55 protein-coding genes and 4 tRNA genes (2 of these 59 running past the window's edge) are annotated in these 55,559 nt (G+C 70.6%); 36 read left to right on the top strand and 23 right to left on the bottom strand.

Annotated elements, in window-relative coordinates; all coding sequences use genetic code 11:
* The 4 genes from ACFC1I_RS03835 to ACFC1I_RS03820 all read left to right on the top strand — a co-directional run.
* Positions 1–310, top strand: partial view of a cysteine desulfurase family protein gene (locus ACFC1I_RS03835; RefSeq protein WP_376006526.1) — the end only. 884 nt of this gene lie to the left of the window's left edge; only the last 310 of its 1,194 coding nucleotides appear in the window; its start codon lies off the left edge, out of view; the stop codon is at positions 308–310.
* Positions 311–319: 9 nt separating this feature from the next.
* Positions 320–1,417, top strand: a complete 1,098-nt coding sequence (gene mnmA, locus ACFC1I_RS03830) for a tRNA 2-thiouridine(34) synthase MnmA (RefSeq protein WP_376006525.1) — start codon at positions 320–322, stop codon at positions 1,415–1,417.
* A gap of 269 nt (positions 1,418–1,686) precedes the next feature.
* Positions 1,687–3,921, top strand: a complete 2,235-nt coding sequence (ligA, locus tag ACFC1I_RS03825) for an NAD-dependent DNA ligase LigA (protein WP_376006771.1) — start codon at positions 1,687–1,689, stop codon at positions 3,919–3,921.
* 55 nt (positions 3,922–3,976) lie between these two features.
* Positions 3,977–4,285 carry a YciI family protein gene (locus tag ACFC1I_RS03820; protein ID WP_376006524.1) on the top strand — a complete coding sequence of 103 codons (309 nt, stop codon included), beginning with the start codon at positions 3,977–3,979 and terminating at the stop codon, positions 4,283–4,285.
* Positions 4,286–4,289: 4 nt separating this feature from the next.
* On the opposite strand, the gene ACFC1I_RS03815 is transcribed toward ACFC1I_RS03820, so the two are convergent.
* The gene (locus ACFC1I_RS03815) at positions 4,290–5,990 is read right to left on the bottom strand and encodes a long-chain-fatty-acid--CoA ligase (protein ID WP_376006523.1); all 1,701 of its coding nucleotides are present in this window, start codon (positions 5,988–5,990) and stop codon (positions 4,290–4,292) included.
* A 60-nt stretch (positions 5,991–6,050) separates the two neighbouring features.
* Here ACFC1I_RS03815 and gatC point away from each other — a divergent pair, with 60 nt between their 5' ends.
* From gatC to ACFC1I_RS03785, 6 genes are all read left to right on the top strand, one after another.
* Positions 6,051–6,350 (top strand): Asp-tRNA(Asn)/Glu-tRNA(Gln) amidotransferase subunit GatC, encoded by a 300-nt coding sequence (gatC, locus tag ACFC1I_RS03810; protein ID WP_376006522.1) that lies wholly within the window; start codon positions 6,051–6,053, stop codon positions 6,348–6,350.
* Positions 6,351–6,361: 11 nt separating this feature from the next.
* Complete coding sequence (gene gatA / locus ACFC1I_RS03805; RefSeq protein ID WP_376006521.1) at positions 6,362–7,882, top strand: Asp-tRNA(Asn)/Glu-tRNA(Gln) amidotransferase subunit GatA; 1,521 nt, start codon at positions 6,362–6,364, stop codon at positions 7,880–7,882.
* The gene (gene gatB, locus ACFC1I_RS03800) at positions 7,882–9,405 is read left to right on the top strand and encodes an Asp-tRNA(Asn)/Glu-tRNA(Gln) amidotransferase subunit GatB (RefSeq protein ID WP_376006520.1); all 1,524 of its coding nucleotides are present in this window, start codon (positions 7,882–7,884) and stop codon (positions 9,403–9,405) included. The genes gatA and gatB overlap by 1 nt, the downstream gene beginning before the upstream one ends.
* 99 nt (positions 9,406–9,504) lie before the next feature.
* The gene (locus ACFC1I_RS03795; protein WP_376006519.1) at positions 9,505–10,767 is read left to right on the top strand and encodes a DNA polymerase IV; all 1,263 of its coding nucleotides are present in this window, start codon (positions 9,505–9,507) and stop codon (positions 10,765–10,767) included.
* A 69-nt stretch (positions 10,768–10,836) separates the two neighbouring features.
* Positions 10,837–11,157 carry a hypothetical protein gene (locus tag ACFC1I_RS03790; protein WP_376006518.1) on the top strand — a complete coding sequence of 107 codons (321 nt, stop codon included), beginning with the start codon at positions 10,837–10,839 and terminating at the stop codon, positions 11,155–11,157.
* Positions 11,132–11,725, top strand: coding sequence for a hypothetical protein (locus tag ACFC1I_RS03785; RefSeq protein ID WP_376006517.1), 594 nt, complete (start codon positions 11,132–11,134; stop codon positions 11,723–11,725). The genes ACFC1I_RS03790 and ACFC1I_RS03785 overlap by 26 nt, the downstream gene beginning before the upstream one ends.
* Positions 11,726–11,732: 7 nt before the next feature.
* Here ACFC1I_RS03785 and ACFC1I_RS03780 read toward each other — a convergent pair whose 3' ends face one another.
* From ACFC1I_RS03780 to ACFC1I_RS03755, 6 genes are all read right to left on the bottom strand, one after another.
* On the bottom strand, positions 11,733–12,227 hold the full coding sequence (locus ACFC1I_RS03780) for a DUF2017 family protein (RefSeq protein WP_376006516.1): 495 nt from the start codon (positions 12,225–12,227) through the stop codon (positions 11,733–11,735).
* Positions 12,224–12,532, bottom strand: a complete 309-nt coding sequence (clpS, locus tag ACFC1I_RS03775; RefSeq protein ID WP_376006515.1) for an ATP-dependent Clp protease adapter ClpS — start codon at positions 12,530–12,532, stop codon at positions 12,224–12,226. Before clpS ends, ACFC1I_RS03780 begins: the two co-directional genes overlap by 4 nt.
* Positions 12,523–12,870, bottom strand: a complete 348-nt coding sequence (locus ACFC1I_RS03770; RefSeq protein ID WP_376006770.1) for a metallopeptidase family protein — start codon at positions 12,868–12,870, stop codon at positions 12,523–12,525. The genes clpS and ACFC1I_RS03770 overlap by 10 nt, the downstream gene beginning before the upstream one ends.
* 58 nt (positions 12,871–12,928) lie before the next feature.
* Positions 12,929–13,004: transfer RNA gene (locus tag ACFC1I_RS03765), tRNA-His, on the bottom strand.
* 37 nt (positions 13,005–13,041) lie between these two features.
* Positions 13,042–13,668 carry an oligoribonuclease gene (gene orn / locus ACFC1I_RS03760; RefSeq protein ID WP_376006514.1) on the bottom strand — a complete coding sequence of 209 codons (627 nt, stop codon included), beginning with the start codon at positions 13,666–13,668 and terminating at the stop codon, positions 13,042–13,044.
* A 77-nt stretch (positions 13,669–13,745) separates the two neighbouring features.
* Positions 13,746–13,818, bottom strand: a tRNA-Arg gene (locus ACFC1I_RS03755).
* A 106-nt stretch (positions 13,819–13,924) separates the two neighbouring features.
* Between ACFC1I_RS03755 and ACFC1I_RS03750 the strand changes: the two genes are divergently transcribed.
* Positions 13,925–14,137, top strand: coding sequence for a methyltransferase (locus ACFC1I_RS03750; protein WP_376006513.1), 213 nt, complete (start codon positions 13,925–13,927; stop codon positions 14,135–14,137).
* Positions 14,138–14,185: 48 nt separating this feature from the next.
* On the opposite strand, the gene ACFC1I_RS03745 is transcribed toward ACFC1I_RS03750, so the two are convergent.
* A complete protein-coding gene (locus tag ACFC1I_RS03745) occupies positions 14,186–14,794 on the bottom strand; it encodes a YitT family protein (protein ID WP_376006512.1) in 609 nt (202 codons plus the stop codon).
* 61 nt (positions 14,795–14,855) lie between these two features.
* Between ACFC1I_RS03745 and ACFC1I_RS03740 the strand changes: the two genes are divergently transcribed.
* Complete coding sequence (locus ACFC1I_RS03740) at positions 14,856–16,280, top strand: PLP-dependent aminotransferase family protein (protein WP_376006511.1); 1,425 nt, start codon at positions 14,856–14,858, stop codon at positions 16,278–16,280.
* Between the two features lie 36 nt (positions 16,281–16,316).
* On the opposite strand, the gene ACFC1I_RS03735 is transcribed toward ACFC1I_RS03740, so the two are convergent.
* A complete protein-coding gene (locus ACFC1I_RS03735; RefSeq protein ID WP_376006510.1) occupies positions 16,317–16,580 on the bottom strand; it encodes a hypothetical protein in 264 nt (87 codons plus the stop codon).
* Positions 16,581–16,808: 228 nt separating this feature from the next.
* Between ACFC1I_RS03735 and ACFC1I_RS03730 the strand changes: the two genes are divergently transcribed.
* From ACFC1I_RS03730 to ACFC1I_RS03715, 4 genes are all read left to right on the top strand, one after another.
* Positions 16,809–17,354 carry a single-stranded DNA-binding protein gene (locus tag ACFC1I_RS03730; protein ID WP_376006509.1) on the top strand — a complete coding sequence of 182 codons (546 nt, stop codon included), beginning with the start codon at positions 16,809–16,811 and terminating at the stop codon, positions 17,352–17,354.
* Positions 17,355–17,396: 42 nt separating this feature from the next.
* Positions 17,397–17,924, top strand: a complete 528-nt coding sequence (locus ACFC1I_RS03725) for a DUF6993 domain-containing protein (protein ID WP_376006508.1) — start codon at positions 17,397–17,399, stop codon at positions 17,922–17,924.
* A 119-nt stretch (positions 17,925–18,043) separates the two neighbouring features.
* Positions 18,044–19,723, top strand: coding sequence for an energy-dependent translational throttle protein EttA (gene ettA, locus ACFC1I_RS03720; RefSeq protein WP_376006507.1), 1,680 nt, complete (start codon positions 18,044–18,046; stop codon positions 19,721–19,723).
* On the top strand, positions 19,716–20,237 hold the full coding sequence (locus ACFC1I_RS03715) for an acyl-CoA thioesterase (protein WP_376006506.1): 522 nt from the start codon (positions 19,716–19,718) through the stop codon (positions 20,235–20,237). Before ettA ends, ACFC1I_RS03715 begins: the two co-directional genes overlap by 8 nt.
* A 1-nt stretch (position 20,238) precedes the next feature.
* On the opposite strand, the gene ACFC1I_RS03710 is transcribed toward ACFC1I_RS03715, so the two are convergent.
* Positions 20,239–21,099 carry an acyl-CoA thioesterase gene (locus ACFC1I_RS03710; RefSeq protein WP_376006769.1) on the bottom strand — a complete coding sequence of 287 codons (861 nt, stop codon included), beginning with the start codon at positions 21,097–21,099 and terminating at the stop codon, positions 20,239–20,241.
* 113 nt (positions 21,100–21,212) lie between these two features.
* Between ACFC1I_RS03710 and ACFC1I_RS03705 the strand changes: the two genes are divergently transcribed.
* Positions 21,213–21,890, top strand: a complete 678-nt coding sequence (locus ACFC1I_RS03705; protein ID WP_376006505.1) for a hypothetical protein — start codon at positions 21,213–21,215, stop codon at positions 21,888–21,890.
* A 40-nt stretch (positions 21,891–21,930) separates the two neighbouring features.
* Here ACFC1I_RS03705 and ACFC1I_RS03700 read toward each other — a convergent pair whose 3' ends face one another.
* The 8 genes from ACFC1I_RS03700 to pepN form a co-directional block, all read right to left on the bottom strand.
* Positions 21,931–23,589: an FAD-binding dehydrogenase gene (locus tag ACFC1I_RS03700; RefSeq protein ID WP_376006504.1), complete on the bottom strand. Its 1,659-nt coding sequence runs from the start codon at positions 23,587–23,589 to the stop codon at positions 21,931–21,933.
* Between the two features lie 37 nt (positions 23,590–23,626).
* Positions 23,627–24,115 (bottom strand): globin, encoded by a 489-nt coding sequence (locus ACFC1I_RS03695; RefSeq protein WP_376006503.1) that lies wholly within the window; start codon positions 24,113–24,115, stop codon positions 23,627–23,629.
* The gene (locus ACFC1I_RS03690) at positions 24,112–25,218 is read right to left on the bottom strand and encodes a mechanosensitive ion channel family protein (RefSeq protein WP_376006502.1); all 1,107 of its coding nucleotides are present in this window, start codon (positions 25,216–25,218) and stop codon (positions 24,112–24,114) included. Before ACFC1I_RS03690 ends, ACFC1I_RS03695 begins: the two co-directional genes overlap by 4 nt.
* A gap of 46 nt (positions 25,219–25,264) precedes the next feature.
* A complete protein-coding gene (locus tag ACFC1I_RS03685) occupies positions 25,265–25,978 on the bottom strand; it encodes a response regulator (protein ID WP_376006501.1) in 714 nt (237 codons plus the stop codon).
* Positions 25,975–27,276, bottom strand: a complete 1,302-nt coding sequence (locus ACFC1I_RS03680; protein WP_376006500.1) for a sensor histidine kinase — start codon at positions 27,274–27,276, stop codon at positions 25,975–25,977. Before ACFC1I_RS03680 ends, ACFC1I_RS03685 begins: the two co-directional genes overlap by 4 nt.
* Positions 27,277–27,286: 10 nt before the next feature.
* Positions 27,287–28,096, bottom strand: a complete 810-nt coding sequence (locus ACFC1I_RS03675) for an ABC transporter permease subunit (RefSeq protein WP_376006499.1) — start codon at positions 28,094–28,096, stop codon at positions 27,287–27,289.
* Positions 28,093–29,004: an ABC transporter ATP-binding protein gene (locus tag ACFC1I_RS03670; protein ID WP_376006498.1), complete on the bottom strand. Its 912-nt coding sequence runs from the start codon at positions 29,002–29,004 to the stop codon at positions 28,093–28,095. The genes ACFC1I_RS03675 and ACFC1I_RS03670 overlap by 4 nt, the downstream gene beginning before the upstream one ends.
* 144 nt (positions 29,005–29,148) lie before the next feature.
* Positions 29,149–31,695: an aminopeptidase N gene (gene pepN / locus ACFC1I_RS03665; protein ID WP_376006768.1), complete on the bottom strand. Its 2,547-nt coding sequence runs from the start codon at positions 31,693–31,695 to the stop codon at positions 29,149–29,151.
* Positions 31,696–31,879: 184 nt separating this feature from the next.
* On the opposite strand from pepN, the gene ACFC1I_RS03660 reads away from it, so the two are divergent.
* The 7 genes from ACFC1I_RS03660 (at position 31,880) to ACFC1I_RS03630 (ending at position 39,103) form a co-directional block, all read left to right on the top strand.
* Entirely contained in the window at positions 31,880–33,079 is a 1,200-nt protein-coding gene (locus ACFC1I_RS03660; protein ID WP_376006497.1) for a ferrochelatase, read from the top strand.
* An 85-nt stretch (positions 33,080–33,164) separates the two neighbouring features.
* Positions 33,165–33,710 (top strand): ribose-5-phosphate isomerase, encoded by a 546-nt coding sequence (locus ACFC1I_RS03655; RefSeq protein ID WP_376006496.1) that lies wholly within the window; start codon positions 33,165–33,167, stop codon positions 33,708–33,710.
* A 3-nt stretch (positions 33,711–33,713) separates the two neighbouring features.
* The gene (locus ACFC1I_RS03650; RefSeq protein WP_376006495.1) at positions 33,714–34,712 is read left to right on the top strand and encodes an Fpg/Nei family DNA glycosylase; all 999 of its coding nucleotides are present in this window, start codon (positions 33,714–33,716) and stop codon (positions 34,710–34,712) included.
* A 41-nt stretch (positions 34,713–34,753) separates the two neighbouring features.
* A complete protein-coding gene (locus ACFC1I_RS03645) occupies positions 34,754–35,395 on the top strand; it encodes an FMN-binding negative transcriptional regulator (RefSeq protein WP_376006494.1) in 642 nt (213 codons plus the stop codon).
* Positions 35,392–36,897, top strand: coding sequence for an amidohydrolase family protein (locus ACFC1I_RS03640; RefSeq protein WP_376006493.1), 1,506 nt, complete (start codon positions 35,392–35,394; stop codon positions 36,895–36,897). Before ACFC1I_RS03645 ends, ACFC1I_RS03640 begins: the two co-directional genes overlap by 4 nt.
* Before the next feature lie 110 nt (positions 36,898–37,007).
* A complete protein-coding gene (locus tag ACFC1I_RS03635; protein ID WP_376006492.1) occupies positions 37,008–38,414 on the top strand; it encodes a sensor histidine kinase in 1,407 nt (468 codons plus the stop codon).
* Between the two features lie 20 nt (positions 38,415–38,434).
* Positions 38,435–39,103, top strand: coding sequence for a response regulator transcription factor (locus tag ACFC1I_RS03630; protein WP_376006491.1), 669 nt, complete (start codon positions 38,435–38,437; stop codon positions 39,101–39,103).
* A gap of 49 nt (positions 39,104–39,152) precedes the next feature.
* Here the strand turns inward: ACFC1I_RS03630 and ACFC1I_RS03625 are convergent, their stop codons facing one another.
* A complete protein-coding gene (locus ACFC1I_RS03625; RefSeq protein WP_376006490.1) occupies positions 39,153–39,635 on the bottom strand; it encodes a Dps family protein in 483 nt (160 codons plus the stop codon).
* 145 nt (positions 39,636–39,780) lie between these two features.
* On the opposite strand from ACFC1I_RS03625, the gene ACFC1I_RS03620 reads away from it, so the two are divergent.
* A complete protein-coding gene (locus ACFC1I_RS03620) occupies positions 39,781–41,928 on the top strand; it encodes an acyltransferase family protein (protein WP_376006489.1) in 2,148 nt (715 codons plus the stop codon).
* Complete coding sequence (locus tag ACFC1I_RS03615) at positions 41,925–42,464, top strand: gamma carbonic anhydrase family protein (protein WP_376006488.1); 540 nt, start codon at positions 41,925–41,927, stop codon at positions 42,462–42,464. Before ACFC1I_RS03620 ends, ACFC1I_RS03615 begins: the two co-directional genes overlap by 4 nt.
* Positions 42,465–42,482: 18 nt before the next feature.
* Here the strand turns inward: ACFC1I_RS03615 and ACFC1I_RS03610 are convergent, their stop codons facing one another.
* The 3 genes from ACFC1I_RS03610 to ACFC1I_RS03600 form a co-directional block, all read right to left on the bottom strand.
* On the bottom strand, positions 42,483–43,388 hold the full coding sequence (locus ACFC1I_RS03610; RefSeq protein WP_376006487.1) for an alpha/beta fold hydrolase: 906 nt from the start codon (positions 43,386–43,388) through the stop codon (positions 42,483–42,485).
* Between the two features lie 126 nt (positions 43,389–43,514).
* Positions 43,515–44,543, bottom strand: coding sequence for a lactonase family protein (locus ACFC1I_RS03605; protein WP_376006486.1), 1,029 nt, complete (start codon positions 44,541–44,543; stop codon positions 43,515–43,517).
* A 78-nt stretch (positions 44,544–44,621) separates the two neighbouring features.
* Positions 44,622–44,692 (bottom strand) — tRNA-Gly (locus ACFC1I_RS03600).
* 138 nt (positions 44,693–44,830) lie between these two features.
* Here ACFC1I_RS03600 and ACFC1I_RS03595 point away from each other — a divergent pair.
* From ACFC1I_RS03595 to ACFC1I_RS03565, 7 genes are all read left to right on the top strand, one after another.
* Positions 44,831–44,904, top strand: a tRNA-Pro gene (locus ACFC1I_RS03595).
* Between the two features lie 79 nt (positions 44,905–44,983).
* Complete coding sequence (gene tig, locus ACFC1I_RS03590; RefSeq protein ID WP_376006485.1) at positions 44,984–46,498, top strand: trigger factor; 1,515 nt, start codon at positions 44,984–44,986, stop codon at positions 46,496–46,498.
* Positions 46,499–46,655: 157 nt separating this feature from the next.
* Positions 46,656–47,246 carry an ATP-dependent Clp protease proteolytic subunit gene (locus ACFC1I_RS03585; RefSeq protein ID WP_376006484.1) on the top strand — a complete coding sequence of 197 codons (591 nt, stop codon included), beginning with the start codon at positions 46,656–46,658 and terminating at the stop codon, positions 47,244–47,246.
* 29 nt (positions 47,247–47,275) lie between these two features.
* Positions 47,276–47,953, top strand: coding sequence for an ATP-dependent Clp protease proteolytic subunit (locus ACFC1I_RS03580; RefSeq protein WP_376006483.1), 678 nt, complete (start codon positions 47,276–47,278; stop codon positions 47,951–47,953).
* Between the two features lie 207 nt (positions 47,954–48,160).
* On the top strand, positions 48,161–49,429 hold the full coding sequence (gene clpX, locus ACFC1I_RS03575; RefSeq protein ID WP_116193219.1) for an ATP-dependent Clp protease ATP-binding subunit ClpX: 1,269 nt from the start codon (positions 48,161–48,163) through the stop codon (positions 49,427–49,429).
* A 30-nt stretch (positions 49,430–49,459) separates the two neighbouring features.
* Positions 49,460–50,446, top strand: a complete 987-nt coding sequence (locus ACFC1I_RS03570) for a serine hydrolase domain-containing protein (protein ID WP_376006482.1) — start codon at positions 49,460–49,462, stop codon at positions 50,444–50,446.
* Between the two features lie 9 nt (positions 50,447–50,455).
* Positions 50,456–51,574 (top strand): epoxide hydrolase family protein, encoded by a 1,119-nt coding sequence (locus ACFC1I_RS03565; RefSeq protein ID WP_376006481.1) that lies wholly within the window; start codon positions 50,456–50,458, stop codon positions 51,572–51,574.
* Between the two features lie 7 nt (positions 51,575–51,581).
* Here ACFC1I_RS03565 and ACFC1I_RS03560 read toward each other — a convergent pair whose 3' ends face one another.
* Positions 51,582–53,633 carry a M3 family metallopeptidase gene (locus tag ACFC1I_RS03560; protein WP_376006480.1) on the bottom strand — a complete coding sequence of 684 codons (2,052 nt, stop codon included), beginning with the start codon at positions 53,631–53,633 and terminating at the stop codon, positions 51,582–51,584.
* A 120-nt stretch (positions 53,634–53,753) separates the two neighbouring features.
* On the opposite strand from ACFC1I_RS03560, the gene ACFC1I_RS03555 reads away from it, so the two are divergent.
* The 3 genes in view from ACFC1I_RS03555 to ACFC1I_RS03545 are tightly spaced (each overlapping or abutting the next) and all read left to right on the top strand, a layout consistent with a single transcriptional unit that may run on beyond the window.
* Entirely contained in the window at positions 53,754–54,392 is a 639-nt protein-coding gene (locus ACFC1I_RS03555; protein ID WP_376006479.1) for an ArsR/SmtB family transcription factor, read from the top strand.
* On the top strand, positions 54,389–54,619 hold the full coding sequence (locus ACFC1I_RS03550) for a hypothetical protein (protein ID WP_376006478.1): 231 nt from the start codon (positions 54,389–54,391) through the stop codon (positions 54,617–54,619). The genes ACFC1I_RS03555 and ACFC1I_RS03550 overlap by 4 nt, the downstream gene beginning before the upstream one ends.
* Positions 54,616–55,559, top strand: partial view of an MFS transporter gene (locus ACFC1I_RS03545; RefSeq protein ID WP_376006477.1) — the 5' portion only. It continues 418 nt past the right edge of the window; 944 of the gene's 1,362 nt are visible here — the first part of the coding sequence; it begins with the start codon at positions 54,616–54,618; its stop codon lies beyond the right edge, outside the window. The genes ACFC1I_RS03550 and ACFC1I_RS03545 overlap by 4 nt, the downstream gene beginning before the upstream one ends.

The following is a 55,559-nucleotide window of genomic DNA, read 5'->3' as shown; positions in this document are numbered from 1 at the left end:
CCCGATCGACCGTGTTCCCGGCAACGCCCACGTGCTGCTGCCCGGCGCGTCGGGCGAGACCCTGCTGTTCCTCCTCGACATGGCCGGCATCGCGGTGTCGACCGGGTCCGCCTGCCAGGCGGGCGTGCCCGAGCCCTCCCACGTCGTGGTCGCGATGGGGCGGACGGATGCCGAGGCCCGCCAGGTGCTGCGCTTCACACTCGGGCGCACCACGTCCGGCGCCGACGTCGACGCCCTGCTGGCCGTGCTGCCCGATGTCGTCGAGCGCGCGAGGGCGGCGTCCGGGCCGCGGTCAGGTACGGGTTCGTAGACTGGACGCATGCGGATCCTTGCGGCCATGAGTGGGGGAGTGGACTCCGCCGTCGCGGCCGCACGCGCCGTCGAGGCGGGCCACGACGTCGTCGGCGTTCATCTGGCGCTCTCCCGCGCGGGCGGAACCCTGCGCACCGGCAGCCGCGGCTGCTGCACCATCGAGGACGCGATGGATGCCCGCCGGGCCGCCGATCTCATCGGCATCCCCTTCTACGTGTGGGACTTCTCGGAGCGGTTCCGCGACGACGTCATCGACGACTTCGTGGCCGAGTACCGCGCCGGGCGCACCCCGAACCCGTGCATGCGGTGCAACGAGAAGATCAAGTTCGCCGCGCTCCTGGAGCGCGCGATCGAGCTCGGCTTCGACGCCGTGTGCACCGGTCACTACGCGACGCTCGTCGAGACTCCCGCGGGCCTCGAGCTGCATCGGGCGTCGGACAACGCCAAGGACCAGTCCTATGTGCTCGGCGTGCTGAACGCCGAGCAGCTCGCGCACACGTACTTCCCGCTCGGCGCCACCCCGTCGAAGGCGCTCGTGCGCGCCGAGGCCGAAGAGCGCGGCCTGACCGTCGCGCACAAGCCCGACAGCCACGACATCTGCTTCATCCCCGACGGCGACACGCGCGGCTGGCTCGCCGAGAAGGTGGGCGCCGAGCGCGGCGACATCGTCGACCGCACCGGCGCCGTCGTGGGCGCCCACGACGGCGCGCACGCGTTCACGGTCGGGCAGCGCCGCGGGCTGCAGCTGGGCGTTCCCGCGCCCGACGGCAAGCCGCGGTTCGTGCTCGAGGTGCGGCCGGTGTCGAACACCGTCGTCGTCGGTCCGAAGGAGGCCCTCGCCACCGCCGAGATCGCGGGCGCGCGGTATTCGTGGGCGGGGCGCCCGCAGCCCGCGGGCGAGTTCGCGTGCCACGTGCAGATCCGCGCGCACGCGGAGCCCGTGCCGGCGACCGCGACGCTCGCGGACGACCTGCTGACGGTGGTCCCCGAGGAGCCGTTCGACGGCGTCGCGCCCGGCCAGACGGCGGTGCTCTACGACGGCACGCGTGTGATCGGGCAGTTCACGATCGACCGGACGGTCTCGGCCGTCCCGGTCGACGCATGATCGCGGGACGGATGCTGCGCCGCACACTTCTGCGGATGCATCGGCGCCCTGGCGGTGTCGGAGCCCGCTCCTAGACTGGTGCGGTGACGGACGACCTCGGTACGACAGCCTCCGCGCCGCTCGCTGCGGCGGACGCCCTTCCCGCCGACGCAGGTCTGGAGGCCTCGCGCGCCGAAGCGCAGGAGCTGACCGACCGCATCATCGACGCCCGCGACGCCTACTACGGGCGCAACGCCGAGCTCGTCGACGACGCGACGTACGACGGGTGGATGCATCGACTCGAAGAGCTCGAGCGTCTTCACCCCGAGCTGCAAGGCCAGGACTCGCCGACCCAGACCGTCGGCGCCGCAGAGAGCTCGATGTTCGCACCGGTCGAGCACGCCGAGCGCATGCTGAGCCTCGACAACGTCTTCAGCCTCGACGAGCTGCGCGAGTGGTGCGTGAAGGCCGAGTCGGCGGCGGGCCGAAAGGTACGGTGGCTCACCGAGCTCAAGATCGACGGGCTCGCGATCAGCCTGCGGTACGAGCGCGGCGTCCTGACATCGGCCGCCACGCGCGGCGACGGCCGCACCGGCGAAGACGTCACGGTCAACGCGATCCGCGTCGCGGGCATCCCGCAGCGCCTGGCGGGCAGCGGCCACCCCGACCTCGTCGAGGTGCGCGGCGAGGTGTTCATCCCCGTCGCCGCGTTCGAAGCCCTCAACGCGCTGCAGGCCGACATGCGCGATCGCGCCGTCGAAGAGACGCGCGCCCGCGGCCGCGCGTTCGACGAGGCCAAGGCGCGACTGAGCGCGGAGCGGCGCTTCCCGTCGTTCGCCAACCCCCGCAACGCGGCGTCGGGCGGCCTCCGGCAGCAGCTCGACAAGAAGGACGGGCTGGAGCGCGAGGCGGGGCAGGCCCGGCTCGACTCCCTGCGCCTGTTCGTCCACGGCATCGGCGCGTGGAGCAATCCGCCCGTGGACTCGCAGAGCGAGACCTACGGGCTGCTCGCCGAGTGGGGTCTTCCGGCAAGCCCGTACTTCCGCACCGCCGACGACATCGACGGCGTGCTCGACTTCGTCGCCCACTACGGCGAGCACCGCCACGACGTCGAGCACGAGATCGACGGCGTCGTGGTCAAGGTCGACGAGCTCGCCCTCCACGACGAACTCGGCGCGACCAGCCGCGCGCCGCGGTGGGCGATCGCGTACAAGTACCCGCCCGAGCAGGTGAACACGAAGCTGCTCGACATCGTCGTCTCGGTGGGTCGCACCGGTCGCGCCACGCCCTTCGCCGTGATGGCCCCGGCCCGCGTCGCCGGGTCGGTGGTGCGTCAGGCGACGCTGCACAACCAGGACGTCGTGCGCGCGAAGGGCGTGCTGATCGGCGACACGGTGGTGCTCCGCAAGGCGGGCGACGTGATCCCCGAGATCCTCGGCCCCGTGGTCGAGCTCCGCGACGGCACCGAGCGCGAGTTCGTCATGCCCGCCGACTGCCCCGAGTGCGGTTTCCCGCTCGCGCCGGCGAAAGAGGGCGACATCGATCTGCGGTGCCCGAACACACGGGCGTGCCCGGCGCAGGTGCGCGGTCGCGTCGAGCACATCGGCTCGCGCGGAGCCCTCGACATCGAGGTCCTCGGCGAGGTGACGGCCGCTGCGCTCACCCAGGCCGAACCGCCGGCGGTGGCACCGCTAGAGACAGAGGCGGGGCTGTTCTCCCTTGAACTCACGGACCTCGTCCCGATCTCGGTGATCGTGCGTGATCCCGAGACCGGAGAAGTGAAGGTTGACGAGACGAGCGGACATCCCGTTCGCCGCTCGCCCTTCCAGAAGCTCGGCCCCGCGCAGTACCCGCCGGGAACCGAGAACATGGATGCGGCGGAGCGACGGCGTGCGGGCGTGCGCAAGGACTATCGCGAGGTCCTGCCATCCGAGGCGGCCGTCAAACTCTTGTCCGAGCTGGAGAAGGCCAAGACCAAGGAATTGTGGCGGCTGCTCGTTGCGCTCAACATCCGGCACGTCGGCCCCGTCGCGGCTCGCGCTCTGGCCCAGTGGTTCGGCTCGCTCGACGCGATCCGGGCGGCAGATCGCGAGAAGCTCGCCGAAGTGGAGGGCGTTGGTGGGATCATCGCCGACTCGCTTCGCGAGTGGTTCGACGTCGAGTGGCACGTCGATATCGTCGACCGCTGGGCCGCTGCGGGTGTGCAGTGGACGACGCCCGGCCACCCGGGGCCGGGTGCTGCTGTCACGGGCGGAGGAGTGCTGGACGGCCTCACCGTCGTCGCGACCGGTTCCCTCGAGGGCTACAGCCGCGAGGGAGCGCAGGAGGCCATTCTCAAGGCCGGCGGCAAGGCGGCCTCGAGCGTCTCGAAGAAGACGGACTTCGTGGCGGCGGGGCCGGGCGCCGGTTCCAAGCTCGCGAAGGCCGAGGAGCTCGGCGTCCGCATCCTCGATGCCGCGCAGTTCCACCTCCTCGTGACGCAGGGGCCCGAGGCGCTCGACGCCCTCGTGCCCGACGCGGGCTGACTCCCAGCCGCGGCGCGCGGGTGCGCTGCGTCGCACCGGCTGGGAGGATGGCCGCATGGCGCAGTGGCTCTATCGCATCGTCCCCACGCGGCCCGACATGGTGGTCGACGCGACGCCCGACGAGCAGCGCATCGTCGGGGAGCACTTCGCCTACCTGGTGGCGCTCCGCGACCGTGGCACGCTGATCCTCGCCGGGCGCACCCAGGAGGCGTCGGGCACCTTCGGGATCACGATCTTCGAAGCCGATGACGAGGCGGCGGCCCGCGGCGTCATGAACGCCGACCCGGCGGTGGCGGCGGGTGTGTTCGCCGCGTCGCTGCACCCCTACCGGATCGCCGTCGCGCGCGACGGTCTCGACGGCTGAGTCGTCAGGCTCCGGTGTTGAGCGCGAGCAGACGATCGCGGACCTGACGGCGCAGCACCTTGCCGATGAGGGACTTCGGCAGCTCGTCGACGACATAGACGCGCTTGGGCACCTTGTAGGGAGTGAGGATACCGCGGGCGAAATCGCGGACCGCTTCGATGTCGACCTGCTGGCCGGAGGCCACGACGATCGCCGCGACGACCTCCTCGCCGGAGTGCTCGCTCGGCAGGCCCACGACGGCCGCATCCTCGACCTGCGGGTGCTGGCGGAGGGCGTTCTCGACCTCGGTCGGGGCGACGTTGAAGCCACCGGTGATGATGAGCTCCTTGATCCGGTCGACGATGCGCACGAACCCGGCGTCGTCGATCGTCACGATGTCGCCGGTGCGGAACCAGCCCTCGGTGAAGACCGCCTCGGTCTCTTCGGGCTTGCCGTAGTAGCCGCTGAACACCTGTGGCCCGCGCACGATCAGCTCGCCGCGCCCACCCGCGGGGACGTCCTGCGTCGGGTCGTCGGGATCGACGACCCGGCACTCGGTGCCGGGGAGGGGCAGACCCACCGTGCCGGGAACGCGGTTGTCGGCGACCGGGTTCGCCATCAGCACCGGCGAGCACTCGCTGAGTCCATAGCCTTCGACCAGGAACCCGCCGGACGCCGCTTCGAAGGGCACCACGAGCTCGTGCGGGAGCGCCATCGCGCCCGAGATCGCGACCTCGGTGCCCGCGAGCGACACCCCCTTCTCGCGCGCCGCCTTGAGCAGGCGGTCGGCGATCGGCGGGACGAGCGGCAGGAAGGTCGCGGGATGCTTCTTCGTCACGCCGAGCACCATGTCGGGGTCGAAGCGCGGGAAGAGCACCAGCCGCGCACCCATCGACATGGCGAAGGTCAGGCAGAGGGTGAGTCCGTAGGCGTGGAACATCGGCAGGACCGCGTAGACGACGCATCCGTCCCCGCGCACGATCGACGGCACCCACGCGCGCGCCTGCGCCGCGTTCGAGAGCAGGTTGCGGTGGGTCAGCGACGCGCCCTTCGGCGTGCCGGTGGTGCCGCTCGTGTACTGGATCAGCGCGAGATCGTCGGTGCCCGGGCGCGGGTGGGATGCCGGGAGCGGCGACGACCCGACGACCTGCTCCCACGTCACCGTTCCCGACACCCGCTCGGTCAGCGCCTGCCGCGCCTCGCGGGCCTTCGCGATGGGGAGCTTGAGGGCGAGGCGGGTGCCGAACGGCATCCCCTTGATGACATCGACCGAGATGAGGCTCGTCACCGCGAGGTCCGCGGGGAAGTCCTGCACCGTGGCGACGACCTTGGTCCACACGATCGCGTGCTTGGCGCCGTGGTCCTCGAACTGCTTGCGCAGCTCGCGGGGCGTGTACAGCGGGTTGTGCTCGACCACGACGGCGCCCAGGCGCAGGATCGCGTAGAACGCGACGATGTGCTGCGGGCAGTTCGGCAGCACGATCGCGACCGGGTCGCCCGCCTTCACCCCGAGGTCGCGGAGTCCGGCGGCCGCACGCTCGATCTGCTCGTGCAGCGAGCGGTACGACGTCTCGCGTCCGAAGAACTGCAGGGCCGCAGCATCCGGGTAATCGCGTGCCGACGCATCGACGATGTCGACCAGGGAACCGGTCACGGGCGCGAGGTCCTCGGGGACGCCTTCGGCGTAGCTGGCGATCCAGGGGCGAGGTGGGTCGTAGGTCGTCACGGCCACAGCCTACGCCGGGCGGGCAACGGGCCGACGGTGCGGCCCCGGTAGTCTTGTCGGGTGTCTGAAATCACCCCCGATCTCGTGCGCCATCTCGGTGTGCTCGCCCGGATCCAGCTGAGCGACGGAGAGGTCGAGCGCCTCACCGGCCAGCTCGACGCGATCGTCGACAACATCGCCAAGGTCTCCGAGGTCGCCACTCCCGACGTCCCCGCCACCAGCCACCCGATCGCCCTCGAGAACGTGTTCCGCTCGGACGTTCCCGGCGAGCTGCTGACACCCGCGCAGGTGCTGCAGAACGCACCGGACTCCGCGGACGGACGGTTCCGCGTGACCGCGATCCTCGGCGAAGAGCAGTAAGGGACCCCGACGTGACCGATCTCACGAAGCTGAGCGCCGCCGCGCTCGCAGACCAGCTCTCCGCCGGCGCGGTGTCGAGCGTCGAGGCCACGCAGGCCCACCTCGACCGCATCGCCGCCGTGGACGGCGACGTGCACGCCTTCCTCCACGTCAGCGAGCACGCGCTCGACGTGGCCGCCGACATCGACCGTCGTCGCGCCGCCGGGGAAGACCTCGGCCCTCTCGCAGGCGTGCCGCTCGCGATCAAGGATGTGCTGGTGACGACGGACATGCCGTCGACCAGCGGCTCCAAGATCCTCGAGGGCTACATGTCGCCCTACGACGCGACCGTCGTCGCGCGCTCGCGCGCCGCCGGCCTCGTCCCGCTCGGCAAGACGAACATGGACGAGTTCGCGATGGGCTCGTCGACCGAGCACTCGGCGTACGGACCCACCCGCAACCCGTGGGACCTCTCGCGCATCCCCGGCGGCTCGGGCGGTGGCTCGGCCGCCGCGGTGGCGGCCTTCGAGGCGCCGCTTGCACTCGGCTCCGACACCGGCGGCTCGATCCGCCAGCCCGCGCACGTCACCGGCACGGTCGGCATCAAGCCGACGTACGGCGGCGTCAGCCGCTACGGCGCGATCGCACTGGCCTCGAGCCTCGATCAGGTCGGCCCCGTGACCCGCACGGTGCTCGACGCCGGGCTCCTCCACGACGTGATCGGCGGGCACGACCCGCACGACTCCACGTCGCTGGCGCACGAGTGGCCGTCGTTCGCCGCCGCAGCCCGTGAGGGCGCGACCGGTGAGGTGCTGAAGGGCCTCAAGGTCGGCGTCATCCGCGAACTGCCCGACAGCGGCTTCCAGGCAGGGGTCTCGGAGTCGTTCCGCGCGGCGCTGGCCGCGATGGAGGCGCAGGGCGCCGAGATCGTCGAGATCAGCGCGCCGCACTTCGAGTACGGCGTCGCCGCGTATTACCTGATCCTCCCGGCCGAGGCATCCAGCAATCTCGCCAAGTTCGACTCGGTCCGCTTCGGGCTCCGCGTCGACGTCCCCGGCGGCACCGTCGAGGACGTCATGGCCGCCACCCGCGACGCCGGCTTCGGCGACGAGGTGAAGCGCCGCATCATCCTCGGCACCTATGCGCTCTCGGCGGGCTACTACGACGCCTACTACGGCTCGGCGCAGAAGGTGCGCACGCTCATCCAGCGCGACTTCGCCGACGCGTTCGCCGAGGTCGACGTCATCGCGACGCCGTCCGCCCCGACCACGGCGTTCAAGCTCGGCGAGAAGATCGACGACCCGCTGCAGATGTACCTCAACGACGTCACGACGATCCCGGCGAACCTCGCCGGCGTGCCGGGCATCTCGATCCCGTCGGGTCTGGCATCCGAGGACGGCCTGCCCGTCGGCATCCAGTTCCTCGCTCCCGCTCACGAGGACGCGCGCCTGTACCGCGTCGGCGCGGCGCTGGAGACCCTGCTCGTCGACTCGTGGGGCGGTCCGCTCCTCGACAGGGCGCCTGTTCTCGGCGCGAACGGAGGTGCCCGCTGATGGCGAAGGACAAACTGATGGACTTCGACAAGGCCCTCGAACTGTACGAGCCGGTGCTCGGGTTCGAGGTGCACGTCGAGCTCAACACCGAGACCAAGATGTTCTCGGCGGCCGCCAACCCGGCGAACGACGCGAACCACGGTGCCGAGCCGAACACGCTGGTCGCGCCGGTCGACATGGGGCTGCCGGGCGCGCTGCCGGTCGTCAACGAGACCGCGGTGAGGTACTCGATCAGCCTGGGCCTCGCCCTCGGCTGCTCGATCGCGCCGTCGAGCCGGTTCGCGCGGAAGAACTACTTCTACCCCGACCTCGGCAAGAACTACCAGATCTCGCAGTACGACGAGCCCATCGCCTTCGAGGGCTCGGTCGACATCGAGCTGGCCGACGGCGAGATCGTGACGGTGCCGATCGAGCGCGCCCACATGGAAGAGGATGCCGGCAAGCTCACGCACGTCGGCGGCTCCACCGGTCGCATCCAGGGCGCCGAGTACTCGCTCGTCGATTACAACCGCGCCGGCGTGCCGCTCGTCGAGATCGTCACCAAGCCGATCTTCGGCGCGGAGCACCGCGCGCCCGAGATCGCCAAGGCGTACGTCGCGACGATCCGCGACATCGTCATCGCGCTCGGCATCTCCGAGGCGCGCATGGAGCGCGGCAACCTGCGCTGCGACGCGAACGTGTCACTGCGCCCGCGCGGCCAGGAGAAGCTCGGCACGCGCACCGAGACGAAGAACGTCAACTCGATGCGCTCCGTCGAGCGCGCCGTGCGCTACGAGATCCAGCGTCAGGCGGCGATCCTCGCCGCCGGAGGCACGATCACGCAGGAGACGCGGCACTGGCACGAAGACACCGGGACCACCTCGCCCGGGCGTCCGAAGTCCGACGCCGACGACTACCGGTACTTCCCGGAGCCCGACCTGCTGCCGGTGGCGCCGTCGCTCGAGCTGATCGAGCAGCTGCGTGCCGCGCTGCCCGAGCCGCCCGCCGCTCGGCGTCGCCGCCTCAAGGCCGACTGGGGCTTCGCCGACATCGACTTCCAGGGCGTCGTGAACGCGGGCCTGCTGGCCGAGGTCGAGGCGACGATCGCCGCAGGAACCTCGCCCGCCGCGGCGCGCAAGTGGTGGACGGGCGAGCTGCTGCGCATCGCCAACGCCGAGGGCCGCGAGCCCGCCGAGCTCGCGACGCCGGCCGATGTGGCCGCCTTGCAGGCGCTCGTCGACGCCGGAACCCTCACCGACAAGCTCGCGCGCCAGGTGCTCGAGGGCATGATCGCGGGAGAGGGCACGCCGCAGGAGATCGTCGACGCCCGCGGGCTCGCGGTCGTCTCGGACGACGGCGCGCTCATCGCGGCGATCGACGACGCGCTGGCCGCTCAGCCCGACGTGCTCGCGAAGATCCGCGACGGCAAGGTGCAGGCCGCCGGTGCCGTCATCGGCGCGGTCATGAAGGCGATGAAGGGCCAGGCCGACGCCGCGCGCGTGCGCGAGCTCGTGCTCGAGCGCGCCGGCTCCACAGGCGCATGACAGCAGGGCGCATGGCGCCCGTTTCGTTTCAAGAGGGCGGATCCCGGCGGGGATCCGCCCTCTCGCCTCGATGTCAGAGGTTGCTGGGAGGATGGACACATGGGGCGTGGCGACGGAACCGGCCGGGTCGTCTCACCCGACGGCGCCGACGACACCGGTGCCGGCATCCTGCACGTCGACATGGACGCGTTCTACGCGTCGGTCGAGCAGCTCGACGATCCTTCGCTGCGCGGCAAGGCGATCATCATCGGTGCCCCCGAGAGCCGCTCGGTCGTCTCGAGCGCGTCCTACGAGGCGCGGCGCTTCGGCGTGCGCTCCGCGATGCCGGTCGGGCAGGCGCTGCGGCTGTGTCCGCACGCGATCGTCGTGCCGCCGCACTTCGACAGGTACCTCGAGACGTCGGCGCAGGTCATGCGCATCTTCCGCGACGTGACGCCGCTGGTCGAACCCCTCTCGATCGACGAGGCGTTCCTCGACGTGCGCGGCGCCCGGCGGCTCTGGGGGAATCCGGGACAGATCGCCCGGATGCTGCGGTCCCGCGTTCTCGACGAGACCGGCCTCACCTGCAGTGTGGGGGTCGCCGCGACGAAGCACGTCGCGAAGATCGCCTCCACCATCAGCAAGCCCGACGGTCTGCTGATCGTCGCCGAGGCGGACACGGCGGCGTTCCTCGCACCGCGGTCGGTGCGTGCGCTGTGGGGTGTGGGTCCGAAGGCGTCCGAGGCGCTCGAGGCACGCGGCATCCGTACCATCGCCGATGTCATCGACACGCCCCGTGAGCTGCTCGACCGCGCCCTCGGCGCCGCGATGGGGGACCGCATCTGGCACTTGGCGCGAGGGATCGACGCCCGCGAGGTCGGCACGAGCCGCGTCGAGAAGAGCGTCGGGCACGAAGAGACCTTCCATGAGGACATCGGCGACACGGCGATCCTGCGCTCCGAGCTGCGACGCCTCGCCGACCGCGTCGGCGCGCGGCTGCGCAGCAGCGGCTGGGAGGCGTCCACCGTCGCGATCAAGGTGCGCTACGCGGACTTCACCACGATCTCGCGCTCGCAGACGCTCCCCGAGCCCACTGCGGTCGGGCAGCGCATCGGCGACGCGGCGCACGAGCTGTTCGCGTCGGTCGAGCGCACGCTGCCGGTGAGGCTCATCGGCGTGCGGGCGGAGAAGCTGCGCCCCGCGGGCGCCGCGATGCCCACGCTGTGGGACGACGACGAGGGGTGGCGCCGCATCGAGGACGCGCTCGACGGCGCGACCGCCAAGTTCGGGCGCGGCGCGGTCACGCGCGCGACGCTGCTCGGCACCCGAGGCGGAGGCACCCTGCCGTCGAGCCCTCCCGCGCCCCGGCTCGACCAGGGCTGACACCGCAGCCACCGGCGGGAGTTCGCCTTCTCGCTGTGCGAGCGGCGCGGTGGCCGGTACGTTGGACGCATGCCCAACATCGCACTCGAACTCGGCAAGCAGTCCGCGTCCTTCGGCGTGAAGAGCGCATACGGCGAGCAGCAGGACGTCGACGGGGTCCGCATCATCCCGGTGGCGCTGACCTGGTCCGGCTTCGGCGGCGGATCCGACGAGGCCGGCAACGGGGGTGGCGGCGGAGGCGGCTGGGCCATCCCGGTCGGCGCCTACATCCGCAAGGGTGACGAGCTGCGGTTCGAGCCGAACATCATCGCCCTGCTGACGGTGGCGATCCCGTTCGTGTTCTTCGCCGGTCGCGCGCTCAGCCGTGTCATCCGCACCCTCAAGAAGTAGCCAGGACGCCGTCGGCAACTCGCTCGCAATCGCGGTCGGACAGATCGTCGCGGCGATCGCTCAGGTCGCGGCATCCAATCCGGTCGTCATCATCGACGGGAGAAGCGGCGCCGGCAAGACGACGTTGGCCCGCGCGCTCGTCGCACGGTGGCCCCTGCGCGGCCGTGTGCAGCTCGTGGCGCTCGATTCGATCTACCCGGGCTGGGACGGCCTGGACGACGGCGTCGAACTCGCGAGGGAGCTGATCCTGACTCCGCACGCCAAGGGTGCTGTCGGAGTCTGGCAACGGTGGGACTGGACAGCAGGAGAGCCCGCCGAGGCGCACGCCGTCGACCCGTCTCTGCCGCTCATCGTCGAGGGTGCCGGAATCCTCACGCCCGCGACGGCCCGCCTCGCCGATGTGCGCGTGTGGCTCGAGTCGCCCGCCGCGTCTCGCAAGCAGCGGGCGCTGGACCGCGACGGCGAGACCTACCGTCCGCATTGGGACCGCTGGGCCGGCCAGGAGCAGCGGCACGTCACCCGCGACGACCCGATGAGTCTCGCGTCTCTCGTGATCCCCGTGCCGTGAGCGCGGATCAATCCTCGCGATCGATGGCAGCCACGAGACCGTCGAGCCGGTAGCCGATCCAGTCGTAGATGCCGAAGCGCGGATCGTCGTGCTCGTGGTCGTCCTCTTCGGCAACGCCCAGGCGCGTGGCCAGCACCAGGCGGACGGCCGCGAGGGTGCGCAGCCACGCCTGTGCGGCATCGGGATCGAGCCTGATCTCGACCTGCTCCAGCAGCGCCGGGTCGTCCGGGTCGTCCGGGATCTGGGCCGCGTCCTGAAGGGACGCCAGCACGATGCCCGCGTCGGACGCCCGCCGGCCGAGCAGATCGGCCTGCGTCAGCGCCCGGAATTCTCGTGCGGCTTCCTCGTCGTCCGCGTATGCGGACGGCACCAGCCGCGCGATGGCCGGGTCCCTGTCGTCCGGCGCGGACTCGCGCAGCAGTTCGGCGAACTGACCGACGAGACCCGCGAGATGGGCGGCCTCGAGACGGGCGACCTCGAGCACGACGATGCGGTCGCTCATCGCGGCTCCTGCCTCACGGTCGCCCACAGGCCGTAGTCGTGCATCGCTTGGGCATGCATCTCCATCTGTTCGCGAGGACCCTGTGAGACGACCGCGTGCCCCTCGTTGTGCACCGCGAGCATGAGGCGTTCCGCCTCGGCACGCGGGAGGCCGAAGTATTCGCGGAAGACGTGCGTGACGTAGCTCATGAGGTTGACGGGATCGTCCCAGACGACGGTCTGCCAGGGGCGCGCGGGATCGACGCGTGCGGAGAGGTCGACGTCCTCGTCGACCGAAGGCGTCGCGAGCGCGACCATCACGCCCACCCCAGCTCGTGGAGACGGTCGTCATCGATGCCGTAGAAGTGCGCGATCTCGTGCACGAGGGTCGTGTGCACCTCGTCGCGCAGCTCGTCCTCGTCGTCGCACGCCGCCAGATGCGGCTCGCGATAGACGATGATCCGATCGGGAAGCTCGCCGACGCCATAGCGTTCACGCTCGGTCAGCGCCCAACCGTCGTAGAGCCCCAGCAGGTCCAGGCTGCCGTCCTCGGGCCGGTCCTCGACGACGAATACGACGTTGTCGAGACCTTCGACCATGTCGTCGGGGAGGGCGTCCAGCTCGTCGATCACGAGCGTCTCGAAGGTCGCAGCATCCATCTCCATCATGATGCCCCGCTTCTACGCGAATGGGGCGCGTGAGACGCGCCCCATTCGATGGACTTGGGGTGAGTAACGGGACTTGAACCCGCGGCCCCCTGGACCACAACCAGGTGCTCTACCAACTGAGCTATACCCACCATGTCTCCCGCTCGCGCGGGCAACCAGACGATTCTCTCACACCTCCGGGGCAAACGACGACACGACGGCAGCAGCCGCTGCACGCGCGCCGTCGCTCGTCGGTCCGGGCTCCGGGACGAAGACCGCCTGGCGGTAGTAGGCGAGTTCGCGAATCGACTCGAGGATGTCGGCGAGGGCGCGGTGCCCGCCGTCTTTCGCGGGCGCGTGGATGTACGCGCGGGGGTACCAGCGACGGGAGAGCTCCTTGATGCTCGACACGTCGACGTTCCGGTAGTGCAGCCAGCGGTCGACGCGCGGCATGTACTTCGCGAGGAACATGCGGTCCGTGCCGATGGTGTTGCCCGCGAGGGGCGCCTTGCCCTCGAGCGGCACGAACCGCTGGATGTACTCGAGCACCTGGAACTCGGCATCCGCCAGGCTCACGCCCTGCGGGATCTCATCGAGGAGCCCGGAGGATCGGTGCATGTTCGTGACGAACTCGTTCATGTTCGCCATCGCCGAATCGTCCGGCTTGATCACCACGGAGAAACCCGGGTCGAGCGTGCGCAACTCGAAGTCGGTGACGACCACGGCGATCTCGACCAGCTCGTCGACGCCGAGGTCGAGACCCGTCATCTCGCAGTCGATCCACACCAGACGGTCGTTCTCGGATGCACCCACCATGTGCTCCATCCTTGTCAAGGGTCCAGACATCCCACGGGCCTGGACTCGGGTGCCGACTCCCATGCCAGACCCGTTCGCCCCCCCGGGAGGATTCGAACCCCCGACCTTGCGGGTAGAAACCGCTCGCTCTGTCCCCTGAGCTACGGAGGGAAAGGTCCTTCCACACTACCGGGTCGCGCCACGCCGTCGCGGACGGTGGCGGATGACGGGCTCGCGGCGTAGCGTCAGCAGCGGAGGCATCGAAAGGAGTTCACCGATGAGCACCACGGAGACGCACCACCCTCTCTGGGTCGCCTACGGAGCGTCCGGCGTCGCCGGAAGCATCCGCAAGGACGACGACGGCTACACGGTCACCATGGCCGGGGCGAGCGAAGCGACGGGCACGTACCCGTCGATGGAGATCGCGAAGAGCGCACTCCACGCGCACATGGCGCCGGGCAGCGACTGGCCCATGTTCCGCGAGCACTGACCTCCCAGCGGCGCGCCCGATCCCGGGCGGGTCACGTGTGCGCGTGTGTCACGCCGATCGCTCGGCGGCGACAGGCGCCGGGGTTCTGCGCGTGTCGAGGAGCGGCAGCGCGAGGTGCACGAGCGGGCCGATGAGGACTGCGAAGAGCACCGTGCCGATGCCGACCGTGCCGCCGAGCAGCCAGCCCACGAGCAGCACCGTGACTTCGACGAGCGCGCGGCAGAGCCAGATGGGCCAGCCGAGACGCGCGTTCATGCCCGTCATGAGCCCGTCGCGCGGGCCGGGGCCGAAGTGGGCGCCGATGTAGAGCCCCGATGCGACCGCCACGAGGACGATGCCGCCGAGAAGGGTGGCGAGTTGGGCGGCGAACCCGGTCACGGGCGGCAGGACGCCGAGCACGAGCTGCATGCTCGTGCCGACCAGGAGGATGTTGGCGATCGTGCCGATGCCCGGCTTCTGGCGGAGCGGGATCCACAGGAGCAGGACGAAGAAGCCCACGATGTTGGTGATCCAGCCGATGCCGATGCCCGTGCGCACGGACAGGCCCTGGGCGAAGACCGTCCACGGATCGACGCCGAGGCCCGCCTCGACGGTGAGCGCGCAGCCGGCTCCGTAGAGGAAGAGACCGACGAGGAGCTGGACGATTCGGCGCGGCATGGGTCCATCCAATCGCAGAATTGGCACGCTATATGCAGTCCAATATGAGTACTCTGGCCTCATGGACTCCCGCATCTCTGCGCGCGCCCTCGCCGCCGCTCTCGGCGGCTGGCGCACGCGCGAGCCCGCGTATGAGGCGCTGGCCGACGGCATCCGGCTGCTCTGTCTGGACAACCGTCTCGCGCCACGCACGGCGCTGCCGGCAGAGCGCGAGCTCGCCGCCGCGCTGCACGTGAGCCGCAGTACGGTCGCCGCGGCGTATCGCAGCCTCCGTGAGACCGCGCACATCGCGAGCCTGCGGGGTTCGGGAAGCGTCACCCTGCCGCTCGGGCGGCGGGATCCGGGGCGCGCCGACGCCGGTGAGGGGATGATCGACCTGCAGCAGGCCAGTCCGCCTGCATGGCCCGGGCTGGCGGGGATCATGGCGGAGACGGCGGCCGGCGCGTCCGCGCTGGTGTCGCGGGTCGGGTACGACGTGCTCGGCCGGATCGAGCTGCGCGAGGCGATCGCGGATCGCTATACCGCGCGGGGCGTGCCGACGCGCCCGGACGAGGTCCTCGTCACGACCGGTGCGCAGAGCGCGATCCACCTCGTGTCGACGGTCCTGATCGGGCGCGGGGACCGCGTGCTCGTAGAGACGCCCACCTATCCGCACGCGGCGGACGCGCTCCGTCGGGCGGGCGCGCGGCTCGTGGGCGTGCCGGTGACCACCGACGACGGCTGGGATGTGGATCGGGCCGAGCAGGCGTTCGCCCGCACCCTGCCGGTGATGGCGTATCTGATGCCGGACTTTCAGAACCCCACGGGCCGGAGCATGGACGCCGAGCAGCGTCAGGCGATGCTGGTCGCGGGGGAGCGGTCGGGGTCGGTGCTGGTGCTCGACGAGACGACGGCGGATCTCGACATCGACCGCGGGCCGTCGGCCGCCGGCTTCACGGCGTCCGAGCCCGGCACCGTGGTGCGCATCGGCTCGCTCGGCAAGACGGTGTGGGGCGGGCTGCGGCTCGGGTGGGTGCGCGCCGACGGCGATCTCATCCGCAGGCTGGTGGCGGCGCGGCCCGCGCACGACCTCGGCACGCCCGAGTTCGAGCAGGCCATCGCGACCCGGCTCCTGGCGCAGTTCGACGAGATCGTCGCGCAGCGCTCCGAGCTGCTGCGGTCGGGCCGCGACGCGCTCGTGCGCGCGCTGCGGGAGCGGCTGCCCTCGTGGGAGCTGCCCGACGTGCGCGGCGGCGTCTCCCTCTGGATCGAGCTGGGGGCGCCGCTCAGCTCGGCGCTCGTGACCGAGGCGAGAACACGCGGCGTGCTGCTGAGCGCCGGGCCGCGTTTCTCCGTGGACGGAGGCCATGAGCGGCATCTGCGCGTGCCGTTCACCGCGCCGCCTGAGGAGATGGTGCGGGCGGCCGACGTGCTCGCGGACGCCTGGGCGTCCGTGCAGGCCGGAGCGCCGTCGACGATCCTGGAGCACGTCGGCGCGGTCATCTGAACGCCGAGCCCGCGCCTCGCCGGTTCGCTCGCGATCTCAGCGCGCGAACATCAGGCACTCGACGGCGTCGTCGGCACTCCAGAAGTCGCCCAGATCGCGGAAGGCGTGAGCCGCGGCGCTGTAGCGCCGCGCACGGAAACGGGTGCCGCCCGCCTGGGCGACCTCTTGCAGATGGCCGATCACGCGGCCGCCGGGCTCCAGGACCCGCCACAGTGATGGCGCGGCCGGGACGAGACGCATGCGGGTGCGCGAAATGGGCAGCGGGGTGCTGGAGGTGCGGGCGTGGACGAGAGCTGACATGTTGCCTCCTTCGAATTCGAACATAGCTACGGGTTCCGACATGACGGATGTCGCGCTGTCCCGGCGTTTCCTCCCCAGGTGAGCGTGCGCGGCGGCTGTCCACAGATCGCTCCCCCGCAGCGCTCCGAGGGCAGTCAGAGGGTCAGGCTGAGTCCACTGCCGGCGTCCTCGGGCACGGGGCGCCGGCAGGACCGAGGAGAGTCCTCGGGATCAGAGAGAGGACGAGCGATGAGCGACACAGGCGACACCATCACCATCACGGGCAATGTGGCGACCCCTCCGGAGCTGAAGCAGACGTCGGCCGGCGTGCCGATCGTCACCTTCCGCGTCGCGAGCGGCCGACGCCGCTACGACCGCGAAGCCGGAGCGTGGACCGACGCCGGAACGAACTGGTACACCGTCTCGGCGTTCCGTTCGCTGGCCGACCACGCCTACCGATCCCTGCAGAAGGGGGATCGTGTGCTCCTCACCGGTCGGCTGCGCCTGCGCGAATGGGACAACGGCACGCGGCGCGGCACGGCTATCGAGATCGACGCCGAGGCGATCGGGCATGACCTGCTGTGGGGCACGACGACGTTCGTGAAGGACTCCAGGGCGGCGACGGTCGACACGTCGCAGGACTGGGCGACGGCGCCCGCAGGCGACGGCTGGGCGGCCCCCGGCGTCGACGGCGCACACGAGGCCGATGAGGGCGAGCCGCCCGTGAAGCCCGTGCTCGTCGCGGTCGGCGCGGGCTCGGGCCCGAGCGGCGAAGACGAGGGGGCGCCCTTCTGACGCGTTCAGCGTGCGCGGGGCCGGCGGCCCTAAACTCCTCCCGTGGCCCGAGACCTCCCGCCCCGCGCTCGCTTCCCCGTCCGTTCGCGTCGCGCCACGGTGGTGATCGCCGCCTTCGCGCTGATCGGCGCGCTCACCGCCTGCACGCCGGGCGAACCGGAGTCGACCCCGACGCCGACCACCACCGCCACCGACGGCGCACCCAGCGCGAGTCCCACGCCGACCACGCCGGCGGCACCGGCGCTCGTGCCCGACGGCACCGCCGAGGACAATCTGCCGCTGTTCTCGGCGGTCACCGCGGCGGTGTGGGCGACCGATGCGCGGGTGACGGGACGCGCGTATGTCGACGCGCTCACGGCCGCCGGGTTCGACAAGGCCGCGATGCAGGTCACCGACGACACCTCGACGGTGGGCAACCCCGCCGAGAGCATCCAGTTCTCGGTGCGGTGGGGCGATCAGTGCCTCATCGGCCAGGTCGGCCCGGCGACAGGGGAGCCCGTCGCCGTCGTGATGCCCGTCCTCGCCGAGGGGAACTGCCTGGTCGGCCAGACCCGGCCCATCGACTGGTGAGCAGAGGCCCCTCAGACGCACCGCAGCAAGCCGGCGACCGACCAGGCTCACGCCGCCCCCGGCGCCGCCCGGTAGGCTGGGACGCTGACGTCTGAAGTCCAAGGAGAGCAGAAACCCGCATGGCTGAGTACATCTACTCGATGGTCCGCGCCCGTAAGGCCGTCGGCGAGAAGCTGATCCTCGACGACGTCACGATGGCGTTCCTCCCCGGAGCGAAGATCGGCATGGTCGGCCCGAACGGTGCCGGAAAGTCGACCATCCTCAAGATCATGGCCGGGCTCGACACCCCGTCGAACGGCGAGGCGAAGCTCAGCCCCGGCTTCACGGTCGGCATCCTCATGCAGGAGCCGGAGCTCGACGAGTCCAAGACCGTCCTCGAGAACATCCAGGACGGCATCGCGATCAAGGCGAAGGTCGACCGGTTCAACGAGATCTCGGGCCTCATGGCCGATCCCGACGCCGACTTCGACGCGCTGCTCGCAGAGATGGGCGTTCTGCAGGAGGAGATCGACGCCGCCGACGCATGGGACCTCGACTCCCAGCTCGAGCAGGCGATGGACGCCCTGCGCACCCCGCCGGGCGACGCCCAGATCGGCCCGCTCTCGGGTGGTGAGAAGCGCCGCGTCGCGCTCACCAAGCTCCTGCTGCAGAAGCCCGACCTGCTGCTCCTCGACGAGCCCACGAACCACCTCGACGCCGAGAGCGTGCTCTGGCTCGAGCAGCACCTGCAGAAGTACCCCGGCGCGGTGATCGCGATCACGCACGACCGGTACTTCCTCGACAACGTGGCCGAGTGGATCGCCGAGGTCGACCGCGGGCGCCTCATCGGCTACGAGGGCAACTACTCGACGTACCTCGAGAAGAAGGCCGAGCGTCTCGCCATCCAGGGCAAGAAGGACGCCAAGCTCGCCAAGCGCCTCGCCGAGGAGCTCGACTGGGTCCGCTCGAACCAGAAGGGGCGCCAGGCCAAGTCGAAGGCGCGTCTGGCGCGCTACGAGGAGATGGCGGCCGAGGCCGACCGCACCCGCAAGCTCGACTTCGAGGAGATCACGATCCCGCCCGGGCCGCGCCTGGGCAGCGTCGTGATCGACGCGAAGAAGCTGCAGAAGGGCTTCGACGGCCGCTCGCTCATCGACGGGCTGAGCTTCACGCTGCCGCCCAACGGCATCGTCGGCGTGATCGGCCCGAACGGCGTCGGAAAGACGACGCTCTTCAAGACCATCGTCGGCCTCGAGCCGCTCGACGGCGGCGCGCTCAAGATCGGTGAGACCGTCAAGATCAGCTACGTGGATCAGTCGCGGTCGAACATCGACCCGAACAAGACGCTGTGGGAGGTCGTCTCGGACGGCCTCGACATCATCACGGTCGGCAAGACCGAGATCCCGTCGCGCGCCTACGTGTCGAAGTTCGGCTTCAAGGGCCCGGACCAGCAGAAGAAGGCCGGCGTGCTCTCCGGTGGTGAGCGCAACCGCCTGAACCTCGCGCTGACGCTCAAGGAGGGCGGCAACCTGCTCCTGCTCGACGAGCCGACAAACGACCTCGACGTCGAGACCCTCCAGTCGCTCGAGAACGCGCTTCTCGAGTTCCCCGGCTGCGCGGTGGTCATCACACACGACCGCTGGTTCCTGGACCGCATCGCGACCCACATCCTCGCCTACGAAGGCACCGACGAGAACCCCGACCAGTGGTACTGGTTCGAGGGCAACTTCGAGGCGTACGAGGCCAACAAGGTCGAGCGACTCGGCGCGGAGGCGGCCCGCCCGCACCGCACCGCGTACCGCAAGCTCACGCGTGACTGAGACGCGCGAGCCGGCGGTCGCCGCCACCGGAGGCGACCGCCGGCTGCACATCCCCATCCACCTGCGCTGGGGCGACCTCGACGCGTTCAACCACGTCAACAACACGTCGATGCTGAAGCTTCTCGAAGAGGCGCGCGTGCGGGCGTTCTGGCTGCCCGAGCCCGGCGAAGACGCGCCGACCACCGCCGTGCTCGACTCGAGCATCTTCAGCGGCATGCTGACGCTCATCGCGCGGCAGGAGATCGAGTACCTCGCACCGGTGCCGTACCAGCGGCATCCGCTCGACGTGCAGATGTGGTTCGGCAAGCTGGGCGGGTCGAGCATCGAGGTCTGCTACGAGGTGCACAGCCCGATCGAGACCGGCGCGGACGGGCAGACGCTGTATGCACGCGCGACCACGGTGATCGTGAAGGTGGATGCTGCGACTGGGCGTCCGCTGCGCCTCACGGCCGAAGAGCGCGCGGCGTGGACGCCGTACATCGGCGAGCCCATCCGCTACGCCCACCGCCGCTGAGTCAGCCGGCGTCGCCCTGCGCGCCGGGCACCCGCACCATGATCTCCTGCGTGACGCTCGCCATCAGCGTGCCGTCGGCGGCGTAGATCCGCCCCGACGCCAGCCCGCGGCCGCCCCGGGCACTCGGGGACTCCTGGACGTACAGCATCCACTCGTCGACGCGTCCGAAGCGGTGCCACCACATCGCGTGGTCGAGGCTCGCCACCTTGAGGCCCGGTGTCGCCCACGAGACGCCGTGCGCCCGCAGGATCGACTCCTGGATCGTGAGGTCGCTGAGGTACGCGAGCGCGGCGCGGTGGATCGACGGGTCGTCGGGGATCGGGCGTCGCACACGCATCCAGACCGCCTGTCGCGGCGCGCGCTCGGGATCGGCCGCGACGTAGATAGGCCCCGGGATGTGGCGGAGCTCCACCGGACGATCGGTGAAGAACCGCTTCGTCACCGGATGCAGGCCCTGCAGGTGCGACTCGATGTCCGGAACATCCTCGGGTGCCGGCAGGCCCTCCGGGATCGGCTCCTGGTGGTCGAGGCCGGGGTCCTCGTCCTGGAAGGACGCGATCATCGAGAAGATCGGCACGCCCTCCTGGAAGGCCTGCGTGCGACGCGTCGAGAACGAGCGGCCGTCATGGATGCGGTCGACGGAGAAGGTGATGCCCTTCGTCGAGTCGCCGGGGCGCAGGAAGTAGCCGTGCATCGAGTGCACGATCCGCTCCGCCGGGATCGTGCGCGACGCCGCCACGAGGGACTGCGCGAGCACCTGGCCGCCGTACACGCGGCCGAGCGGCATCGACTGGGACTCGCCGGTGAAGATGTCCTCCGTGGTTCGCGCGTCGGACGCGCTCAGATCGATGACCGACAGCATCGACGCGACCGGGTCGTTCTCGGGCGCATCACTGGCGTTCGGCTCGGCTTCCACGGGCGCTCCTCTTCCGGTCCGGCGGCCGCCCGTCGGTCCGCTTGGTAGCTTAGAGGGCGATGTCACCGCGCCTGCTGCTCGCCGATCCCGAGTCCGCCGCCGATGCCCTGACCTTCGCGGGCCGGGCAGCGCGCTTCACCGTCGAAGGCGTGCGGCTGCAGGCATCGGGTGGGGTCCTGGCGATGACCGCCGCGCCCCTGGCGCCGCGGGGCTTCGGAGATCCGACGCCGACCGTGCTGGCGCTGCGCTCCCTCGGCGCGGACCCTGAGCTCGTCTGCGACCTCGTGGTCGAGGCATCCGCCCTCTCCGCTGCGACCGACGATCCGCGCGCGCTCACGCTTCCCGACACGGCCCTCTCGCCCGCGTGGGCGGGCATCACGCCGCCGCGCAGCGGCTGGGAGGCACGAGAGGGGATCGAGGCCTCGACGCTCGCCGCCAAGGCGCAGGGCGGGATCGCCCGTGTGGCCGACACGGTGCCGACCGACTCCGGCGAGGACGTCGTGCGGACCGTCCGCGCTGCGGTGTGGGGCGCACCGGACGAGGAGCTGGGCGGCCTCCCGCTCGGCGTCGCGTTCGCAGCGCTGAGCCTCGGCTTCATCAGCGGCGGCGAGACCGCCCGGGTGTTCGCGAGTGGACCGTGGACGCGCGTGAGCCTGACCCGCGGTCACGTGCTGGTGCGGGGCCCGGTGGCCACCGGACTCACTCCCGTGCGGCGGACGGGCGCGTCGCCGAACTGACGCCCACCCGCGCGCCGTCGCCGTGGTCGCGACCGTGCTGTCAGACGGCGGCAGCCGCGGCGCGCCCCGCCACCCGCCCCGAGAAGAGGCATCCGCCGACGAACGTGCCCTCGAGCGCACGGTAGCCGTGGATGCCGCCGCCGCCGAAGCCGCTCGCCTCGCCCGCCGCGTACAGCCCGAGCACGGGCTCGCCGGCGTCGCCGAGCGCGCGACCCGACAGGTCGGTCTCGATGCCGCCGAGCGACTTGCGCGTCAGCACGTGGAGCTTCACGGCGATGAGCGGACCGGACTTCGGGTCGAGGATGCGATGCGGGTTCGCGGTGCGGATGAGCCGGTCGCCGCGGAAGGCGCGTGCCGAGCGCAGCATGGCGATCTGCGCGTCCTTCGTGAAGTCGTTGTCGATCTCGCGGTCGCGGGCCTCGACCTCGAGCCGCACGCGCTCGGCGTCGAGGACGTCGCCGCCCGGAAGCGCCTGCATGCCGGCGATGAGGTCGTCGAGGTTGTCGCGTACAACGAAGTCGGCGCCGCGGTCCATGAACGCCTGCACGGGGCCGGAGGCGCCCTTGCCCAGTCGCGACTTCGCGAGGAGCTTGACGTCCTTGCCGGTGAGGTCGGGGTTCTGCTCGCTGCCCGAGAGCGTGAACTCCTTCTCGATGATCTTCTGCGACAGCACGAACCACGAGTGGTCGTGGCCGGTGGCGCGCAGATGCGCGAGCGTGCCGAGCGTGTCGAAGCCGGGGAAGAGGGGAACGGGCAGGCGGGCGCCGGTCGCATCGAGCCACACCGACGACGGCCCGGGGAGGATGCGGATGCCGTGATCTGGCCACACCGGGTCCCAGTTCTGGATCCCCTCGACGTAGTGCCACATGCGGTCGCCGTTGATCAGGCGTGCGCCGGCCGCCGCCGAGACCGGCTGCATCGAGCCGTCCACGTAGGCGGGCACTCCCGTCACCATGGTCGCCGGGGGAGTGCCGAGTCGCTCCGGCCACCACTGGCGCACGAGGTCGTGGTTGCCGCCGATGCCGCCGGACGAGACGATCGTCGCGGCCGCCGTGACCGCGAAGTCGTCGACGACCTCGCGCGAGCTCGCGGCACCGCGGGCGGCGCCGGACGGCGCGAGCACGTCACCCGACGCGCCCGTGACGACGCCGTCCTCGACAGTGAGCGCCGTGACCCGGTGACGCGGCAGGATCGTCACGCGGCCGTCGGCCTCGCCGGCCTCGACCGCCGCCTGGAAGGGCGCGACGATCCCCGGGCCGGTGCCCCACGTGATGTGGAAGCGCGGCACCGAATTGCCGGGACCGGTCGCGGTGTAGCCGCCGCGCTCCGCCCAGCCGACGATCGGGAAGAAGCCGACGCCCTTCTCTCGCAGCCACGCGCGCTTCTCCTCGTGCGCGAACTGCAGGTACGCCTCGGCCCACCGCCGCGGCCACAGGTCCTCGTCGCGGTCGAAGCCGGCGTTGCCGAACCAGTCCTGGCGCGCGAGCTCCAGCGAGTCGCGGATGCCCAGCCGGCGCTGCTCGGGCGAGTCCACGAAGAACAGCCCGCCGAACGACCACCACGCCTGCCCGCCCAGGTTCGTGCGCGGCTCCTGGTCGACGATGGTCACGCGCTTGCCCGCCGCTACCGCCTCGGCGGTGGCGACGAGACCGGCGAGGCCCCATCCGATGACCAGGATGTCGGTGTGGTGTGCGGGCATGTCGACTCCTTTGTCGGCGAGGTGTGCGGAAGACGCGTCAGCGAGCGGCGTCGGCGTCCGCCGGTGGTACTGCTGTGACGGGGATGGATGCTGCAGCCCGGGGTCCTGCGGCGGGTCCGATGCCCGAGGGCTCGAAGGTATTCACCATCGCATATGCGGCGCGCTGCAGGTAATCCCAGAGGGTGGCCTCGTGGAGCGGCGGGAGCTGGAGTTCGTCCACAGCGACCCGCATGTGTGCCAGCCAGCGGTCGCGCGCGTCGGGATCGACGTGGAACGCCGCGTGCCGCATGCGCAGCCGTGGGTGCCCGCGCTCCTGGCTGTACGTCGTCGGGCCGCCCCAGTACTGCTCGAGGAAGAGCGTGAGCCGCTCCTGCGCCGGGCCGAGATCCTCTTCGGGATACATCGGCCGGAGCACCTCGTCCTCGGCCACGCCGCGGTAGAAGGCGTCGACCAGCCGGACGAAGGTGTCGTGGCCACCGACCTCGTCGTAGAAGCTCAGCGGCGTCGGGGTCGCAGCATCCGTCATGGCGTTCCTCCGGGAGTCGTGCCGGACCCGTCGCCCGCGGGCGGTGTCGACGGCTTCTTGGGTGTGCGCTTGGGCTTCCACACGGCGCGCTCGGTCGTCGCGGGAAGCTGGGTGGGCTTGGTCTTGGGCGGGTTGGCGCCGCGCACGCGCTGGGCGCCCTCGAGGCCGCTCGGCATGACGGCGGTGAGGGCCGGCAGCGTGATGCCCATCTCGTCGATGGTGTGCTTGAGGCGCATGCGCAGCTCGCGCGCGACGTCGTCCTTCGCGTTGGCGCGGGTCTTCATGACGAGGCGGATGACGAGTGCGTCGCCCGAGATCGACTCGAGGCCCCACACCTCGGGCTGCTCGAGGATGCGAGTGCGCCACTTCGGGTCCTTGGCGAGCTCCTTGGCGGTGTCGAGCATCGCCTTCTCGACCTCTCCGATGTCGGAGTCGGTGGCCACCGAGAGATCCAGGATGACGCGCGACCAGCCCTGCGACAGGTTGCCGATGCGCAGGATCTCGCCGTTGCGCACGTACCAGAGCGTGCCGTTGACGTCGCGCACGTGGGTCACCCGCACGCTCACGTACTCGACGATGCCGGTGGCGAGGCCCAGGTCGACGACGTCGCCGATCCCCACCTGGTCCTCGGCGACGATGAAGATGCCGTTGAGCACGTCTTTCACGATGTTCTGCGCGCCGAAGCCGAGGCCGGCGCCGATCGCCGCGGTGAGGAGGGTGAGGGAGCCGAGCGCCGTGGGCGCCAGCACGTTGATGATCAGCAGCATCGCGATGATCACGACGGTGACATTGACGATGTTGCTGAGGATCGAGCCGAGGGTCCGGGTGCGCTGGACGAGCCTCACCGACGCGAGCGGCGAACGCTCGAGCGCCTGGGTGTCGTCGACGTTCGCCTTGTTCTTCGCGCCGTTGACGATGCGGCCGACGACGCGGTGGATGACGAAGCGGAGGATCCAGACCACCAGCACCGCGCCGACGATGATGCCCGCGACGGCGAGCAGGTTCCAGCCGGCCTGGACGAAGAACGCGCCCACCCCCTGCCAGAACTCTGCGTCGGTGATGTCGACGCCTTCGCCGGTTGAGGTGGTCTGGAGGGGAATCATCGTCACGATCCTAACGATCTCGGCATGTGCCGAGCCTGGATGCGCGTCAGGTTGTGGACCGCCCGTGACCCTCGCCCGCCGGCGGGGCCGACGTGTCGACGAGGCGGTGCCGGTGCGCCAGGATCACGGCGTGCACACGGTCGCGCGCCCCGATCTTCGCGAGCACCCGGCCCACATGGGTCTTGACCGTGGATTCGCTCAGGAACAGGTGGTGGGCGATCTCGGCGTTGTTCATCCCGTGGGCGATCGCGACGAACACGTCGCGCTCCCGGTCGGTGAGCTCCGCCGTCGGGTCCGTCGCCGAGGCCGCCGGTTCCTCGGCGGCCGGCGGAGCGGCGCGGAGCCGGTCGACGAGTCGTCGGGTCACCGACGGCGCGAGCACCGCGTCGCCGCGATGCACCGCGCGGATCGCCGCCGTGAGCTCCGACCGCTGCGCGTCCTTGAGGAGGAAGCCGCTCGCGCCCGCGTCGAGGGCGCCCAGCGCGTACTCGTCGAGGTCGAAGGTCGTGAGGACGAGGACGCGCGTCGCGGGGTGCGCGGCGACGATCGACCGGGTGGCGGCGATGCCGTCGGTGCGCGGCATCCTGATGTCCATCAGGACCACGTCCGGGGCGTGCGCCGCGACGGCGCGGATCGCCTCGTCGCCGTCGGCGGCCTCGCCGACCACGTCGACGTCGTCCTCGGCTTCGAGCACGAGGCGGAAGCCGAGCCGGATCAGCTCCTGGTCGTCGACGAGCAGTACGCGGATGGGTGTCGTCATGATGCGGGCTCTTCCTCCTCGGCGCCTTCCGGCGCGCGTGCCGGCAGCGGCAGCGAGGCACGCACCGCCCAGCGCCTGCCGTCCACGGCGCCGGCCGTCAGCGTTCCTCCCACGTGGGCGACCCGCTCCCTGAGCCCTGGGAGGCCGAACCCGGCTCCGGCCGCCGGGTCCGCAGCATCCGTCCCCGCGCGCACCCCGTCGTTTACGATGTCGAGCGCGACCGCGTCCGCCCGGACGGCGAGCCGCACGTCGATCGTGGTGGCGAGCGGGGCGTGACGCATCGCATTGGTGAGCGATTCCTGCACGATGCGCGCCACCGCGAACCGCACCTCGGCCGGGACGTCGTCGAGGCGGCCCTCCACGTGCAGCACGGCCGGGAAGCCTGCTCGCTGCGCGGACTCGACGGCATCGGCGACCGACGCCGCATCGACGGGCGAGAGCGGCGCATCGGGAGAGAGGTCGGGATCGCGCAGCACACCGAGCATCGCGCGCATCTCGGTGAGCGCGCCGCGTGCGGTGCCGGCGATCTGCTCGGTGACGGCGCGGGCGCGCGCAGGGTCGGCGGTCGCGGTCGCCCCCTCCGCGAGGGCGACGATGACGGTGAGGTTGTGCGAGACGATGTCGTGCATCTCGCGCGCGATGCGGGTGCGCTCGGCCGCGGCGCCCAGGCGCGCCTGCTGGTCGCGCTCGACGAGCAGCTGGCGGGAGCGGTCGATGAGCGCTTCCAGATAGCGGCGGCGGTTGCCGACGTTGATACCGATCAGTGCGCCGATGAGCAGCGCGATCGCGCCCGAGATCAGCGAGGTGACGAGATAGCCCCAGGTCGCGGGCTCCGCGAGGCCTGCGACAGCGGTGTAGAGCACCATCGCGCCCGTGGCCGCGGCGAAGGCGATCCAGCAGGCGCGCACCGACGCGTACACCGCGACCGCGTAGATGGCCAGGGCGGGCACGACGTGGGTCGCCGGCATGAGGCTCGGCGGCAGGATCACGAGGGGCAGTGCGGTGACGGTGAAGACGAGAACGGGCCGAGACCGCCGGAACAGCAGGGCGAGACACGCCAGGACGACCACGACGATCGCGAAGATCGTCTGCGCCGGCGTCGGCGGCACCGGATAGTTCGAGCGGATGGCCGCGGTGGGTGCCGACAGCAGGAACGCGACGACGGCGACGATCACGTCCGCGAATCGCGGATGCCGCGCCCAGAAGCGGCGGAAGACGCCAGGGGGTCTCGGCAGCAGCAGGCCGTCGTCGGCGCCCGAGGGGGCACCGACGACGGCCTGGCTGGCGGATCGCCGCATTCGGTCGACTCTACGCGTCGCGGCCGCGCAGCACCGCCCAGCCGCCGACCAGCGGCAGGACGCCCCAGGCGGCCAGCGTGAGGAGCGGAACGCCGAGGTCCTCCGCGCCCGGGCTGGTGACCTGGGAGGCGGCGTTCATCGGGAGGTACTTCGCGAGGTCCGCGATCCAGCTCCAGCTCTCACCGAACATCGAGAAGAGGCTGAACACGATTGGCAGCACGAACAGGACGCCGACCGTCACCGCGATCGCTCCGGCGCCGTTGCGCAGGATGAAACCGAACCCGAGGCCGATGAGGGTGAACACCACCATCGACAGCACGCCGAGCGCGAGCGGGACGAGGGATTGTGCCGGCTCCGACCAGTCGAGGCCTTCGGCGAGGAACGGCGCGGTGGCCGCGATGGCGAGGGCGTAGATCACCACGGTGGTCAGTGCGATGAGCACCCCGATGACCACCGCCTTCGACACCACGACGGCGCCGCGGCGGGGCTCGGCGGTGAGGGTGGAGCGGATCATGCCGGTGGAGTACTCGCCGGTGATGACGATCGCGCCGAGGATGCCCGCGACGAGCATCGTGAACTGCGTCGGCGAGAGGATCGCGCTGACGGCCGGGAAGCCGCCGCCGAAGTCCGCGGACGCGGAGGCGATCATCATCGAGATGCCGATCGACAGCAGCGCGGTGATGCCGAGCGACCACCAGGTCGAGCGGAGCGTCGTGATCTTGATCCACTCGCTGTGCAGGAGGTGGGCGAAGCTCAGACGGTAGGGCGAGGCGGCGCGCGCGCCTGCTTCGGCACGCGTCGCGGGGGCGATGGCGGTCATGCGATCTCCTTGGAGGTGTACTCGACGGCGTCGCCGGTGAGGGCGAGATACGCGTCCTCCAGCGACCCGGTGCGGGAGGTGAGCTCGTGGACGGGGATGCCGAGCGAGGCGGCGAGGTCGCCGATCGAGGCGGCGGAGACGCCCGAGACCTCGGCGACGCCGGGGGCCGACGCGGTGACGGTCACGTCGGGGCCGGCGAGGGCGGCGACGAGCTCCGACAGACGGGGCGAGCGCACGACGACGTTGTTGACCGTCCAAGCCTGGACGAGCTCCGACAACTCGGCGTCGGCGAGCACCTGCCCGCGACCGAGCACGATCACGTGGTCGGCGGTCTGCGCCATCTCGCTCATGAGGTGGCTGGAGAGGAGCACGGTCCGCCCCTCCGCCGCGAGGTGCCGCACGAACTGGCGTACCCAGCGCACGCCCTCGGGATCGAGGCCGTTCACGGGCTCGTCGAGGATGAGGGTGCGCGGGTCGCCGAGCAGTGCCGCGGCGATGCCGAGCCGCTGGCCCATGCCGAGCGAGAACTTGCCCGCGCGCTTGCCGGCGACCGACTGGATGCCGGTGAGCTCGATCACCTCGTCGACGCGCGAGCGGCCGATGCCGTGCGTCGCGGCCATCGCGCGCAGGTGGTTGCGCGCCGAGCGGCCGGTGTGCACGGCCTTCGCGTCGAGCAGCACGCCGACCTCGGTCAGCGGCGAGCGCAGGTGCGCGTAGTTCTGGCCGGCGACGGTCACCGTGCCGGACGTGGGCCGGTCGAGGCCGACGATCATCCGCATCGTGGTCGATTTGCCGGCGCCGTTCGGGCCGAGGAATCCGGTGACCTTCCCCGGCTGCACGGTGAACGACACGTTCGACACCGCGGTCTTGTCTCCGAAGCGCTTCGTGAGCTGTTCTGCAACGATCATGTCCACCACGCTATGGGTCGGCTATGCCCGCGCGCGTCAGCCTTCGGGATGAACAATGGGCGACCGGGTGGTACCAGGGTGCCGAAGACGCCGGATGCCTCGGTCCCACGCGGGGCCGAGGCATCCGGTCGATCCGTGATCGGGCTACTGCGCGTCGCGGTCCTGCACCGACAGCGCGCGCTCGACGCCCGCGAGGTTCTCGGCGACCAGGCGGCGGAGGGCCGGAGCGGCGTCGCCGTTCGCCTCGAGCCACGCGCGCGTGGCGTCGCGGAGCGCGACGTCGGCGAGCGGAGCGGGGTAGAGGCCGACGATCAGGTACTGCGCGATCTGGTACGTGCGCGAGTTCCAGATCGGCAGGAGCGCGTCGAAGTAGCGCGCGACGAAGCCGCCGAGCAGCTCGCGGCCGGCCGGGTGCGTGAAGCCGAGGGCGGCCGACCGCACGATGGTGTTCGGCTGGTCGTCGCTGTCGACGAGCGACGACCACGCGGCCGCCTTCGCCTCGGCCGACGGCAGCGCCGCCTGTGCCTGCGCGGCGAACTCGCCGCCCTTGGCGGTGTTGTCGGCCTCGAGTGCGGCGTCGATGTCGGCCGACGTCACGACGCCGCCCGCGGCGAGCGACACCAGCAGCTGCCACGAGAGGTCGGTGTCGATCGTCAGATCGGCGAAGGTCACCTCGCCGTCGCGCACCTGGCGGACCTTGTCCCACTGGCCGGGAGTCGCCGCGGCGGATGCGAACGCCGTGACGAACTGCAGCTGGCTGTCGCTGCCCGCCTCAGCGGAGCCGGCGAGCTCCCACAGCGCGTCGGCGACCTTCGCGCGGGTGACGTCGCGCTTCTCGGGCGCGACGTACGAGTTCGCGGCGAGCAGCAGCTGGGCGAGGGTCGTGCGCACCGTGGTCGACTCGGTCTCGGCGCCGATGTTGCGCAGCACGAGGTCGACGTAGTCGGAGGCGGATGCCTCGGCGTCGCGCGTCTGGTCCCACGCGGCACCCCACACCAGCGAGCGCGCGAGCGGGTCGCTGATCTTGCCGAGGTGGTCGATCGCGGTCTGAAGCGAGTGGTCGTCGAGGCGGATCTTCGCGTACGCGAGGTCCTCGTCGTTCAGGAGCACGAGCGCGGGGCGCTTCTGCCCCTTGAGCTCGGGCACCTCGGTGAGGTCGCCGTCGACGTCGAGCTCGACGTGGTGCACGCGCACGAGCGCGTCACCCCGCAGCTCGTAGAAGCCGACGCCGAGGCGGTGCGGGCGGATCGTCGGGTAGTCGGCGGGGGCGGTCTGCACGATCGCGAAGCGCGTGATGATGCCGTCGACGTCCGTGACGATCTCGGGCGACAGCGTGTTGACGCCGGCGGTCTCGAGCCACTTCTTCGACCACGTCGACAGCTCACGGCCGCTCGTGGCCTCGAGCTCGGCGAGCAGGTCGCCCACCTCGGTGTTCGACCACTCGTGCTTCTTGAAGTACGCGGCGACGCCGGCGAAGAACGCCTCGATGCCCACCCAGGCGGCGAGCTGCTTGAGCACCGACCCGCCCTTGGCGTACGTGATGCCGTCGAAGTTGACCTGCACGTCCTCCAGGTCGTTGATCTGCGCCACGACCGGGTGGGTCGAGGGGAGCTGGTCCTGGCGGTACGCCCAGGTCTTCTCCATCGCGTTGAACGTGGTCCACGCCTCGGTCCACTCGGTGGCCTCGGCGGTGGCGATCGTCGACGCCCACTCGGCGAACGACTCGTTGAGCCACAGGTCGTTCCACCACTTCATGGTGACGAGGTCGCCGAACCACATGTGGGCGAGCTCGTGGAGGATCGTGACGACGCGACGCTCCTTGACGGCGTCCGTCACCTTCGAGCGGAAGACGTACGTCTCGGTGAAGGTGACGGCGCCTGCGTTCTCCATCGCACCCGCGTTGAACTCGGGCACGAACAGCTGGTCGTACTTGGCGAACGGGTAGGCGTAGTCGAACTTCTCCTCGAAGTACGCGAATCCCTGGCGCGTCTTGTCGAAGATGTAGTCGGCGTCGAGGAACTGCCAGAGGCTCTTGCGGCCGTAGACGCCGAGCGGGATGACCCGGCCCGACGCGCTGGTCAGCTCCGAGAACGTCGCCTCGTACGGGCCGGCGATGAGCGCCGTGATGTACGACGAGATGCGCGGCGTGGGCGCGAAGCGCCAGGTCGCGGTGCCGTCGCCGTGCTTCTTCGGCTCGGGGGTGGGAGAGTTCGACACGACCTTCCACGGCTCGGGAGCCGTGACGGTGAACGCGAACGTGGCCTTGAGGTCGGGCTGCTCGAACACCGCGAACACGCGGCGGGAGTCCGGCACCTCGAACTGCGAGTAGAGGTACACCTCGCCGTCGACCGGGTCGACGAAGCGGTGCAGGCCTTCGCCCGTGTTGGTATAGAGGCAGTCCGCGTCGATGACGAGCTCGTTGTCGGCGGCGAGGTCGTCGAGTGCGATCCGCGAGTCGGCGAACGCCGTGGCGGGGTCGATCGTGCGGCCGTTGAGGGTGATCTCGCGCACCTCGCGCGCGATCAGGTCGATGAACGTCGCGGCACCCGGCGTCGCGGTGAAACGGACGACGGAGCGGGATCCGAAGACCTCGGCGCCCTTCGTCAGGTCGAGCGCGACCTCGTACGACTGGGTGTCGACGATCGCGCGGCGCTCCTGCGCCTCGATGCGGGTGAGGTTCTCTCCAGGCACTGCTGTGGCTCCCATGGGTGAGGATGACGGAGGTGGTCGATCGGCTCGTTGCGTGAGCGCTCGATCCGGCGGCCGCCACCAGCGCTGCTGGCACCGATGACAACCGTCCCAGCCTATGCCAGCGGGCCTGCGAACACCCGATCCCGTGGCTGAAAGCATCCGCTCACGGTGTCAGGATGGAGGGGTGACCTCTCCCGAGCAGCACGTCGTCCCGTTCGCTTCTCCCACCGCCGGCTCCGGCGCCCCGTACGTCGAGGAGCCCGTCGCATACGACGGCCTCCTGCTCGCGGGCTTCGGCGGTCCCGAGGGCCAGGACGACGTCATCCCGTTCCTCCGCAATGTCACGCGCGGCCGCGGCATCCCCGATGAGCGCCTCGAAGAGGTCGCGCACCACTACCGGCACTTCGGCGGCGTGAGCCCGATCAACGCGCAGAACCGCGCGCTCAAGGCCGCGCTCGAGGCCGAGCTCGCGAGCCGGGGCCTCGACCTGCCGGTGTACTGGGGCAACCGCAACTGGGCGCCGTACCTCGGCGAGGCGGTGACGGATGCTGCGGCAGCCGGTCACACGAACCTCCTTGCCCTCGCGACCAGCGCCTACTCCTCGTTCTCGAGCTGCCGCCAGTACCGCGAGGACTTCGCGCGGGTGCTCACCGAGACCGACCTCGCCGGACGCGTCACCATCGACAAGGTGCGGCAGTTCTTCGACCACCCCGGCTTCGTCCAGCCGTTCGTCGACGGCGTGCGCGACGCGGTGGCCGGCTTCCTCGCCGACGGCATCGCCCCCGAGGCCGTGCGGGTGCTGTTCTCGACGCACAGCATTCCGACGGCGGATGCGGAGCGCTCCGGCCCGCGCGAGGGCGATGAGCTCCACCGCGACCTGGGGGAGGGCGGCGCGTACGCCGCGCAGCACCTCGCCGTCGCCGAGGTCGTCATGGCGGCCGTCGCCGCCGAGGTCCCCGGCGCGGAACGCGTCGCGTGGGACCTCGTCTACCAGTCGCGCTCCGGCCCGCCCAGCCAGCCCTGGCTCGAGCCCGACGTCAACGACGTCATCGCCGAGCTCCCTGCCGCCGGCGTGCAGGCTGTCGCGATCGTGCCGGTCGGCTTCATGAGCGACCACATGGAGGTCCTGTGGGACCTCGACACCGAGGCGATGGAGGCTGCGGCCGAGGCCGGCATCCGCGCGGTGCGCACGCCCACGCCCGGCGTCGACCCGGTGTTCGTGTCGGGCCTGATCGACCTCGTCGAGGAGCGCCTGAACGGCACGCCCGCCGGGGAGCGCCCGCACGCGACGGATCTCGGACCGTGGTTCGACGTGTGCCGCCCCGCGTGCTGCGAGAACGTGCGCGCGGGCTTCAAGCCGGCAGCCGCGGGCATCGCGCCCTGAGCCCGCGTGCCGCCCGAGCACGCCGCTCGTGGCGGCCGCGGCATCCATCGTCCTCCGCCTTCCGTCCCTCTCTAGGATTGAGCCCATGCGCATCCACATCGCGACCGATCACGCCGGCCTCGAGTTCTCGACGCAGCTGCAGCATCACCTCGCGGCCGCCGGTCACGACGTCGTCGACCACGGCCCGGTCGAGTACGACCCGCTCGACGACTACCCGGCGTTCTGCATCCGCGCCGCGCAGGCCGTCGTGCGCGACCAGGCCGCGGGCATCGAGACGCTCGGGGTCGTCTTCGGCGGCTCCGGCAACGGCGAGCAGATCGCCGCGAACAAGGTGGTCGGCGTCCGCGCCGCCCTCGCGTGGAGCATCGCCACGGCCGAGCTCGCGCGCGAGCACAACGACGCGAACGTGATCGCGATCGGCGCCCGTCAGCACACCTTCGAAGAGGCGGCGACCTTCATCGACCGCTTCATCGCGACGCCGTTCTCGGGCGAGGAGCGCCACGCCCGCCGTATCGCGCAGCTCGCCGCGTACGAGGAGGACGGCGCCCTCGAGCCCGACCCGCGCGCGGTCACCGGGCAGCCCGACGTCCTCGCCGCCGACGACAGCTCGTTCGACCCCGAAGCCGGCTGAGCCGTGCCCGAGGGGCATTCCGTCCATCGCATCGCCCGCCAGTTCGACCGCAACTTCGTCGGCCGCGCGGTCGCGGCGTCGAGCCCGCAGGGCCGCTTCGTCGAGGGCGCCGAGATCCTGAGCGGACGCACCGCGACGTCGGTGCGGGCCGTCGGCAAGCAGATGTTCCTCGAGTTCGACGACGATCTCTGGCTGCGCGTGCACCTGGGCATGTACGGCGCGTGGGACTTCGCCGGTGAGATCCTCGTCGACCCCACCATCGCCTCGGCCAACGGCCGCATGGGGCAGACGAACCAGCGCGGCACCGACCTCGAGGACCCGATCCTCGACGCCGCGGGGGAGAACTCGCTGACCTCGATCGGCGCCCCGCGGCGCACCCGCGTGCACGTGCGGATGTCGGAGCAGACCACCGGGCTCGCCGCCGAGGGCGACGAGTGGCCGCCCCCGGTCGTCGGGCAGGTGCGACTGCGTCTGCTCACGGATGTCACGTGCGCCGACCTGCGCGGTCCGACGGCGTGCGAGCTGCAGACGCCCGACGAGGTCGCGGCGACGATCGCCAAGCTCGGGCCCGACCCCCTCGTCGACGACGTCGCGGAGGGAGAGGAGCGCTTCACCTCGGTCGTGCGCCGCAAGCCGACATCGATCGGCCTGCTGCTCATGGACCAGAACGTCGTCAGCGGCATCGGCAACGTGTACCGCGCCGAGCTGCTGTTCCGGGCGCGCCAGAACCCGCACACGCCAGGCCGCGACGTCCCCGAAGAGGTCGTGCGCGACCTCTGGCGGGACTGGGTGCGCCTGCTCGCGATCGGCGTCGAGACCGGTCAGATGATGACGATGGACGACCTCGACCCCGAGGCCTACCGCGCCGCGATGGCGAGCCGCGACGACCGCCACTGGGTCTACCACCGCGCCGGCCTGCCGTGCCGGGTCTGCGGCACGGCGATCGTCGTCGAGGAGGCCGCAGGCCGCAAGCTCTATTGGTGCCCCTTCTGCCAGGCCTGACCGCGCAGCCGGGCGCTCGGGCGCGCGCATAGGCTGGGCCCATGCGTCAGAACCCGAGCTTCGCGATGTCGGACGTCGGCGAGATCCGGCGGCTCATCGAGCACAACCCGTGGGTCACGATCGTCTCGTCTACCGAGGCCGGGCTGGTCGCCTCGCACTACGCCGTGCTGTTGGACGCCGATCGCGACGACCTCACGATCGTGGGCCACGTCGGCAAGCCCGACGACCTGATCCACGGCCTCGGCGAGCGCGAGCTGCTCGTGGTGGTGCAAGGGCCCCACGGGTACATCTCGCCCGGCTGGTACGGCGACGTGCAGAGCGTGCCGACGTGGAACTTCGTGTCGGCGCATCTGACGGGTGTCCCGGAGCTGCTGACGCCGGAGGAGAACCTCGAGGTGCTCGAACGGCTGGTCGCCCGCTTCGAGAGTGGACTGCCGCAGCCGCGCCTGATGTGGGAGCCGCCGAACGACCCCGACTACGTGCGCCGTCTCGAGCGTGGCACGGCGGGCTTCCGGCTCACGCCGACGAAGGTCGTCGGCAAGCGCAAGCTGAGTCAGAACAAGCCCGACGAGACGGTCGAGACCGTGATCCTGGAGCTCGAGGCCGGTGCGAGCCCGTACGCCGACCCGCGGCTGGCCACGGAGATGCGCCGCGACCTCGAGACCCGCAAGGCCGCGCGGTGACGCCGGCTCGCGGCGAAGCCCTCGACGTCATCGCGAACGCGCGGCTCACCGGCTCCGGCCGCACCGATCCGTTCGGCGCGGATCCCGTCGACGTGCACCTCGCGGAGGGGCTCGTGGTCGACATCGCGCCCGCGGGGGCGCTGCCGCGCAGCGGCAACGTGCTCGACGCCGACGGCGGATGGGTGATCCCGGGGCTGTGGGACCATCACGTCCACACGGTGCAATGGGCGCTGTCCGCCCAGCGCGTGGCGCTCGGCGCGGCCTCCTCCGCCTCCCAGGCGGCGGCGCTCATGGGCGCGGCGACGCCGCTGCCCGACGGGCGCCGCGTGGGCAGCGGCTTCCGCGACGCGTTCTGGGCCGACGCGCCCGACCTCGCGCTGCTCGACGCCGCGACGGGCGAGGTCCCGACCTATCTCATCAACGCCGACGTGCACAGCGTGTGGCTGAACTCGGCGGCGCTGCGCCGCGAGGGGTTCGCGCCGGACGGGTCGGGTCTCCTGCGCGAGGAGCCCGCGTTCGAGATCTCGCGTCGGCTCAACGCCGTCGACGCAGCGGTGTCCGACCCGCTCGTGGCGCGCATGGCGCAGGATGCCGCGTCCCGCGGCGTGGTGGGGCTCGTCGACCTCGACATGTCGTGGAACGAGGACTCGTGGACCCGGCGTCTCGCCGCGGGGTTCGACGCGCTGCGGGTCTCGTTCGGGATCTACCCGCAGTTCCTCGACCGCGCGATCGCCGACGGACTGCAGACAGGAGACGCGGCGCGGGGCGCAGCATCCGATCTCGTGCGCGTCGGCCCTCTCAAGGTGATCACCGACGGCTCGCTCGGCACCCGCACGGCCGCCTGCTCGCACGCGTACCCGGACGATCCGCACAACCACGGCATGATCACCGTCGACCTCGCGACGCTCATCGATCTCATGACCCGCGCCACGGCGGCCGGCATCGCGTCGGCGATCCACGCCATCGGCGACGTCGCGAACTCGCACGCGCTCGACGCCTTCGCCGCGACCGGCGCGTGGGGCACGATCGAGCACGCGCAGCTCGTCGCGCACGCCGACATCCCGCGGTTCGCCCGCCTCGGTGTGGGCGCGAGCGTCCAGCCCGAGCACGCCCTCGACGACCGGGACCTGACCGACACCGTGTGGGCGGGTCAGACTGCGCAGCCGTACCCGCTGCGGGCTCTCGCCGACAGCGGTGCCAACCTGCTCTTCGGATCCGATGCGCCCGTGGCGCCGCTCGACCCCTGGGCGGCGATGGCGGCCGCCGCCTTCCGCACGCGCGACGGCCGAGACCCGTGGCAGCCGTCGCAGCGCGTCGACGCCGCAACGGCTCTGGCGGCCTCGACGCGCGGGGGCTCGGCTGAGCCCGCGCGCATCGATCCGGGCGACGTCGCCGATCTCGCCGTCTGCGCGCACGACCCTCTCGCCGTCGACGAGCCGTCGCTGCGGGGCATGGCGGTGGCCGCGACACTGCTCGGCGGGCGCCTCACGCACGTGGCGTGAGCCGTGCGCCGGTACGGGGGTCTGCCCCCGTAGCCGTTGGGGTGGGTATCGGATGCCGCGGCCGCCGCGTCGCCGCGAAGCTGGGAACATGAGTTCCGAGGGAGACATCGATGACCGCCGCCACCACTGAACCGGCTCCGCTCCAGCCGGTCGCGTCACGCCCCGCCGCCGGCTTCTGGGCGTCCTACGGGCAGGCGTGGGTCCGCACCCCCGGCAGCGCGCTGTACCTGCTCGCGGTCTTCGTGCTCGCCATGGTCTCGGTCGGTCTGCTCGCCTCGCTGTTCTGGACCGGGGTCGGGCTGCTGATCCTCGTGGTCGGCCTCCCGCTCATCGTGCTGACTCTGCTCATCGCGCGAGGATTCGGTGTCGCCGACAGGTTCCTGCTGCTCCTGACCGGCCAGCCCGAGATCGCCGAACCCGAGTGGAATCGCGACACCCCCGACGCCACCGGCTTCTGGGTGACGCTGACCCGCCCGATCCGGGGCGCCCACTACTGGCTCTACCTCGTGCACGGCATGATCGTGAACCCGATCATCAGCACGATCTCGTTCACCCTCACCGTCGTCTGGCTGAGCGTGGGCCTCGGCGGCCTCACGTACTGGTTCTGGGGGCTGTTCCTGCCGCGCAGCTGGAACACCGAGGGCTCTGGCGGCGAGTGGGGGCACTACGTCGCCGACTTCGTGCCGTGGCTGTTCGGCGGCTGGTCCAGCTGGGCCGTGGAGGTCGCGCTCTACCTCGTCGCCGGCATCCTCTTCACGATCACCATGCCGTGGGTGCTCGGCGGACTCGCACGAGGCCACCACGCGGTCGCGAAGGGCATGCTCGGGCGGTGGGACTCGGACGAACTGGCCGCCGAGGTCCGCGCCGAGGCCGCCGCGCGCGGCGCCGCGGTGCACGCCGAAGGCGTGGCGCTCCGCCGCCTCGAGCGCGACATCCACGACGGTCCGCAGCAGCGCCTGGTGCGGCTGCAGATGGATCTCGCGGCTCTGGAGCGCCGCGCGGAGTCGGGAGACACGGATGCCGCAGCCGACCTCGCGCGGGAGGCACGAGGTCACGCGAAGGCCGCACTGGACGAGCTGCGGGCGCTGTCGAGCGGGGTCGCGCCGCCGCTCCTGCAGGATCGCGGCCTCGCGGCCGCGCTGGACGCCGTCGCGACCGCATCCCCGCTGTGGGTGCAGGTCGACGTCGACCCGGCGATCGACCGCGCCGTGAGCCAGGAAGTGGCCCGTACCATCTACTTCGTCGTCGCCGAGCTGATCACGAACGCGGTCAAGCACTCCGGAGCCACGGGGGTCACGCTGCGGGCATCGCTGCGGCGCAACGCGGCGGGCGCTCCCACGCACCTCGACGTCTGGGTCGTCGACAACGGCCGGGGCGGCGCCGTCTTCACGTCCGGTCACGGTCTGGAGGGGCTGCGGGAGCGGGTCGCCGGGCTCCGCGGGGTGCTGGTCGTGACGAGTCCGGTCGGCGGGCCGACGTCGGCCGGCGCGCACATCCCGCTCACGGTCCTGCCGTGAGCGATCCCTATCCTGAGGGGATGGCAGCCTCGCCCGACTCCGCCCCGCTCCGCGTCGTCCTGTTCGAGGACTCGGTCCTCCTGCGTGAGGGACTCGTGCGGCTGTTCGACGAGGCCGGGTACACGACCGCAGGGGCGTGGGGCGACGCCGAGGACGTGGTCGCCCGAGTGCGCGAAGCCCGCGCCGATGTCGCGATCCTCGACGTGCGTCTGCCGCCGGGCTTCCGCGACGAGGGCATTCGCGCGGCGCTCGCGGTGCGGGCGGCGCTCCCGGCCGTCGGCATCCTCGTGCTCAGCCAGTACGTCGAGGGCGTCTACGCGAAGGAGCTCCTCGCGGGCGGCGAGGGCGGCGTCGGCTACCTCCTGAAGGACCGCGTCACGTCGCTCGACGAGTTCACGGATGCGGTCCGCCGCGTCCGTGAGCGCGGCACGGTGCTCGACCCGCTCGTGGTGCAGGGACTGCTGTCGGCGCGGCCCGATCCTCTCTCGACGCTCACGCCGCGCGAGCGGGATGTGCTGACGCTCATGGCCGAGGGACGCAGCAACGCGAGCATCGCCGAGCGGCTGTTCATCGGCGTCGGCGCGGTGGAGAAGAACATCAGCGCGATCTTCGCGAAGCTCGGACTCGAGGAGTCGGGCACCGAGCATCGCCGTGTGCTGGCGGTGCTCGCCTTTCTGCAGCATCCATGACATGAAGAGAGCCCCCGGCGAACCGGGGGCTCTCGTCATGCGGGCAGGATCACTCGGCGAGGTGCGCGAAGAGGAACCAGCGGTCCTTCTCGAGCGACTCCTTGATGCCGATCGCGATGTCCTGGCTCGTGAGGTCGAACTCGTCGAGGCCGTCGATCGCCGCCTGGACGTCCGCGATGACGGTGTCCATGTCGGAGATCACGTTGCGGATGAGCGCGTCCCACTGCGTGAAGCCCGCGGGGACGGCCGTCGAGGTCTTCGAGGCGACCGTGCCGACGCGGGCGTCGATCGGGAGCCCCAGTGCCACGATGCGCTCGGCGGCCTGGTCGGCGCCGGCCTGCGCGTGGGCGACCACGGAGTCGAGGAGCTCGTGGATCGCGATGAAGTTCGCGCCGCGCACGTTCCAGTGCGCCTGCTTGCCGTTCACGGCCAGGGCCTGCAGGCCCAGGACGACGGGGGTGAGGAACTGCGCCGTCGCGGCGGCGACGTCGGGGTTCGCTGCGGTTGCGGGGGTGGTCTGGGTGTTCGTCATATCTCTCGTCTCCATCGTTCGGCCCTCCAGTGACTGCAACGCTACTCACGAGAAGTCATTCCGCAAGCAAGAGAAGGCTGGGCTAAACCGGGGAATCCGCGGCGTCGGTGCGAGCGGGCGGGACGACAGCGGCTAACGTCGATTCGTGCCTTCCGCCGATCACGACCTCGGACCGCAGCATCTGGGCGTTCCCGCCAAGACCGTGACCCGCGAGCCCCGCGACCGCTCGCCCGAGCACGCCGAGCCCTCGCGCTTCATCCCGCACGTGCAGGGCCTGCGCGCGATCGCCGTGCTCTGCGTGGTGCTCTACCACTTCTGGCCCGGCCGCCTCACGGGCGGCTACATCGGCGTCGACATCTTCTTCGTGATCTCGGGCTTCCTCATCACGGCGCACCTCATGCGCGAGCTCACCGCGACCGGCACGGTGAAGCTCGGCCAGTTCTGGGCGCGTCGCGCACGACGCCTGCTCCCGGCATCCCTCCTCGTCCTGCTCTTCTGCGCGGTCGTCGTGATGTCGCCGTATCTCATGCCGACGTCGGCGCTGCCGAACGAGGTGCGCGAGATCCTCGCGTCGACGTTCTACGTCGAGAACTGGTACCTCGCCCTCAACTCCGCCGACTACCTGAACCACGCCGGCGCGCCGACCACGGTGCAGCACTACTGGTCGCTGTCGCTCGAAGAGCAGTTCTACGTGATGTGGCCGCTCCTCATGCTGCTGGCCGCGTGGATCGGCGTGAAGTTCTTCCGCGGCGCGCGGCGTCGCGCGATCATCACGACGCTCGCCGTCGTCACCGTGGTGTCGTTCGTCTTCTGCGTCGTGTTCACGATCACGAACCCGGCGCCCGCATACTTCGTGACGTTCGGTCGCATGTGGCAGTTCGGGGTCGGGGCACTCATCGCGCTTGTGCCGATGCTGCGGGTCCGCAACGCGATCGGCAGCTTCGTGCTGGGCTGGGGCGGCATCCTGCTGCTCCTCTACGTCGCCTTCACGTTCGACGCCCAGACGCCGTTCCCCGGCTACATGGCGGCGCTGCCCACCCTCGGTGCGGCCGCGGTCATCGCCGCGTCGAACAGCGAGCGCTGGTGGTACCCGACCCGCATCCTCGCGATCCGTCCGGCGCAGTTCGTCGGCGACATCTCGTACTCGCTGTACCTCTGGCACTGGCCGCTCATCGTCATCGCGCCGTCGGTGCCGTTCTGGGGCCTCACGATCTACCACCGCGTGGCCCTGCTCGTGCTGTGCTTCGTGCTCGCGTGGCTCACGAAGCGGTTCGTCGAGGACCCGGCGCGCGGCTGGAAGGTGCTCACCTCGCGCCCCGCCCGCGTGACGCTGTGGTCCTCGCTCGCCGCGATGGTCGTGGTCGGGCTGGTCGCCGCGTCCGCCTGGTTCGTCAATGCGCCGCTGTACAACCAGGGCACGCGCGACATCGCCGAGCTGCAGCAGAACCCGCCGGAGTGCTTCGGCGCGGCGTCCGTGCTCGACGCCTCGTGCGCCGACGTCGACTTCGGCGACACGATCCTGCCCGCGCCCGGCTTCGCCGGCATCGATCGACCGGAGAACCCGAACTGCTTCGTTCAGCTCACCGACTCGCGACCCGTCTCGTGCACCTTCGGCTCGGACGACCCTGACGCCCCTCGCGTCGCGCTCATCGGCGACAGCCACGCGTACCAGCTGCTTTCCACGTTCGAGCGCATGGCGGAGGCGAACGGCTGGCAGCTCGTCACGTGGTTCAAGGGCGCGTGCCCCTGGAACGCCACGCCGCTGTCGACGCCGGGGGCGTTCGGCGCCGCCTGCACCGAGTGGCGCGACCGCGTGCAGAACGCGATCGACGACAGCGATCTCGACGCCGTGTTCACCGCGGCGATCGCGACGACGCCGTACTCGTCGGCGGGCTACGACTCCTCGTACGACGCCGCCGTCGCGGGCTACCGCGACGCGTGGAGCACAGTGACCGACCGCGGCATCCCCGTCATCACCGTCGTCGACAACCCGGTGTGGGAGACCGACCCGAACAAGTGCCTCCGCACCCACGACATGTCCGAGTGCGACGGCGCCCGGTCGGACGTGCTCGTGGAGGACGATCCGCTGCGGGGCGCAGCATCCGGTCTCGACTCCGTCACGCTGCTCGACTTCACCGACGTGTTCTGCGGCGCCGAGACGTGCGCTCCCGTGGTCGGTGGCGCGAACATCTACCGCGACCAGGACCACCTGACGGTGACCTTCGCCGACACGCTCGCCCCGTGGTACACCGAGGCGATCGAGGCGGCGCTGGCCAATAGGGTCGGATCATGACGGTCGCATCCGGAGCATCGGTCCTCATCGCCGCGGGCAGGACGCCCTCGCTCGATCCCACCTCGTTCATCGCCGCGGGCGCCCGCGTCATCGGGGGAGTGATCCTCGGTCCCGGCGCCAGCGTCTGGTACAACGCGGTGCTCCGGGCCGACGGCGACACGATCACCGTCGGCGCGAACAGCAACCTTCAGGACAACGTCTCGGTCCACGTCGACGCGGGCAGTCCCGTCGTCATCGGCGAGAACGTGTCGGTCGGGCACAACGCCGTCGTGCACGGCTGCACGATCGGGGACGGCTCGCTCATCGGCATGGGCGCCGTCGTGCTGAACGGCGCGAGGATCGGATCCGGATGCCTCGTGGCCGGCGGTGCGGTGGTGCTCGAGGGATCCGTGATCCCGGACGGATCACTGGTCGCCGGGGTGCCCGCGAAGGTGCGCCGTGAGCTCACCGTCGAGGAGCGCGCGCGGCTGCTGCGCAACGGCGCGCACTACGTCGCGCACATCGAAGAGCACCGCAACGCGACGCCCCTCACCTGAGTCGACGCGTCAGCGGCCTCAGTCGCGGGGCTGTGCGGGCGGGTGATGCGTGCCGCGATGCACCTCGTACAGGCGCACGTGGCCCGGCCAGGCCGGGTCGTTCTCGATCGGCAGGTCGTCCATGAAGTGACGGATGACGTGAGCCAGCTGCCCCGGGTGGCTGAAGTTGATCGCGTGGGCCGCACCCTCGAGCAGCACCACCAGGACGTGACTGTCGGTCTGGCTCGCGATCTCGTCGACGCGGTGGGCGTGGGGGAGGAGCGGGTCGCGCTCGCCCAGCACGACCAGCGTGGGGATGCGCATCTCGAGCAGCCGCTGCAGCGACGGGTACTGGGTGAGCGAGCGGAACATCCTCATCGTGCTCGGCACGCCGAACCGCACGTAGTCCGGCACGGCGACCCGCGCCATCTTGACCGGCTCCCTCGGCGCGTCCTGCGAGAGCTGCTTGATCGCGCGGCGCAGCGGCTGATTGAACAGCCCGCCCGCGGGGGAGACCAGCACCGCGCGATCGATGCGCTCGGGGTAGCGGTGCGCGAACTCGATGATGACGGGGCAGCCCATGGAGTTGCCGACGAGCGTCGCCTTCTCGACGCCGCGGTCGTCGAAGAAGTCGACGGCGGCACGCGCCAGGTCGGGGATGTCGAGCATGTCCTTGCGCTTGCCGCTGCGCCCGAACCCGGGAAGGTCGGGCACGTACGTGTGGAACTCGTCGGCGAGCCGCTCGGCTGTCGGCAGCAGGTAGCGGCCCGAGAGACCGAAGCCGTGGACGTGCGCCATGACGCGCTCGTCCTTCGTGGGGTTCGGCGACTCACGGTAGAACACGTCGACGCCGTCGATGCGCGTCCACTTCTCGGCGAGCTCCGACGCGGGGCGGCGCGGAAGCTTGCGCCCGCCCGGCTCGGGGGTCGGCTTGCTGCTGCTCATGGCGGCTCCTGGAGGCATGGAACAGTTCCACGCTCAGTCTGCCGCGCCGGGGCGATCCGGGAACAGTGGGGCGCGCGGGCGCGGATAGCGCGATCTGGGTGAAACTGCCCTGCCGCGGCCCTCGCCTCAGACGAACCGCACCCAGTTCGCCCCGTCGCCCGTCTCGACCCGCTGCCGCAGCTCGAGCCGATCCTCGTCGACCGCGTAGAGAGCGACGTCGGTCGAGCGCTCGCCCGCGACGACCAGGTGGGCGCCGTCCGGACTGATCGCGAAGCTGCGCGGCTGCGCTTCGGTCACCGTGAAGCTCGTCGCCGGCGCCACCGATCCCTCGGCCGACACGGCGGCGGCGCCCAGCGTGCTCTCCGTGCGCTCGGTCGCCCAGAGCCGGCGTCCGCCGGCGCCGAAATGCAGGTCGGCCCCCCAGATGAGGTGCTCGGACCGCGGATCGGCGCCGAATCGGCTGTGCGCGAGTCCCTTGGAGGGATCGAAGACGGATGCCGCGCCCCGCAGCTCGAGCGTTCCGACGGAGGTGTCTCGGGCGAAGTGCAGCACTTCGCCCGAGAACTCCGTCAAGACGTAGACGGCGTCCTGAGCGTCGTTGAGCACGAGGTGCCGGGGACCGCTGCCCGCCGGCGCGGCGACCGTCGCCGGCGCGAGCGGCTCCAGCGACAAGTCGTCGCCGATGGCGTACTGCGCGACCAGGTCGGCGCCGAGCGAGACGAAGTACGCGAAGCGGCCGTCGGCGCTCGGCAGCACCGAATGCAGGTTGGGGAACTCGATCCGCGACACCGGCTCGCCGACGACCCCGTCGGCCACCGGCGCGATGATGCCGTACCCGCCGCCGTACGAGACCCCGAGCAGGCCCGACCCGCCGCGCGTGAGCGCCAGGTAGTTCATGCCGCCCCCGACGAGATCTGCGCGGGAGAGCGGCGAAAGCCGCCCGGTCTCGCGATCGAGCCGGAGCGTCACGATGCCGGCGGGCTCGCCCTTGACGCCGGCGTAGACGAGGTCGCGCCCCGCGTCCACCGCGAAGGTGGAGCATCCGTTGAGCCCTTCCGTCACCGCGAGCCGCTCGAGCGAACCGTCGGAGAATCGGAAGGTGCTGATGCTGCCGTCACCGGCGTTGGCCACGAGTACGAGAAGCGATTCGGTCACCCCTCGATCGTAGGCGTGGCGGCGCGTCAGCTCGCAGACACGAAGAAAGCCCCGATTCATCGGGGCTTTCTGGCTCGGAGGGGATGACGGGAATCGAACCCGCACCATCAGTTTGGAAGACTGAGGCTCTACCATTGAGCTACATCCCCGTGCGCCCGCGGACGGGCACCGACCAATCGTATTACATCGCGAGGGTCATCCCGTTCCGAACCGCCAGGGGGAACGTGACGGGCGCGTCGGCTAGACTTCTCGGGGCCGAACGGCGCGCGCACGCGTGCGAAGCCGCCCGGGGCGTAGCTCAGCTTGGTAGAGCGCCCGCTTTGGGAGCGGGAGGCCGCAGGTTCAAATCCTGTCGCCCCGACATCACGGCCCACAGAATTCAGAACCCAGACCTTCAACCGCCGCGTCTTCGCGCGGTCCGATAGAGGAGAAGTACAGGCATGGTGAACAGCACCGTCGAGAAGCTCAGCCCGACCCGGGTGAAGCTGCACATCACGGTCAGCCCCGACGAGCTCAAGCCGTCGATCAAGCACGCGTACGAGCACATCGCGCAGGACGTGCAGATCCCCGGCTTCCGCAAGGGCAAGGTGCCCGCGCCGATCATCGACCAGCGCATCGGCCGTGTCGCGGTGCTCGAGCACGCTGTCAGCGAAGGCCTCGACACCTTCTACCGCGAGGCCGCCGCCGCTCACGAGCTGCGCGTGCTGGGCCGCCCCTCGGCCGACGTCACCACGTGGCCGAACGAGAAGGACTTCTCGGGCGACCTCGAGGTCACGGTCGAGGTCGACGTGCGTCCCGAGTTCGACCTCCCGTCCTTCGAGGGCACGACCGTCGAGGTCGACGCCGTCGAGGTCGACGAGGCCGCGATCGACGAGGAGCTGGACCGCCTGCGCGGCCGCTTCGGCACGCTCGTGACCGTCGACCGTCCCGCCGCCACCGGCGACTTCGTCGAGCTGGACCTCGTTGCCGCCATCGACGGCGCCGAGATCGACCGCGCCGAGGGCGTCTCGTACGAGGTCGGCTCGGGCGAGCTGCTCGAAGGCATCGACGAGGCCATCGACTCCCTCACCGCCGGTGAGGACACCACCTTCCGCTCGAAGCTCGTCGGCGGCGACCACGCCGGCGAAGAGGCCGAGGTCTCGGTGACCGTCAAGGCCGTCAAGGAGCGCGAGCTCCCCGAGGCCGACGACGACTTCGCCCAGATCGCGAGCGAGTTCGACACCATCGCCGAGCTGCGCGACAGCCTCAAGGAGCGTGTCGGGCAGCAGGGCGCCTTCACGCAGGGCTCCGCCGCGCGCGACAAGCTGATCGAGACGCTGCTCGAGCAGGTCGAGATCCCCGTGCCGCCGCAGCTCATCGAGGACGAGGTGCACAGCCACCTCGAGGGTGAGGGTCGCCTCGAGGACGACGTCCACCGCGCCGAGGTCGCCGAGGCCAGCGAGAAGCAGTTCAAGACGCAGATGCTGCTCGACAAGATCGCCGAGACCGTCAACGTGCAGGTCTCGCAGGACGAGCTCACGCAGTACCTCGTGCAGTCGGCCGCCCAGTACGGCATGGCCCCGCAGGACTTCGTGAACGCGCTGCAGGAGGGCAACCAGCTGCCCGCCATCATCGGCGAGGTCGCGCGCAACAAGGCCCTCGCGGTCGCGCTCGGCAAGGTCAACGTCGTCGACACCAACGGCAAGTCCGTCGACCTCACCGGCTTCGTGGCCACCGAGGACGAGGAAGAGGTCGTCGAGGAGGCGGAGGAGATCGCGGATGCCGCGGCCGACGCCGACGCCGTGATCGAGGCCGAAGAGGCCGCGGCCGCCGAGAAGCCGGCGAAGAAGGCGCCCGCGCGCAAGCCCGCCGCGAAGAAGGCCGCCGCCGCCGACGAGGCCGCGGAGGAGAAGGCTCCCGCCAAGAAGCCGGCCGCGAAGAAGGCTCCGGCCAAGAAGGCCGCCGACGCCGAGTGACGCCAGCTCCGATCGCATGACCGATTGACAGAAGAGGACGGATGCCGCGGCATCCGTCCTCTTCTGTCATGTGCGCGCTCTGCCCAGGGCGAACACGGGCGGGTCGTTCGCGGGGCGCCGGTAGATTCGATGGCGACCCAAGGAAACAGGAGTACACATGGCCGAACCACTTGTCGCGACCAGCGTCTTCGACCGGCTGCTGAAGGACCGCATCATCTGGCTGGGGTCGGAGGTGCGTGACGACAACGCCAACGAGATCTGCGCGAAGATCCTGCTTCTCGCCGCTGAGGACTCCGAGAAGGACATCTACCTCTACATCAACTCGCCGGGTGGCTCGATCACCGCAGGCATGGCGATCTACGACACGATGCAGTTCGTGCCCAACGACATCGTCACGGTCGGCATCGGCATGGCGGCCTCGATGGGCCAGCTCCTGCTGACCGCGGGCACCAAGGGCAAGCGCTACATCACGCCCAACGCCCGCGTGCTCCTGCACCAGCCGCACGGCGGCTTCGGCGGCACGGCGAGCGACATCCAGACGCAGGCGCAGCTCATCCTCGACATGAAGAAGCGCCTCGCCGAGATCACGGCGAAGCAGACGGGCAAGTCGGTCGAGCAGATCAACGCCGACGGCGACCGCGATCGCTGGTTCGGCGCCGAGGAAGCGCTGGAGTACGGCTTCGTCGACCACATCCGCGAGTCCGCGACCGACGTCATCGGCGGCGGCGGCACCGCCACCGACAGCTGAGTCCGAAGGCGAAAGAGAGAGAACCCGGAATGCAGACCCCCACCTTCGGCGGCGCGCCGCTCGCGCCCCAGGGCCTCCAGATGCCCGGCAGCCGCTACATCCTGCCGCAGTTCGAGGAGCGCACCGCCTACGGCTACAAGCGTCAGGACCCGTACAACAAGCTGTTCGAGGACCGCGTGATCTTCCTGGGCGTCCAGGTCGACGACGCCTCGGCGGACGACGTCATGGCCCAGCTGCTCGTGCTCGAGTCGCAGGACCCCGACCGCGACATCATCATGTATATCAACTCACCCGGCGGCTCGTTCACGGCGATGACGGCGATCTACGACACCATGCAGTACGTGTCGCCGCAGATCCAGACGGTCGTGCTCGGCCAGGCCGCGTCGGCCGCGGCGGTGCTCCTCGCCGCCGGCGCCCCCGGCAAGCGCCTGGCGCTTCCGAACGCGCGCATCCTGATCCACCAGCCCGCGGTCGGCGAGGCCGGCCACGGTCAGGCGTCCGACATCGAGATCCAGGCGGCCGAGATCCTGCGTATGCGGACCTGGCTCGAGGAGACGCTCGCGAAGCACTCGAACAAGACGCAGGCAGAGGTCAACAAGGACATCGACCGCGACAAGATCCTCTCCGCGGAGGAGGCGGTCGCGTACGGCCTCGTCGACCAGGTGCTCACCACGCGCAAGCGCGGTCAGCAGGCCCTGACGAAGTAGTCCGCTCCGCGTCGGATCACGCAGAGTCCAGCGCCCCGCCGCCCGGTCATCGGGCGGCGGGGCGCCGTGCGTCCACGGGAGCGAGTTCTCTCTCCGCGAACCCCGCGTCCTCCACAACGTGCGTCGCAATGCCGCCGCATGTCGGCCTCAGCTATTAGGCTCGGAGAACAGCTGGGGGCTCGGCCCCGACGTACGAGGAGGAGCGGCATGGCACGCATCGGTGAGAGCGCCGACCTGTTCAAGTGCTCCTTCTGCGGCAAGAGCCAGAAGCAGGTCCAGCAGTTGATCGCCGGCCCCGGCGTCTACATCTGCGACGAGTGCGTCGAGCTGTGCAACGAGATCATCGAAGAGCGCATGGCCGAATCGTCCTCGGGCGTCGTGGCCGACTTCGATCTGCCGAAGCCCCGCGAGATCTTCGCCTTCCTGGAGGAGTACGTCGTCGGCCAGACCGACGCGAAGCGCGCGCTCTCGGTCGCCGTGTACAACCACTACAAGCGTGTGCGCGCGCACGGCACGATCCAGTCGGCCGAGCAGCGCGCCGACGAGATCGAGATCGCCAAGAGCAACATCCTGCTCCTCGGCCCGACGGGCTGCGGCAAGACCTACCTCGCGCAAACGCTCGCGAAGCGCCTGAACGTGCCGTTCGCCGTCGCCGACGCCACCGCGCTGACCGAGGCCGGCTACGTCGGTGAAGACGTCGAGAACATCCTCCTCAAGCTCCTGCAGGCGGCGGACTTCGACACGAAGCGCGCCGAGACCGGCATCATCTACATCGACGAGGTCGACAAGATCGCCCGCAAGGCCGAGAACCCCTCGATCACGCGCGACGTGTCGGGCGAGGGCGTGCAGCAGGCGCTGCTGAAGATCCTCGAGGGCACCGTCGCCTCGGTCCCCCCGCAGGGCGGCCGCAAGCACCCCCACCAGGAGTTCATCCAGATCGACACGACGAACGTGCTGTTCATCGTGGCGGGCGCCTTCGCCGGGCTGGAAGACATCATCTCGTCTCGCGTCGGCAAGCACGGTGTCGGCTTCGGCGCCTCGCTGCATCGCAAAGACGAGGACCTCAACCTCTTCGGCGACGTGCAGCCCGAAGACCTGCACAAGTTCGGACTCATCCCCGAGTTCATCGGCCGCCTCCCCGTGGTCGCCTCGGTCTCGCCGCTCGACCGCGAAGCGCTCATGGAGATCCTCACCGAGCCGAAGAACGCGCTGGTGAAGCAGTACCACCGCATGTTCGAGCTCGACGGCGTCACGCTCGAGTTCGACCGTGAGGCGCTCGAGGCGATCGCCGACCTCGCGGTGGCCCGCAAGACCGGTGCGCGCGGGCTCCGCGCGATCCTCGAAGACGTCCTGGGTCCGATCATGTTCGAGATCCCCTCGACCGACGACGTCGACAAGGTCATCGTCACCCGCGCCGCCGTCGACGAGGGCGCGCCCCCGACGCTCGTGCTGCGAGAGAAGCGCAAGAGCGCCTGACGCCGGCCGCACCAGCACGAGAACGCACGCATGGCCGACGTCGAACCTGATCTCGAAGGCTACTGCGGCGTCATCAGCGCGCGCCGCGGCGACGACGTGCTCGGCGAATGGGCCATCGGGCTGGCCGACCGCACAGCGGGTGCACCGAACACTCCAGAGACGCGATTCGGCCTGGCGAGCGGCACGAAGACGTTCACAGCGCTGACTGTGCTCTCCCTCGTCGGTGACGGACTGCTGCGGTTGGAGACTCCCGCGCGAGAGATCCTCGGGGCCGACCTGCCGCTCATCGCCGACGATGTCACCATCGGGCACCTGCTGAGCCATACGTCCGGCATCGGGGACTATCTCGACGAAGAGGTCGACGCGCTGGCCCCGCTGAGCGTGCCCGTGCAGCAACTCGACTCGACACCGGCCTATCTGCCGATGCTCGACGGCTTCCCGACGAAGTTCCCCGCGGGGGAGCGCTTCTCGTACTGCAACGGCGGGTACGTCGTGCTCGCGATCATCGCGGAGCGCGTTGCGGGGACGCCGTTCGCCGATCTCGTGCGGACCCGTGTCTTCGAGCCCGCCGGCATGGACGCGTCGGGCTTTCCGCGGTCCGACCTGCTCCCGCCCGGCACCGCCACGGGATACAAGGACGACGGCCGCACCAACGTGTTCGAACTGCCCGTCGTCGGGTCGGGCGACGGGGGAGCGCACTCCACGGTGAGTGATCTGCACCGCTTCTGGGGGGCGCTTCTGGCCGGACGCATCGTCGATCCTTCGCTGGTGGCGCTGCTGACCGAGCGCGTCACGCCGGACGCCGACGACGGACTCGGCTATGGCCGCGGGGTGTGGCTCGACGATGACGACCTGATGATCGTGGGCGCCGACCACGGTGTGGTGGCGGTGAGCCGGCATCATCCGCCGACCGCAACCACCGTGACCGGGCTGGCGAACGCCGAGGTGCCGACCTTCGGGCGCGTGAGCGAGCTGATGGGCGCGATCCAGAGCGACGGTGTCGTACCCGCCGAGTAGTTTCGGGCCATGCCCAGCGTCCGCCCCTTCTCGATCCACGTGCCCGACACCGACCTCGCCGACCTGCGGGAGCGCCTCGATCGGTTCCGACCCCTTCCGGACGCACCCCGGCGGCCGGCGTCGGGCATGAGCGCCGCGTACCTCTCCGAGCTCGTGGCGACGTGGCGCACCTGGGACTGGCGTGTCCGCGAGGAATGGCTCAACAGCCACCCGCAGTTCCTCGCGGACATCGGCGACGCGACGGTCCATTTCGCGCACCTGCGTTCTCTGAGCGCCGACGCCCCCGCTCTTCTCGTGATGCACGGCTGGCCCCACACCTTCGCCCTCCAGCTCGACTTCGCCGATCTGCTGCCCGACTTCCACGTGGTCGTGCCGAGCTTCCCCGGCTTCGCGTACTCGTCCCCGTACGCCGACGGACCGATGAGCGAGACGCGGCTCGCCGCGACCATGCACGCGCTCATGACCGACGTGCTCGGCTACGAGACCTACCTGACCTACGGGGAGGACGTGTCGGCGAACGTCAACGACCTGATCGCGGGGTCATACCCGGAGGCGGTGGCGGGCGTCGTGGTCACTCACTCGCACTTCCCGTCGATGGCCGAGCGCCCGCTGCTCACCGCACCGGACGAGGTCGCGTTCTTCGCACGCCTCGAGCACTGGGGCGGCGCCAACGGTGCCTACGGGCATGTGCAGGCGACCCGACCCGACACCCTCGCGGCCGCTCTCAACGACTCGCCGGCGGGTCTGCTCGCCTGGCTGACCGAGAAGCTCGTGGAGTGGAGCGACACGGCGCCGGGTGACCCCAGCGCCGTCGAAGACAGGATCTCGCGCGATCGCATCCTCACCGAGGCGATGATCTACTGGACGACCCAGAGCATCGGCACGTCCTTCCGCCCGTACTACGAGGGCGCCGACCAGCCTGACGAGATGCCGCCCGTGGTGGTCCCGGCATCCGTCCACATCCAGCGCCACGAGGGCGACTACCCGGAAGCGCTGGCGCGACGCTTCTACCGCGACCTGCGCGTGTTCGAGCGGCTCGACGAAGGCGGGCACTTCGCGGTCGCCGAAGTGCCCGCCGTCATGGCAGCGCGGGTGCGCGACTTCGCGCGCGAGCTCGGCCTGCGGTGAGCCGCCGCTAGTCGGCCAGACCGCGGCGTGCGAGGAGCGGCTGGATCTCGGCATCGCGTCCACGGAAGTCGCGGTAGGCCTCGAGCGGGTCCTTCGAGCCGCCCACGCCCAAGAGGCGCCCGCGGAAGCGGTCGCCGTTCTCTCGGCGAAGGCCTCCGTTCTCGCGGAACCACTCCACGGTGTCGGCGTCGAGCACCTCGCTCCAGATGTACGAGTAATAGCCGGCGCTGTACCCGCCCGAGAACACGTGGGCGAAGTATGTCGACGAGTAGCGCGTGGGCACGACGGGGTTGTCGAGGCCGATGTCGGCGAGGGCAGCCGCCTCGAACTCCGCGACGTCGATGTCGGCCGCGGCGCCGTTCACCGACAGGGAGTGCCAGGCCTGGTCGAGCCAGGCCGCCGCGAGATACTCGCTGGTCGCGAAGCCCTGGTTGAACGCCTCGGAGGCGTGCAGTTTCTCGACGATCTCTGTCGGCAGCGGCTCGTCGGTGTTGATGTGTCGGGCGTACGACGCGAGGATCTCGGGCCAGTAGATCCACATCTCGTTGACCTGGCTCGGGAACTCGACGAAGTCCCGGTAGACGTTGGTGCCGGCGAAATGCGGGTACGTGACGGTGGCGAAGAGGCCGTGCAGGGCGTGGCCGAACTCGTGGAAGAGCGTCGTCACCTCGTCGAGGCTGAGCAGCGTCGGTCGCCCGGCGGCCGGCTTCGGCACGTTGAGGTTGTTGACCACGATCGGCTGCGTGCCACGCAGGCGCGACTGCAGCACGATCGAGTTCATCCACGCGCCACCACGCTTGGTGTCGCGCGTGTAGAGGTCGAGGATGTAGAGCCCGAGCGTCGAGCCGTCGGCGTTGTGGATCTCGAAGACACGCGTGTCGGGGTGGTACCCGTCGAGGTCGCTGCGTTCGGCGAAGGTGATGCCGTACAGGTCGGTCGCCGCGCGGAACACGCCGTCCTGCAGCACGCGCTCGGCCTCGAACCACGGCCGGAGCGCGGCTCGGTCGAGTTCGTACTCGGCGGCCCGCACCTTCTCGGTGTAGAACGCCCAGTCGTGCGCTTCGAGAGGGAAGGAGGCGGCGTCGGCGTCGATGACCGCCTGCAGCGCGGCCTGCTCGCGACGGGCGTTGCGCGCCGCGGGCGCGGCGAGCTGACGAAGCAGGTCATGGACGGCGGCGGGCGAGCCGGCCGTCTCGTCCGACGTGATGTACGCGGCGTGCGAGTCGTAGCCCAGCAGCGCGGCGCGCTCCGCGCGCAGCCGCACGATCTCGAGCAGCGTGGCGCGGTTGTCGTGTTCGTTGCCCCGCGAGCCGCGGGAACGGGACGCCTCGAGCAGGCGCTCCCGCGACGCACGGTCGGTCAGGCTCGAGAGGTACGGGTGGCCGGTGAACAGGGTGAGCGTGACGACCCACTTGCCCTCGAGGCCGCGATCCGCCGCGGACTGCGCCGCCGCGGAGAGCTCGCCCTCCGAGAGCCCGTCGAGCTCGGACGCGTCGTCGAAGACGATCGCGAGGTCGTTGGTGTCGGCGAGCAGATTCTTCTCGAACTGTGTGGTGAGGGTGGACAGCCGCTGGTTGAGCTCGGTGAGACGCTTCTTCGCGTCGTCGTCGAGACCGGCGCCGGCATGGGCCATCTCGGTGTGGTGGCGCTCCACGAGATAGCGCTGCTCGGGGGTGAGGTCGAGCTCGTCGAGCTGATCATGGATCGTCTTGATGCGCCAGAACAGGGCGGAGTCGAGCTGGATCGAATCCTGATGCGCCGACATGAGCGGTGCCAGCTGCTCCTCGATCTCCTGGATCTCGGGCGTCGCATCTGCGGACGACACCGTGTAGAACGTCCGCGCGACGTCGCCGAGGAGGCGACCGCTCTCTTCGAGCGGCACCAGTGTGTTCTCGAACGTGGGCATGGAGCGCACCCGCGTGATCGCCGACACCTCACGGGTGTGATCGGCGAAGGCCCGCTCGAACGCGGGCAGATAGTGCTCGGGGAGGATCGCCGCGTAGTCGGGGAGCCCGTACGGCAGGGTGCTGGGGGACAGGAGCGGGTTGTCGTTCGGCATGGAGTCCACCCTAGTCACGCCGCCGCGGCATGCCGAGGGATGTTTGCAAAGAGTCGCTTGCAAACAACCAATTGCAAAGAAGTGCTTGCAAAGAAGTCTTTGCATCACTACTCTGGAGGCATGTCAGAGAACGAAACCCCGCAGCAGGGCGACGCGGCCGCCCGCGCCGAGGAGCGTCACAACCAGGATCGCGTGCTCGATTCCGGCGCACTCCGTGCTCTGGCACACCCGCTCCGCGTGAAGATCTACGACATCCTCAGCCAGTACGGTCCGCAGACGGCGAGCTCGCTCGCCGAGCGGTTGGGGGAGTCCAGCGGCTCGACGAGCTACCACCTTCGCGCCCTCGCCAAGCAGGACCTCATCCGTGAGGCCGAGGACCGCGGCACCGGGCGCGAGCGCTGGTGGGAGCGGCCCGTCGGAGGCGTGTCTTTCGCCAACCCCGACGCGATGACCACGCCGGCGGGACGAGCCGCGACGCAGGTGGTCATGAACGAGTTCCTGCGCAACCGCAACGACCAGCTTCTCGACTTCGTGAACCGAGGAATCGGCGGCGAAGACGAGATGTGGCAGGAGGGGACGCTGATCTCCACCGCCACCGCACGTCTGACCCCCGAGCAGAGCAAGGAGCTCTCGCTCAAGATCATGGCGCTCATCGACGAGACCGTCGACAACTACCGCAATCAAACCGGCGAGAACGTCCGCCCCGTCACCATCCGGGCCGACCTCTTCCCGCTCCCGCAACTAGGAGGACAGTCATGACCGCCATCACGGCTGACGAACTCGCGGCACGTGGGTTCCGGGCATCCGCCACCCGATTCGACCGCGCGCTGCTGCGCGCAGCATCCGCTCTCGACGCGTACGTCGTCGCGCGCGTCGAGAAGGCAGGCGACGCCCAGGAGCGTCGCGCACTGACCGCACAGGCCGCTGCGAGCGGCGCCCGGCACGAAGCCGAGGCGTTCGCTTCGATGGGGATGCTCCCGCGATGAGCGAGGGCGTCGACACGGCCGAGCGGACCGGATCGCCGGCCGGGCGGGCACGCAGGGTCCCGCTCGGCCGCGATTTCGGCAAACTCTGGACCGCGGCCGCCTTCAGCAACCTGGCCGACGGGCTCGGCCGGCTGGCGGTGCCGCTCATCGCCACCACCCTCACGCGCGACCCGCTCGCGATCTCGGCGATCAGCGCGCTGGCGTTCCTCCCGTGGCTCGTGTTCGGGCTGCCCGCCGGCATGATCGTCGACCGGTTCGACCGTCGCTGGACCATGGCGATCGCGAATGCGATCCGCGGTCTGGCCGCTGTCGGTCTCGCCCTCCTCACCGTGTCGGGCGCCCTCGACATCTGGTGGCTGTTCGCCGGCGTGCTGGTGTTCGGCCTCGGCGAGACGCTCTTCGACAACGCGACGAACGCGATCGTCCCCGCCGTCGTGAAGCGTCCCGCGCTCGATCGCGCAAACGGCTGGATGCAGGCAGCGCAGATCACGATCGACAGCTTCATCTCGGCGCCCATCGCCGGCGTGCTGTTCGCGATCTCGCTCGCGCTGCCGCTCTGGGTGGGCGCGGCGGGGTATCTCATCCCCATCGTGCTCGCGGTGATGCTTCCGCTGTCCGCCGCTCGTCCGCTGCGCGAGGCACGCGCCGCGTCGGTCCGCGCGGAGGCGGCGGTCGCGGCCGGCGAGCCGCTGGCGGCTTCCGAGGAGGCCGCCGAGAAGACGGAGGTGGATGCTGCAACCCCCGCCCACCCGAATGTCTCGGCTCGCGATGCCTTCGTGTACCTCTGGAACCACCGGTTCCTGCGCTCGATGGTGATCTTCACGTCCATCGTGGGCTGCGCGTTCGCGTTCGCCCAGGCGCCGGTGTACCTGTACTTCCTCGACGTGCACCACGTGCCGGCCGCGGGGATCGGCGTGGTCACCGCGGGGATCGGCCTCGG

Source organism: Microbacterium sp. NPDC056044, assembly GCF_042267145.1.
GTDB lineage: Bacteria > Actinomycetota > Actinomycetes > Actinomycetales > Microbacteriaceae > Microbacterium.
Note: the sequence above shows the minus strand (reverse complement) of the source record. Positions and strands in the feature narration are given on the sequence as shown.

Bases quoted from the DNA above. Each gene is read 5' to 3' on its own strand.
- mnmA (WP_376006525.1), top strand. From the start codon at position 320: ATGCGGATCCTTGCGGCCATGAGTGGGGGAGTGGACTCCGCCGTCGCG.
- ligA (WP_376006771.1), top strand. From the start codon at position 1,687: ATGCATCGACTCGAAGAGCTCGAGCGTCTTCACCCCGAGCTGCAAGGC.
- ACFC1I_RS03820 (WP_376006524.1), top strand. From the start codon at position 3,977: ATGGCGCAGTGGCTCTATCGCATCGTCCCCACGCGGCCCGACATGGTG.
- gatB (WP_376006520.1), top strand. From the start codon at position 7,882: ATGGCGAAGGACAAACTGATGGACTTCGACAAGGCCCTCGAACTGTAC.
- ACFC1I_RS03795 (WP_376006519.1), top strand. From the start codon at position 9,505: ATGGGGCGTGGCGACGGAACCGGCCGGGTCGTCTCACCCGACGGCGCC.
- ACFC1I_RS03790 (WP_376006518.1), top strand. From the start codon at position 10,837: ATGCCCAACATCGCACTCGAACTCGGCAAGCAGTCCGCGTCCTTCGGC.
- ACFC1I_RS03780 (WP_376006516.1), bottom strand. From the start codon at position 12,227: ATGAGCGACCGCATCGTCGTGCTCGAGGTCGCCCGTCTCGAGGCCGCC.
- ACFC1I_RS03770 (WP_376006770.1), bottom strand. From the start codon at position 12,870: ATGGAGATGGATGCTGCGACCTTCGAGACGCTCGTGATCGACGAGCTG.
- orn (WP_376006514.1), bottom strand. From the start codon at position 13,668: ATGGTGGGTGCATCCGAGAACGACCGTCTGGTGTGGATCGACTGCGAG.
- ACFC1I_RS03750 (WP_376006513.1), top strand. From the start codon at position 13,925: ATGAGCACCACGGAGACGCACCACCCTCTCTGGGTCGCCTACGGAGCG.
- ACFC1I_RS03745 (WP_376006512.1), bottom strand. From the start codon at position 14,794: ATGCCGCGCCGAATCGTCCAGCTCCTCGTCGGTCTCTTCCTCTACGGA.
- ACFC1I_RS03740 (WP_376006511.1), top strand. From the start codon at position 14,856: ATGGACTCCCGCATCTCTGCGCGCGCCCTCGCCGCCGCTCTCGGCGGC.
- ACFC1I_RS03735 (WP_376006510.1), bottom strand. From the start codon at position 16,580: ATGTCAGCTCTCGTCCACGCCCGCACCTCCAGCACCCCGCTGCCCATT.
- ACFC1I_RS03730 (WP_376006509.1), top strand. From the start codon at position 16,809: ATGAGCGACACAGGCGACACCATCACCATCACGGGCAATGTGGCGACC.
- ettA (WP_376006507.1), top strand. From the start codon at position 18,044: ATGGCTGAGTACATCTACTCGATGGTCCGCGCCCGTAAGGCCGTCGGC.
- ACFC1I_RS03710 (WP_376006769.1), bottom strand. From the start codon at position 21,099: ATGCTGTCGGTCATCGATCTGAGCGCGTCCGACGCGCGAACCACGGAG.
- ACFC1I_RS03705 (WP_376006505.1), top strand. From the start codon at position 21,213: ATGTCACCGCGCCTGCTGCTCGCCGATCCCGAGTCCGCCGCCGATGCC.
- ACFC1I_RS03700 (WP_376006504.1), bottom strand. From the start codon at position 23,589: ATGCCCGCACACCACACCGACATCCTGGTCATCGGATGGGGCCTCGCC.
- ACFC1I_RS03695 (WP_376006503.1), bottom strand. From the start codon at position 24,115: ATGACGGATGCTGCGACCCCGACGCCGCTGAGCTTCTACGACGAGGTC.
- ACFC1I_RS03690 (WP_376006502.1), bottom strand. From the start codon at position 25,218: ATGATTCCCCTCCAGACCACCTCAACCGGCGAAGGCGTCGACATCACC.
- ACFC1I_RS03685 (WP_376006501.1), bottom strand. From the start codon at position 25,978: ATGACGACACCCATCCGCGTACTGCTCGTCGACGACCAGGAGCTGATC.
- ACFC1I_RS03680 (WP_376006500.1), bottom strand. From the start codon at position 27,276: ATGCGGCGATCCGCCAGCCAGGCCGTCGTCGGTGCCCCCTCGGGCGCC.
- ACFC1I_RS03675 (WP_376006499.1), bottom strand. From the start codon at position 28,096: ATGACCGCCATCGCCCCCGCGACGCGTGCCGAAGCAGGCGCGCGCGCC.
- ACFC1I_RS03670 (WP_376006498.1), bottom strand. From the start codon at position 29,004: ATGATCGTTGCAGAACAGCTCACGAAGCGCTTCGGAGACAAGACCGCG.
- ACFC1I_RS03655 (WP_376006496.1), top strand. From the start codon at position 33,165: ATGCGCATCCACATCGCGACCGATCACGCCGGCCTCGAGTTCTCGACG.
- ACFC1I_RS03645 (WP_376006494.1), top strand. From the start codon at position 34,754: ATGCGTCAGAACCCGAGCTTCGCGATGTCGGACGTCGGCGAGATCCGG.
- ACFC1I_RS03635 (WP_376006492.1), top strand. From the start codon at position 37,008: ATGACCGCCGCCACCACTGAACCGGCTCCGCTCCAGCCGGTCGCGTCA.
- ACFC1I_RS03630 (WP_376006491.1), top strand. From the start codon at position 38,435: ATGGCAGCCTCGCCCGACTCCGCCCCGCTCCGCGTCGTCCTGTTCGAG.
- ACFC1I_RS03625 (WP_376006490.1), bottom strand. From the start codon at position 39,635: ATGACGAACACCCAGACCACCCCCGCAACCGCAGCGAACCCCGACGTC.
- ACFC1I_RS03615 (WP_376006488.1), top strand. From the start codon at position 41,925: ATGACGGTCGCATCCGGAGCATCGGTCCTCATCGCCGCGGGCAGGACG.
- ACFC1I_RS03610 (WP_376006487.1), bottom strand. From the start codon at position 43,388: ATGAGCAGCAGCAAGCCGACCCCCGAGCCGGGCGGGCGCAAGCTTCCG.
- tig (WP_376006485.1), top strand. From the start codon at position 44,984: ATGGTGAACAGCACCGTCGAGAAGCTCAGCCCGACCCGGGTGAAGCTG.
- ACFC1I_RS03585 (WP_376006484.1), top strand. From the start codon at position 46,656: ATGGCCGAACCACTTGTCGCGACCAGCGTCTTCGACCGGCTGCTGAAG.
- ACFC1I_RS03580 (WP_376006483.1), top strand. From the start codon at position 47,276: ATGCAGACCCCCACCTTCGGCGGCGCGCCGCTCGCGCCCCAGGGCCTC.
- clpX (WP_116193219.1), top strand. From the start codon at position 48,161: ATGGCACGCATCGGTGAGAGCGCCGACCTGTTCAAGTGCTCCTTCTGC.
- ACFC1I_RS03570 (WP_376006482.1), top strand. From the start codon at position 49,460: ATGGCCGACGTCGAACCTGATCTCGAAGGCTACTGCGGCGTCATCAGC.
- ACFC1I_RS03565 (WP_376006481.1), top strand. From the start codon at position 50,456: ATGCCCAGCGTCCGCCCCTTCTCGATCCACGTGCCCGACACCGACCTC.
- ACFC1I_RS03560 (WP_376006480.1), bottom strand. From the start codon at position 53,633: ATGCCGAACGACAACCCGCTCCTGTCCCCCAGCACCCTGCCGTACGGG.
- ACFC1I_RS03555 (WP_376006479.1), top strand. From the start codon at position 53,754: ATGTCAGAGAACGAAACCCCGCAGCAGGGCGACGCGGCCGCCCGCGCC.
- ACFC1I_RS03550 (WP_376006478.1), top strand. From the start codon at position 54,389: ATGACCGCCATCACGGCTGACGAACTCGCGGCACGTGGGTTCCGGGCA.